The sequence below is a fragment of the Mesorhizobium sp. KR2-14 genome (assembly GCF_040049255.1).
Taxonomy (GTDB): Bacteria; Pseudomonadota; Alphaproteobacteria; order Rhizobiales; family Rhizobiaceae; genus Pseudaminobacter.
The window spans coordinates 225,415-283,085 of sequence record NZ_JBDZDR010000001.1 but is presented as its reverse complement, the minus strand read 5'-3'; the positions used below and the strand labels follow the sequence as shown (position 1 = coordinate 283,085).

General features: G+C 62.9%; 44 protein-coding genes. 23 read left to right on the top strand and 21 right to left on the bottom strand.

What is annotated here, in order from left to right; translation table 11 throughout:
- Positions 1-10 precede the first annotated feature (10 nt).
- A complete protein-coding gene (locus ABLE86_RS01305; protein WP_348777106.1) occupies positions 11-790 on the bottom strand; it encodes an SDR family oxidoreductase in 780 nt (259 codons plus the stop codon).
- A 151-nt stretch (positions 791-941) separates the two neighbouring features.
- Between ABLE86_RS01305 and ABLE86_RS01300 the strand changes: the two genes are divergently transcribed.
- On the top strand, positions 942-1,730 hold the full coding sequence (locus ABLE86_RS01300) for a UDP-2,3-diacylglucosamine diphosphatase (RefSeq protein ID WP_348777714.1): 789 nt from the start codon (positions 942-944) through the stop codon (positions 1,728-1,730).
- 129 nt (positions 1,731-1,859) lie between these two features.
- Positions 1,860-3,077, top strand: coding sequence for an MFS transporter (locus ABLE86_RS01295; protein WP_348777105.1), 1,218 nt, complete (start codon positions 1,860-1,862; stop codon positions 3,075-3,077).
- Here ABLE86_RS01295 and dgcA read toward each other — a convergent pair.
- Positions 3,048-4,031: an N-acetyl-D-Glu racemase DgcA gene (gene dgcA, locus ABLE86_RS01290; RefSeq protein WP_348777104.1), complete on the bottom strand. Its 984-nt coding sequence runs from the start codon at positions 4,029-4,031 to the stop codon at positions 3,048-3,050. The two genes, ABLE86_RS01295 and dgcA, sit on opposite strands and share 30 nt — an antisense overlap.
- A gap of 76 nt (positions 4,032-4,107) precedes the next feature.
- Here dgcA and ABLE86_RS01285 point away from each other — a divergent pair, with 76 nt between their 5' ends.
- From ABLE86_RS01285 to ABLE86_RS01270, 4 genes are all read left to right on the top strand, one after another.
- The gene (locus ABLE86_RS01285; protein ID WP_348777103.1) at positions 4,108-5,283 is read left to right on the top strand and encodes an ABC transporter permease; all 1,176 of its coding nucleotides are present in this window, start codon (positions 4,108-4,110) and stop codon (positions 5,281-5,283) included.
- A gap of 17 nt (positions 5,284-5,300) precedes the next feature.
- Positions 5,301-6,113: an ABC transporter ATP-binding protein gene (locus tag ABLE86_RS01280; RefSeq protein WP_348777102.1), complete on the top strand. Its 813-nt coding sequence runs from the start codon at positions 5,301-5,303 to the stop codon at positions 6,111-6,113.
- Positions 6,114-6,127: 14 nt separating this feature from the next.
- The gene (locus ABLE86_RS01275) at positions 6,128-7,501 is read left to right on the top strand and encodes an MlaD family protein (protein ID WP_348777101.1); all 1,374 of its coding nucleotides are present in this window, start codon (positions 6,128-6,130) and stop codon (positions 7,499-7,501) included.
- Positions 7,502-7,610: 109 nt separating this feature from the next.
- Positions 7,611-8,189, top strand: a complete 579-nt coding sequence (locus tag ABLE86_RS01270; RefSeq protein ID WP_348777713.1) for an ABC-type transport auxiliary lipoprotein family protein — start codon at positions 7,611-7,613, stop codon at positions 8,187-8,189.
- Between the two features lie 132 nt (positions 8,190-8,321).
- On the opposite strand, the gene ABLE86_RS01265 is transcribed toward ABLE86_RS01270, so the two are convergent.
- Positions 8,322-14,927, bottom strand: a complete 6,606-nt coding sequence (locus ABLE86_RS01265; protein WP_348777100.1) for a kinesin — start codon at positions 14,925-14,927, stop codon at positions 8,322-8,324.
- 276 nt (positions 14,928-15,203) lie between these two features.
- Here ABLE86_RS01265 and ABLE86_RS01260 point away from each other — a divergent pair, with 276 nt between their 5' ends.
- From ABLE86_RS01260 to ABLE86_RS01250, 3 genes are all read left to right on the top strand, one after another.
- A complete protein-coding gene (locus tag ABLE86_RS01260; protein WP_348777099.1) occupies positions 15,204-15,578 on the top strand; it encodes an Hpt domain-containing protein in 375 nt (124 codons plus the stop codon).
- Between the two features lie 108 nt (positions 15,579-15,686).
- Complete coding sequence (locus tag ABLE86_RS01255) at positions 15,687-16,007, top strand: 2Fe-2S iron-sulfur cluster-binding protein (RefSeq protein WP_348777098.1); 321 nt, start codon at positions 15,687-15,689, stop codon at positions 16,005-16,007.
- 79 nt (positions 16,008-16,086) lie between these two features.
- Positions 16,087-17,112: an NAD(P)/FAD-dependent oxidoreductase gene (locus ABLE86_RS01250; RefSeq protein WP_348777097.1), complete on the top strand. Its 1,026-nt coding sequence runs from the start codon at positions 16,087-16,089 to the stop codon at positions 17,110-17,112.
- Positions 17,113-17,162: 50 nt separating this feature from the next.
- Here ABLE86_RS01250 and ABLE86_RS01245 read toward each other — a convergent pair whose 3' ends face one another.
- Positions 17,163-17,780: a DUF922 domain-containing protein gene (locus ABLE86_RS01245; protein ID WP_348777096.1), complete on the bottom strand. Its 618-nt coding sequence runs from the start codon at positions 17,778-17,780 to the stop codon at positions 17,163-17,165.
- Between the two features lie 123 nt (positions 17,781-17,903).
- Here ABLE86_RS01245 and folP point away from each other — a divergent pair, with 123 nt between their 5' ends.
- Positions 17,904-18,749: a dihydropteroate synthase gene (gene folP / locus ABLE86_RS01240; RefSeq protein WP_348777095.1), complete on the top strand. Its 846-nt coding sequence runs from the start codon at positions 17,904-17,906 to the stop codon at positions 18,747-18,749.
- A gap of 46 nt (positions 18,750-18,795) precedes the next feature.
- Positions 18,796-19,314 (top strand): 2-amino-4-hydroxy-6-hydroxymethyldihydropteridine diphosphokinase, encoded by a 519-nt coding sequence (gene folK, locus ABLE86_RS01235; RefSeq protein WP_348777094.1) that lies wholly within the window; start codon positions 18,796-18,798, stop codon positions 19,312-19,314.
- Positions 19,315-19,338: 24 nt separating this feature from the next.
- On the opposite strand, the gene ABLE86_RS01230 is transcribed toward folK, so the two are convergent.
- From ABLE86_RS01230 to ABLE86_RS01205, 6 genes are all read right to left on the bottom strand, one after another.
- Complete coding sequence (locus tag ABLE86_RS01230; RefSeq protein WP_348777712.1) at positions 19,339-19,884, bottom strand: DUF924 family protein; 546 nt, start codon at positions 19,882-19,884, stop codon at positions 19,339-19,341.
- Positions 19,884-21,731 carry a monovalent cation:proton antiporter-2 (CPA2) family protein gene (locus ABLE86_RS01225; RefSeq protein WP_348777093.1) on the bottom strand — a complete coding sequence of 616 codons (1,848 nt, stop codon included), beginning with the start codon at positions 21,729-21,731 and terminating at the stop codon, positions 19,884-19,886. Before ABLE86_RS01225 ends, ABLE86_RS01230 begins: the two co-directional genes overlap by 1 nt.
- Positions 21,732-21,921: 190 nt before the next feature.
- Positions 21,922-22,476 carry a hypothetical protein gene (locus ABLE86_RS01220; RefSeq protein WP_348777092.1) on the bottom strand — a complete coding sequence of 185 codons (555 nt, stop codon included), beginning with the start codon at positions 22,474-22,476 and terminating at the stop codon, positions 21,922-21,924.
- Between the two features lie 72 nt (positions 22,477-22,548).
- Positions 22,549-23,664: a TIGR01620 family protein gene (locus ABLE86_RS01215; protein ID WP_348777091.1), complete on the bottom strand. Its 1,116-nt coding sequence runs from the start codon at positions 23,662-23,664 to the stop codon at positions 22,549-22,551.
- On the bottom strand, positions 23,661-25,136 hold the full coding sequence (locus ABLE86_RS01210; RefSeq protein ID WP_348777090.1) for a YcjX family protein: 1,476 nt from the start codon (positions 25,134-25,136) through the stop codon (positions 23,661-23,663). Before ABLE86_RS01210 ends, ABLE86_RS01215 begins: the two co-directional genes overlap by 4 nt.
- 101 nt (positions 25,137-25,237) lie before the next feature.
- Positions 25,238-25,741 (bottom strand): histidine phosphatase family protein, encoded by a 504-nt coding sequence (locus tag ABLE86_RS01205; protein WP_348777089.1) that lies wholly within the window; start codon positions 25,739-25,741, stop codon positions 25,238-25,240.
- 287 nt (positions 25,742-26,028) lie between these two features.
- On the opposite strand from ABLE86_RS01205, the gene dksA reads away from it, so the two are divergent.
- Positions 26,029-26,445: an RNA polymerase-binding protein DksA gene (dksA, locus tag ABLE86_RS01200; RefSeq protein WP_348777088.1), complete on the top strand. Its 417-nt coding sequence runs from the start codon at positions 26,029-26,031 to the stop codon at positions 26,443-26,445.
- Between the two features lie 185 nt (positions 26,446-26,630).
- On the opposite strand, the gene ABLE86_RS01195 is transcribed toward dksA, so the two are convergent.
- Positions 26,631-27,524, bottom strand: coding sequence for a hypothetical protein (locus tag ABLE86_RS01195; protein WP_348777087.1), 894 nt, complete (start codon positions 27,522-27,524; stop codon positions 26,631-26,633).
- A gap of 228 nt (positions 27,525-27,752) precedes the next feature.
- Here ABLE86_RS01195 and ABLE86_RS01190 point away from each other — a divergent pair, with 228 nt between their 5' ends.
- From ABLE86_RS01190 to hupB, 5 genes are all read left to right on the top strand, one after another.
- On the top strand, positions 27,753-30,350 hold the full coding sequence (locus ABLE86_RS01190; RefSeq protein WP_348777086.1) for an ATP-binding protein: 2,598 nt from the start codon (positions 27,753-27,755) through the stop codon (positions 30,348-30,350).
- A gap of 140 nt (positions 30,351-30,490) precedes the next feature.
- Positions 30,491-31,132: an ATP-dependent Clp protease proteolytic subunit gene (locus ABLE86_RS01185; RefSeq protein ID WP_348777085.1), complete on the top strand. Its 642-nt coding sequence runs from the start codon at positions 30,491-30,493 to the stop codon at positions 31,130-31,132.
- Between the two features lie 280 nt (positions 31,133-31,412).
- The gene (gene clpX / locus ABLE86_RS01180) at positions 31,413-32,684 is read left to right on the top strand and encodes an ATP-dependent Clp protease ATP-binding subunit ClpX (RefSeq protein ID WP_348777084.1); all 1,272 of its coding nucleotides are present in this window, start codon (positions 31,413-31,415) and stop codon (positions 32,682-32,684) included.
- Positions 32,685-32,939: 255 nt separating this feature from the next.
- Positions 32,940-35,354, top strand: a complete 2,415-nt coding sequence (gene lon / locus ABLE86_RS01175; RefSeq protein ID WP_348777083.1) for an endopeptidase La — start codon at positions 32,940-32,942, stop codon at positions 35,352-35,354.
- Between the two features lie 189 nt (positions 35,355-35,543).
- A complete protein-coding gene (gene hupB / locus ABLE86_RS01170; protein ID WP_348777711.1) occupies positions 35,544-35,816 on the top strand; it encodes a DNA-binding protein HupB in 273 nt (90 codons plus the stop codon).
- Positions 35,817-35,915: 99 nt separating this feature from the next.
- Here the strand turns inward: hupB and ABLE86_RS01165 are convergent, their stop codons facing one another.
- Entirely contained in the window at positions 35,916-36,179 is a 264-nt protein-coding gene (locus ABLE86_RS01165; RefSeq protein WP_348777082.1) for a glycine zipper domain-containing protein, read from the bottom strand.
- Positions 36,180-36,305: 126 nt separating this feature from the next.
- Positions 36,306-36,779, bottom strand: a complete 474-nt coding sequence (locus ABLE86_RS01160; protein WP_348777081.1) for an NUDIX domain-containing protein — start codon at positions 36,777-36,779, stop codon at positions 36,306-36,308.
- Positions 36,780-36,916: 137 nt separating this feature from the next.
- On the opposite strand from ABLE86_RS01160, the gene ABLE86_RS01155 reads away from it, so the two are divergent.
- Positions 36,917-37,354, top strand: a complete 438-nt coding sequence (locus ABLE86_RS01155) for a universal stress protein (protein WP_348777080.1) — start codon at positions 36,917-36,919, stop codon at positions 37,352-37,354.
- Positions 37,355-37,384: 30 nt separating this feature from the next.
- Complete coding sequence (locus ABLE86_RS01150) at positions 37,385-38,428, top strand: hypothetical protein (RefSeq protein WP_348777079.1); 1,044 nt, start codon at positions 37,385-37,387, stop codon at positions 38,426-38,428.
- On the opposite strand, the gene prs is transcribed toward ABLE86_RS01150, so the two are convergent.
- Positions 38,373-39,353 (bottom strand): ribose-phosphate diphosphokinase, encoded by a 981-nt coding sequence (gene prs / locus ABLE86_RS01145; protein ID WP_348777078.1) that lies wholly within the window; start codon positions 39,351-39,353, stop codon positions 38,373-38,375. The two genes, ABLE86_RS01150 and prs, sit on opposite strands and share 56 nt — an antisense overlap.
- 198 nt (positions 39,354-39,551) lie before the next feature.
- On the opposite strand from prs, the gene ABLE86_RS01140 reads away from it, so the two are divergent.
- From ABLE86_RS01140 to chrA, 3 genes are all read left to right on the top strand, one after another.
- A complete protein-coding gene (locus tag ABLE86_RS01140; protein WP_348777077.1) occupies positions 39,552-40,025 on the top strand; it encodes a host attachment protein in 474 nt (157 codons plus the stop codon).
- 37 nt (positions 40,026-40,062) lie between these two features.
- Complete coding sequence (gene ftsH / locus ABLE86_RS01135; protein ID WP_348777076.1) at positions 40,063-41,970, top strand: ATP-dependent zinc metalloprotease FtsH; 1,908 nt, start codon at positions 40,063-40,065, stop codon at positions 41,968-41,970.
- A 210-nt stretch (positions 41,971-42,180) separates the two neighbouring features.
- Positions 42,181-43,407 carry a chromate efflux transporter gene (gene chrA / locus ABLE86_RS01130; protein WP_348777075.1) on the top strand — a complete coding sequence of 409 codons (1,227 nt, stop codon included), beginning with the start codon at positions 42,181-42,183 and terminating at the stop codon, positions 43,405-43,407.
- A 46-nt stretch (positions 43,408-43,453) separates the two neighbouring features.
- Here chrA and ABLE86_RS01125 read toward each other — a convergent pair whose 3' ends face one another.
- Positions 43,454-44,659 (bottom strand): hypothetical protein, encoded by a 1,206-nt coding sequence (locus tag ABLE86_RS01125; protein WP_348777074.1) that lies wholly within the window; start codon positions 44,657-44,659, stop codon positions 43,454-43,456.
- A gap of 176 nt (positions 44,660-44,835) precedes the next feature.
- Here ABLE86_RS01125 and ABLE86_RS01120 point away from each other — a divergent pair, with 176 nt between their 5' ends.
- The gene (locus ABLE86_RS01120) at positions 44,836-47,553 is read left to right on the top strand and encodes a bifunctional acetate--CoA ligase family protein/GNAT family N-acetyltransferase (protein ID WP_348777073.1); all 2,718 of its coding nucleotides are present in this window, start codon (positions 44,836-44,838) and stop codon (positions 47,551-47,553) included.
- 8 nt (positions 47,554-47,561) lie between these two features.
- Here ABLE86_RS01120 and ABLE86_RS01115 read toward each other — a convergent pair whose 3' ends face one another.
- From ABLE86_RS01115 to ABLE86_RS01090, 6 genes are all read right to left on the bottom strand, one after another.
- Positions 47,562-48,878: a glucoamylase family protein gene (locus ABLE86_RS01115; RefSeq protein ID WP_348777072.1), complete on the bottom strand. Its 1,317-nt coding sequence runs from the start codon at positions 48,876-48,878 to the stop codon at positions 47,562-47,564.
- An 83-nt stretch (positions 48,879-48,961) separates the two neighbouring features.
- Positions 48,962-51,418, bottom strand: a complete 2,457-nt coding sequence (locus ABLE86_RS01110; protein ID WP_348777071.1) for a phosphoketolase family protein — start codon at positions 51,416-51,418, stop codon at positions 48,962-48,964.
- A 451-nt stretch (positions 51,419-51,869) separates the two neighbouring features.
- Positions 51,870-53,099: a TadE/TadG family type IV pilus assembly protein gene (locus tag ABLE86_RS01105; RefSeq protein ID WP_348777070.1), complete on the bottom strand. Its 1,230-nt coding sequence runs from the start codon at positions 53,097-53,099 to the stop codon at positions 51,870-51,872.
- A gap of 201 nt (positions 53,100-53,300) precedes the next feature.
- The gene (locus ABLE86_RS01100; RefSeq protein ID WP_348777069.1) at positions 53,301-54,428 is read right to left on the bottom strand and encodes an ABC transporter substrate-binding protein; all 1,128 of its coding nucleotides are present in this window, start codon (positions 54,426-54,428) and stop codon (positions 53,301-53,303) included.
- 170 nt (positions 54,429-54,598) lie between these two features.
- Entirely contained in the window at positions 54,599-54,970 is a 372-nt protein-coding gene (locus ABLE86_RS01095; RefSeq protein WP_348777068.1) for a hypothetical protein, read from the bottom strand.
- A gap of 57 nt (positions 54,971-55,027) precedes the next feature.
- Positions 55,028-57,671 (bottom strand): type I secretion C-terminal target domain-containing protein (locus ABLE86_RS01090; RefSeq protein WP_348777067.1); only part of this gene is annotated, 2,644 nt, incomplete at its 5' end.

The window sequence follows — 57,671 nt, the reverse complement described above, 5'->3', positions numbered from 1 at the left end:
TGTCGTCGCGTCAAAACGCGCTGACATACAGGCCGCCATCCACCGGAATGTTCTGCCCGGTAATATAGCCCGCATGCGCCGAGCATAGGAAGGCGCAGATCTGGCCGAATTCTTCCGGCGTGCCGAGGCGCTTGGCCGGTATGTCCGCGCTCAGCCGCAGCTTGCGCTCGCGCGCGGCTTCCGGGGTTTCCTCTACGCCCGTTCCATGCGTGGTGCGTAGGCGATCGGTGTCGAGCTTGCCGGGCAGCAGGTTGTTGATGGTGACGTTCTGGCTTGCGACCGTGCGTGCCACGCCTGCCAGGAACGAGGTGAGCCCGGCGCGCGCGCCTGACGACAGGTCCAGTCCCGGTATCGGGACATAGACCGACAGGGACGTGATGTTGACGATGCGCCCGAAGCCGCGCTCGGCCATGCCGTCAATCACTGCCTGCACGAGTTCGATCGGCGTGACCATGTTGTTGGTGACGCCTTCGAGAATTTTCTGGCGGTCGAGTTCGCGCAGCGGGCGCGGCGGCGGCCCGCCATTGTTGTTGACCAGGATGTCCGGCGCAGGCGCGGCGGCGAGCAGATCCTTCTGAACGGCAGGGTCCGCGACATTGCCTGCAATCTCGATGACGTCTACGCCGAACCGGTCCCGAAGCTCGCGTGCGGTTGCCGCAAGGGCCGCCGGGTCGCGACCGTTGACCACGAGGTTGCAGCCCGCCTCGGCCAGCGCCGTTGCGCAACCGCGGCCCAGCCCGCGGCTCGACGCACAGACGATGGCCGTCTTTCCTCGAATGCCGAGATCCATGATTTGCTTCTCCTCTGCAGGGTTGCGAACCTAGCTTGCGTGGCAAAAACCGCAACCGTCATACGCCTGTTGCATGGGGGCTTCATAGGCTTGCGCGACAGCAACGGAACAGAAGCCCATCCCCGGCGAAGCGCCACGCAAATTCCGCACCCTGTTCATTTCCGATGTCCATCTCGGCTCCAAAGCGGCCAAGGCGGTGTTTCTGATCGACTTCCTGCGCCACCACGAAGCGGAAACGATCTACCTTGTTGGCGACATTGTCGATGGCTGGCGGCTGCGGCGGTCCTGGCACTGGCCGCAAAGCCACAATGACGTCGTGCAGAAGCTGCTACGCCACGCGCGCAAGGGCACGAAGATCATCTACATAGCGGGCAATCACGACGAATTCCTGCGGATGTTCCAGGGTGTTCATTTCGGCGGCATCGTCGTTGCCGACCGGGCGATTCACAAAGCCGCCGACGGCAAGAGCTATCTGGTCATCCATGGCGACCAGTTCGACATGGTCGTGCACAATGCGCGCTGGCTCGCCTATCTGGGCGACAAGGCCTACGACATGGCCATCATGGTCAATCGGATGGTGACGCGGCTGCGTCAGTGGCTCGGCATGCCCTATTGGTCGTTCTCTTCCTGGGCGAAGGTGAAGGTCAAGAAGGCGGTCAATTTCATTGGCTCGTTCCAGGACGTCTTGGCCGATGAGGCTCGACGTTCGGATGTCGATGGCGTGATCTGCGGGCATATTCACCACGCCGCGATCGAGGATTTCGGCGACGTGCGCTATGTCAACACCGGCGACTGGGTGGAGAGCTGCACTGCGGTGGTCGAGCATTTCGACGGGTCGATGGAGATCGTCCACTGGCCGCAGGCGATCGCCCGGCCAGTACGCCGCAAGCCGCTCCGCGTGCCGGCCGAGATGGAAGAGGCCATCGGCAAGGCAGCCTGACGCCGCTCCCACCGCGCCGCCCGGCCCGAAATCGGCGGCGCTGTTTGCCCGGTGGTGTCCCCATGCTATGGGGCAGCAGCGTGACCGATCCCATTTCGCATGAGTCGCGCTTTCTGGATCGCCCCCTCCATGTCGTCGTCGCAAACGCTCACTGCGGCCCAGTTCGTGAAGCCGCGCTATTTCGAACTGCGGATATCGCTCATCTACCTGATGGTCTTCGTACCGGTGGGCGTGCACCTTCCGTATTTTCCGCTGTGGCTGGAAACCAAGGGATTCGATGCCGGCCACATCGCAATCATACTGTCGGCACCGATGTTCCTGCGTGTCTTGACCACGCCATTCATCACGAGCCTGGCAGACAAGGCGAACGACCGCGCCAATGTCCTGATTCTGACGGTAGCTGCCGCGCTGATGCTGTCTTCGGGCTACTTTCTGGAGCCCGACTATCTGACCGTGCTGCTGGTGTCCCTGGTTCTGGCCGTGTTCTGGACCCCGCACACGCCATTGGCCGATTCGCTCGCGCTCTCGGGCGTTCGGCGCTTCGGTGCGAACTATGCCGGGATGCGGATCTGGGGCTCCATCGCCTTCCTGGCCGCCAACCTCGCTGGCGGTGCCGTGCTATCAGTCTATGGAGCGGACGCCGTTCCCGCGATGATCACCGGCGGTCTTGCCGCGATACTGGTTGTCGTGTGCTTTGCTCCGCGACTCGGGCGCCCGCGGCGTGCTTCGCCGTTGTCGGCGGCTGAACTCCAGGAGGTCGCGCCGAAGCTCCTCAATGCCTATTTCCTGTTCTTCGTCATAGGAGCGGGCATCATCGTATCCAGCCACGGCTTTCTCTATGGCTTCGTGTCCATCTACTGGAAGTCGATCGGCATCAGCGAAACGCTGGTCGGCCTGCTATGGGCCTGGGGCGTGGTGGCCGAGGTTGCCATGTTCATGGTTTTCACGAGGGTCTTCGGCCATATGCGCCCCGTCGTCTTGCTGGTGATGGCCGGTGTGGCGGCAATGCTGCGCTGGGCCTCATTTCCGCTGATCTGGCCGCTGGGCGCGGGTGTCGCCGGCTTCTTCGCGTCGCAGACGCTGCATTCCATCTCCACCGGCCTGATCTTGATCGGGGTGCAAAAGATGATCGCCGAGACGGTGGTTGAAGAACGCATGGGCGCGGCGCAAGGCATTGCTTTCTTCGCCAGCGGCTTCTCCATGGCAACGGTCACGCTGTTTTCCGGCCTGCTCTACGAACAGCTCGGTGTCGGCGGCTTTTATGTGATGGTGGCGGTGGCGGCGCTGGGCATCGCTTTCATCTGCCTGGCGGCGCGCTCAGCCCCAAAGGGCCGCCTGGGGCGGTGACACCAGAGAGCCTTCGTAGACCAGACCCGGCTCGCGGTCGCGCGCGAGCAGCAGCGGCCCGTCCAGGTCGACGAAATCGGCACCCTGCGCCAGCAGCACGGCTGGCGCCATTGCCAGCGACGTGCCGACCATGCAGCCGACCATGACCGAGAAGCCGAGTTCGCGTGCGCGGTCGCGCAATTGCAAGGCCTCTGTCAGCCCACCGGTCTTATCCAGCTTGATGTTGATGGCGTCGTAGAGACCGACCAGCGATGCCAGATCTTCGATGCCGTGGCCGCTCTCGTCGGCGCAGATCGGCACGGGGTGCGGAATGTCGCGCAGGATCCCGTCCTTGCCCGCCGGAAGCGGCTGCTCGATCAACGCGATGCCGAGATCGGCCGCCAGCGCCAGGTTCTGCCGGATGTTTTCGTCGTTCCAGCCTTCATTGGCGTCGAGGATGATGCGGCTGTCGGGTGCAGCCTTCCGCACCGCCTCGATGCGCGCGATATCATTGTCGCTGCCGATCTTGACCTTCAGCAGCGGGCGCCAGGCATTTTCAGCGGCTTGGGCGGCCATGGCTTCAGGGCTTGAGAGCGACAGGGTGTAAGCCGTTTCCAGCGGCTGCGGCTTCGCGCGGGAAATGGTCTGCCAGACGGGTACTCCAGAGAGCTTCGCTTCCAGATCCCACAGCGCGCAATCAATGGCGTTGCGGGCTGCGCCCGCTGCCATCGACTTCATGAGGGCGTTGCGGTCCATGCCCGCCGCAATCCGGGGCGCCATCGCTTCGATCGCCTCGCGCACACTTTCCATCGTCTCGCCATAGCGCTTGTAGGGCACGCATTCGCCACGGCCGACGGCCGGCCCGTCGGCAATCTCGCAGACGATCACCTCGGCCTCGGTCTTCGAGCCGCGCGAGATGGTAAAGGTGCCGGCGATCGGAAAGCACTCGGCATTGACCGAAAGGACACGCGGCATGTTTTTTCTCCAAATTCTTGGACCGGCAAAGCTGAAAAAGTGACAGAGCCTCGATGACGGGATATGACAGGCTGTCATGACTATCAATGCTGCCGACGAAGCGAAAACCGCAAAAGAGCAGCCGCCCTTCATCGGCGAGGCGGAGCATGACGGCGTGCGCGCCTATGTCTTGTCGGGCACCTGGACGACGCGAACGGTCGCGCTGGTCGATGCTGAGATGCGCCGCCTCGAAACACGTAGGGACAGCGAGCCCGTGGTACTCGACCTTGCAGGGGTCGAAAAGATCGACACTGCCGGCGCCTGGCTGCTTGAAAGGCTGATCGCTGCGCGGGAGGCGCGCAATGCCGAGGTCAGGCTTACCGGCGAGAGCGAAGAGGCCACCATCCTTCTCGGCGCCGTGCGCGATGCCTCGCGGCGGGGCGGGGAGGTGGAACGGCCCAAGCCGCCCGGCCTCGTCATAGCGTCGCTGGAAGCGATCGGGCGCACGGTCTACACGATCCGCGACGACTTCCTCGCCTCCATGAACATTTTGGGCTCCACCATTCGCGGGGCGCAGTTGAAGCTTGGCCGCGGCCATGCCGTCAATCTGGCTGCGATCTTTCACCAGATCGACCGCATGGGCGTGGGCGCAGTGCCCGTCGTGGTGCTGATGTCGGCGATCGTGGGCGGCATCGTGGCCCAGCAGGGCGCCTACCAGCTTCGCTATTTCGGCGCCGACATCTTCGTCGTCGACCTGGTCGGCATCCTGATCCTGCGCGAACTCGGCGTCTTGATGACGGCGATCATGCTGGCGGGCCGTTCCGGCAGCGCCATCACCGCCGAGATCGGCTCGATGAAAATGCGCGAGGAGGTAGACGCGCTCAAGGTCATCGGGCTCAATCCTGTCGGGGTGCTGGTCTTTCCGCGCCTTGTTGCGCTGGTTATCGCGCTGCCATGCCTGACCGTGATTGCCAATTTCGCCGCACTCGGCGGCGCGATCGTGATCTCGTGGTTCTATTCGAACATCACGCCGACCGCGTTTCTCGACCGGTTGCGTGTCGGCATAAGCCTCAGCACGATTTTTTCCGGGCTGATCAAAGCGCCTTTCATGGCCATGGTCATCGGCATTCTTGCCTCCGTAGAGGGGCTGAAGGTCGGCGGCAGTGCCGAGTCGCTCGGGCGCCACGTGACTGCCTCGGTGGTAAAGGCGATCTTCGTTGTCATCATCATGGATGGCGCATTTGCCATCTTCTTCGCTTCGATCAACTTCTGAGGCGAGCGGCGATGGTCATGGAAACGATTACGGACCAGGTGAATGGATACGGCCGCCCGGACGGCGAGATCGTTCTGGAGGCACACGGCGTCACCGTCGGTTTCGGCGACAACATCGTACTCGAGAACCTTTCGCTGGACATACGTCGCGGCGAGATCCTCGGTTTTGTCGGCGCGTCCGGCAGTGGCAAATCGGTTCTGCTGCGCACCGTTCTCGGCCTTACCAAGAAGCGCGCCGGCACGATCAGGCTCTTCGGGGTGGATGTCGACGAGGCCACCGACATGGAGCGAATGCGGCTGGACATGCGCCTTGGCGTTCTTTTCCAGCACGGCGCGTTGTTTTCCTCGCTGACCGTGCGGGAAAATGTCCAGGTTCCGATGCGCGAATATCTGGACCTGCCGAAGAAGCTGATGGACGAGCTGGCGCTCCTGAAGGTGGAACTGGTGGGGCTTCCACGCGATGCAGCAGAAAAGTTCCCGTCGGAACTGTCGGGCGGCATGATCAAGCGTGCGGCGCTGGCTCGCGCCCTGGCGCTTGACCCTGACCTTGTATTTCTCGACGAGCCGACCTCGGGCCTGGACCCCATCGGCGCGGCCGACTTCGACGAACTCGTGTCCAAGCTGAGGGACACGCTGGGTCTTACCGTCTACATGGTGACACACGATCTCGATAGTCTGTTCACTGTGTGTGACCGAATTGCCGTTCTCGGCAAGAAAAGAGTGCTCATCGAAGGCACGATCGAAAACATGCTTGCCAGCGAGGAGCCGTGGGTGAAGTCTTACTTCCGCGGCAAGCGCGCGCGGCACATCGATCTGTCGGCCAGGAGATAGAATAAAAGTCGCGAATGGAAACCAGAGCCAACTACGTAATCGTCGGAATTTTCACGCTCCTTGCGATCCTCTCCGCCTTTGCCTTCGTCTATTGGACCGCGGCGATCGGCGAGAGGGGCGAGACCGCGATGTTGCGCGTGCGTATTCCGGGGTCGGCATCAGGCCTGGGGCGCGGCAGCGCCGTGCTTTTCAACGGCGTGAAGGTTGGCGATGTACGGCGCGTCTTCATCGATGTCGAGAACCCGAGCGTGGCGATCGCCGACACCGAAATCGATCGCCTGACCCCGATCACCAAGTCCACTCAGGCCGATATCGGTCTCACCGGCCTTACGGGCCAGGCGAACATCGAGCTCAAGGGCGGCAATCCGCACGAGGTAAATCTGTTCGAGGAGGCCGAGTCGCAGGGCAAGGTCGCGGAGATTACTGCCAGCCCCTCCGCCGTGACCAATTTGCTGCAGACGGCGCAGGACATATTCAAGCGCGCCGATACCCTGCTCAGCCAGCTGGAAGGCTTTGTGAGCGACGTTCGCGTGCCGCTCACCCACACGGTTTCCAATGTCGAAAAGTTCTCCAACGCCCTTGGCCGCAATGCCGAGGGCGTGGACAGGTTCCTTTCGAGCGTCAGCAAGCTCTCCGAGGAACTGGTGGGCGTCTCGGGGAGGCTGGATAGCACCCTGAAGGCGGCGGAGGATCTGCTCAAGGCGGTGGACAAGGACAAGGTTTCGCAGATCGTCACCAATGTTCAGAAGGTCACCCGCGATCTGAGCGAGAACACAAAGGAATTCGACCGGATCATCGCAGGGGCCCAGAAGGCCGTCGGCTCGATCAACACCTTTGCCGAACGGGGCAGCAATACCCTGGACAAGGTCGATGGCATTCTCGAAAGCGTCAATCCGGAGACGGTGCGCACCACGCTCGGCAACATCGAGGCTGCGAGCCGCGACGCCAAGAGCGCGGCAAGCGACGTGGCGAAAGTCACCGAGAAGTTCAGGGGCCGCTCCGGCGATATCGATCGCATGATCGGCGACGCGACGGAGCTGGCGCACCGCCTCAACGCCGCTTCCGTGCGGGTCGATGGCATATTGGCCAAGGTGGACAAGCTGCTGGGTTCTGGCCAGACGGAGGGTATGATGGCCGAGGCCCGCGACACGCTGAAGGCCTTCCGGCAGGTTGCCGACACGCTCAATGCGCGCCTGGGCACGATTTTGAGCGGCCTTCAGCAGTTTACGGGACCGGGCTTGCGTGACGTGGAGTCTTTCGTGCGCGACGGCCGCCGGTCGATTAACCGGATAGAGCAGGCGATTACGGATCTGGAACGCAACCCGCAGCGCATCCTTACGGGTGGAGAGGGAACCGTCCGCGAATACGACGGACGCGCGCGGCGTTGACATTGACGAACGCCCATTCGAAGAAGGCGTTCTAGGGTGAGGGAATGACCGCCAGCTTCGTGCAAGCTGGGATCTTGGGGACGGGTTTGCGGTGAAAACGCTTCAATTGATGTCGGGCATTGCCTTTGTCGCATTGTCGCTCTCGGGTTGCGCCCTGCTGGGCGCCAAGCCCGAGCCACTCGACACCTACGAGCTTTCGGCCCCGACGGCCGAGGCGAAGCATGCACGCCGGCGCATGCAGATTCTCATCGCCGAGCCGCCCGCACTCAAGATGCTGGACGGCCAGAACATCGTCATCAAGCGCAAGTCGGGCGTCATCGAATATCTGAAGGGTGCGCAGTGGGCCGACCGGCTGCCGCGCGTGGTGCAGGCGCGGCTGGCCGAGACCTTCCAGCGTTCGGGCGCCTTTGCCGGCGTAGGGTTGCCGGGCGAGGGGCTGGCGATCGACTATCAGGTCATTGCCGAGTTGCGCGCGTTCGAAGTGTATGTCGACGGCAGCCGCAGTGCGGATGTCGAGTTGTTCGTGCGGCTACTCAACGACCGCAACGGCGAGGTGCGCGCGTCGCGCAGCTTCAGTGCCACCTCGCCGGTTTCCGGCAGCGGCAACGATTCCTACATACGCGGACTGGACCGTGCTTTTGGCGAGGTCGCGCTCGAAATCGTCAAGTGGACCGAGTCGACAATCTGACCACGGTCCGGCTCTAACCACGTCGAACCTGCCAGGCGGCAGTGGAGCCCCGGAGCAAGTTTCACAAACAATCAGCAGGCAAAGAAAAAGGCGGGAATTTCCCGCCTTTTCCTTTTTCCGGTGGGCCGCCGCTTACCGCAGGCGCCCGCTGGCGTGAGCCAGCATGGTGTAGACCTTGCCGGTGTCAGACGACAGATAGGTCTGCGACATGACGTTGTCCTGGTCGTTCCGTGACACGTCCTTAAGCAGCTTATCGAAATCGTCGCAGTAGCGATCCACGGCGGCACGGAACTCGCCGTCGGCCTGATACTTGCGGCGGATCTCGTCGAAAGTCTGCTGGCCCTTCAGCGTGTAGAGGCGTCGCGTGAACACGTCGCGTTCGCCACGGCGATAGCGGTTCCACAGCTCGATCGAGGCGTCATGATCGATGGCGCGCGCAATGTCGACCGAGAGCGAATTCAGCGATTCGACGACATGGGCCGGTGACCGCGTGGGCGCGGCAGGGCGGGGTGCGTCGGCGACCGCCGCCTTGCGCATGCTGTCCTCGCGCGACGCGCCGGTCAGCAGGTCGCGAACCCATCCACCAGGCTGGCTGCGTGCGCCTTCACGCGGACGCGCAGTCCTCTCGGCATCGGCATCCAGTGTGCCGCGCAGGGCGAGGTCGCCCGCCTGAGTGGGCTGGGGCGCAGCCGGACGGCGTGCCGGCTCGGCCGGCCGCGGCTGAGGTGCACGTTCGCCAACGTCCATCGTGCGGCCGGACTTTGCGACGATGTCGGACAGCTCCTTCAGCGCCTTGATCTGCTCGCTCACGGCGCGGCGCATCGCGGTCGTCGACTGCTTGGCCTCCTCCGGCATTTCGAGCACGCCCTGCTTCAGCTCGGCGCGGGTCGCGTCGAGGTCGGTCTTGATGGAGCTGGCCGTGCGCCGCATCTCCTCGGTGGCGTCGGCGAAGCGCTTGGTGGCCGACTCGACCACTTCGGTGATCGCGTTGCGGATCTTGTCGGTGGAGGCGATGGTGCGTCCTTCCGCCTTCTCCAGCGCCTTGCCGACGAGGTCTTCAAACGAGCGCATGACGCGTTCGAGATCCTCCGACTTCTTGACCAGGCCGACAGCCAGGTCGTCCAGCGAGGATTGCCGCCCCAGCGTGTGCTCCAGGTTGTTCTGGGCCGCGCTGAGCAGTTCGGACGCGCTCGACAGGAGACGGCCGTGCTCGTCGAAGCGCGTTGCAATCGACGCCACTTCCTTCAGCGTGTTCGACGACAGGTCGGCGAGGCGGCCGGTGTTGGAGTCAATCAGCCGAGCCGAGCTTGCGAAGGTCTGCGCCGCCTTTTCGGTGGTCGCGGCGAAGCTCTGCGTGCTGCCGGCGAGACGTTCGTCGACATTGGCGAGGTTGGTGGCCGCGCGTTCGATGAGCTCGTTGAGCTGCGCGCTGGAATCCGAAAGCCTGCCGATCAGGTCGCCGACGCCGTCGGCCAGTGAGCTGCGGGCGCCTTCCACTGCCGACAGCGTCTCCGCTGTGCGGGTGGCGAGCGCGTTGACGAGTGCGGCGTTCTCGGCGCGCAGGCGTTCGGTGGCGCGCTGCGTGGCGTGCTCCAGGCCGCGCTGCAGCTCGTTGCCGCTTTCGGCCAGACGGTCCACCAGCGGGCGTGCGTTCTCGTCCAGGATCTTGCCGATCTCGGCCGAGCGCTCTGCAAGCATCGCGTTCAGTTCGCGGGTGTTGGCGCCGATGGTGCGGGCGGCCTCATTGGTGCTCTGGCCGATGTGCTGTCCCACGGCGGTGAAGGTGTCGGCGATGGTGTTGGCACGTGCGACGAGCTGTGCCTCTGCCTGCGAAACCTGCTCGTTGAGCTTCTGTCCAACCGTTTCGGCGCTTGCGGCGAGGCGGTCTTCCGCTCGCGCCACATGTTCGTCCACGCGCGCGGCCGCCTGGTTGATGCCCGAAGCGAAGCGCTGGTCTGCGCCCGAAAGCGTCTCTTCGATCGCCTTGGTGCGTGCGTCCAGTTCGGCAGCCGTCTGCTGCGCGCGGGCAACCACTCGCTGCTCGGTTTCGGCAAGGGCGTCTGCAACGCCGGAGACCTGCGAGCCGATGACCGTGGCACCCTCGGCGATGCGAGCGGCGATGCGCTGATCGGCATTCTCGAAGATCTGCCCGATTTCCGAAGCGCGTCCGGCAAGCGATTCGGCGCTTTCGTTGATGCGGGCAGCGATTTTCTGGTCTGCGCTTTCGAAGACCTGGCCGATCTCCGCGGCACGTCCCGAGAGGGTAGCGGCCGTCTGGTCGACGCGAGCCGCAATTTGCTGGTCCGCGCTTTCGAAGACGCGCCCGATTTCGACTGCGCGGCCCACCAGCGCGTCGGCGCTGGTGTTGATGCGGGCGGCAATGCGCTGATCGGCGTTCTCGAAAACCTGTCCGATCTCCGCCGCGCGGCCGGCAAGGCTGTCGGCCGTTTCATTGACGCGGGCCGCCAGCCGCTCGTCGGCTGCTTCGAAGTTCCTGACGATTTCCACTGCCCGTGCGCCCAGCGTGGTGGCACCATCGGCAATGCGCGACACGAACTGCTGGTCGGCTGCGTCGAAGATGCGGCCGAGTTCAGCGGCGCGTGCGGCAAGTGCTTCGGCCGATTCGCCAATGCGCTGGCCGAGGCGGTGATCGGCGTCCTCGAAGTTGCGCAGAATGTCGCCGGCGCGTGTCGCAAGCGAGTTCGCGGTTTCGATGGCGCGGGCCACCAGCTTCTGGTCGGCATCGTCGAAAGTGCGGACGAGATCGCCGGCGCGGGCCGCGATGGCATCGGCCGTCTCTTCGGCGCGCGCAATAAGCGTTCCGGAGGTTTCCTGGGCGCGGGCGGCGAGGCGATTGTCAGCCTCCTCGAAGGCGCGGGTGATGTCGTTGGCGCGCGCGAGCAGGGCGGCTGCGGTCTGTTCGGCGCGCGCCGCGATCTGGCGGTCGGCATCGGTGAAGGCGCGGCCGGCCTCCTCGTTGAGAGCCGCGGTAACCTCCATGACCTTCTCGCGAAGCGAGCCGGCAACAACCACGGCGCTGTTTTCGAGCACTGTGCGGACATTGTCCACGCCCATGGTCAGGGCGCGTTCCATGGTGCTGGTGCGCTCTTCGATGACGCCGGTCTGGCGGCGGAAGGCTTCCTCAATCTTCTCCACGTCGGAGGCGAGGGCCTCGGAAATGTCGATGCGCTTGTCGGCGATGATCTGGATGTGCGTGGAGACGGCGTCGTCGATCTCGCGGCGCGTTTCGGCCAGACGCGTCAGGTCGTCGTCGAGGGCGCGGGTCAGCATGTCGCGGCCTTCGGCGAGCTTGCCGATTTGGCCAGCGATGATCTCGTCGATGCCAGACCGGCTGTCCGCAACCTTCTGCAGGTCGGCTTCAAGCGCCTGGGTGAGGACGTTTCGGCCCTCTGTGATTTTTTCGACCTGGGCAGCGACCAGCCCGTCGATCTGCGAGCGCGAATCCGCCAGCTTCTGCAGGTCGGCCTCCAGAGCGCGCCTGAGAATGTCGCGACCCTCAGCCAGCTTCTCGACCTGGCCGGCCACGAGGCCGTCGATGCCTGAGCGGCTCTCGGCAAGCTTCTGGAGGTCTTCTTCCAGAGTGCGGGCCAGCATGGCGCGGCCTTCTTCCAGGCGGCGGGTCTGGCTGGCGATCAGGCCCTCGATATTTGCGATGTCGGCCTCCAGCGCGCGGGTCAGCACGCCGCGGCTCTCGCTCACCTTCTCGGCCTGGTTCGCGACGACGCCGTCGAGGCTAGCGACATCCGCTTCCAGCGCCCGCGAGAGCATCTTGCGGCCTTCGACCAGCTTTTCGGCCTGGGCGGCAACAAGCCCCTCGATGCTTGCAATGTCGGCTTCCAGCGCACGGGTAAGCACGTCGCGGCCATGGGCGAGGCGTTCCAGCTGGCTGCTGACGACGCCATCGAGCGAGCCGTGGCCATCGGCCAGCTTCTGAAGGTCTTCTTCCAGCGAGGCCGTCAGCATGCGGCGGCTCTCGTTGAACTTCTCGGCGTGGCGGCCGATCATGGCGTCGATGCTGGCGACGTCCTGCTCCAGCGCGCGGCGCAGGATATCGCGCCCCTCGGCAAGCTTCTCCACCTGCCCGGCGACGAGGCCGTCTATGCTGGCCCGGCTCTCGGCGAGCTTGCCCAGATCGTCTTCGAGTGCGCGCGTCAGAAGTTCGCGGCCCTCCGCCAGCTTTTCCACCTGGCCGGTGACGAGCCCATCAATGCTGGCGCGGGTGTCGGCCAGCTTGTTGAGGTCCTGCTCCAGGGCGCGCTTGAGGATGTCGCGGCCCTCGGCGAGCTTTTCAACCTGACCAGCCACGAGGCCATCGATGCTGGAGCGGGCTTCGGCCAGCTTTTCGAGGTCCTGCTCCAGGGCGCGCTTGAGGATGTTGCGACCTTCGGCGAGCTTTTCGACCTGACCCGCAACGAGTCCATCGATGCTCGAGCGGCTTTCCGCGAGTTTGCTCAGGTCGTCCTCGAGTGCACGTGTCAAACGCTCGCGGCCTTGATCCAGCTTCTCGATCTGGCCATCGACCAGATGGTCGATCGTGGAGCGGCTTTCGGCGATCTTGCCGAGATCGGCTTCCAGGGCGCGCGTGAGCACTTCGCGTCCCTCGGCGATCTTTTGGACCTGCCCGACGACGAGATTGTCGATTTCGCTGCGGCTCTCGGCGAGCTTGTTGAGATCGGCTTCCAGGGCGCGAGAGAGAATGTTGCGGCCTTCACCGAGCTTGCCGACGTGGCTGGCGACCATTTCGTCGATGTTGGCGCGGGTTTGGGTGAGCTTGTCCGAATCCTCGGTGAGGGCGCGGGCGAGGCTTGCGCGGCTTTCGGCCAGCCGTTCCAGATGTTCGCCGAGCGAGGCGTCGATGGTGGCGCGCGATTCGTTGATCTTGCGCAGGTCCTCTTCCAGCGCCTGCGAGATCTGGGCGCGGCCTTCGGCCAGCTTCAGAACCTGCAGGTCGACTGCCTCGTCGATGCTGGCGCGGCTTTCCTCGAACCTGGCCAGATCGGCCTGCAGCGTCGAGGCGATGCGCTCGCTGCTTTCCGCGAACTTGCTGGCGTGTGCGTCCACGGCTTGGTCGATGCCCTGGCGAGCATCCGCAAGTTTCTGGAGGTCTGCCTCGAAGGCATCGGACACGGTATGCCGCGCCGCTTCCAGGCGGTCGGCGAATTCGTTGGCGCGCGCCTCCAGCATGGTGGAGGTCGACATGACCATATCGCCCATCTGGGATCCAATTCTCGCGCGGCCTTCCTCGATCATCGCCGAGAGATTCTGGTTGCCGTCCGAGAAGGTGGTGGCGATCTCGCGAGTGCGCTCGACAAGGGTCTCGTTGATCTGGCGTGCGCGCGCCTCAAGTGCGGCGTTGAGCTTCTGCGTGCCGGTGTCGAGTGCCTCGGCCCGGGTCTGGAACTCGCTGATCAGCGCCTGGCCGCGCTCGGCCAGGGTGCGTTCGATGCCCTTGAGATTGCTGTCGAAGTCGGCGTTGAGCGTGCGCGTGGCGTCCCCAAGCAGCGAAACCATGCCGGCAGTGCGGTCGTCCAGCAGCTGCGACAGCGAGCGCGTCATGTCGTCGGCGCTCTGGTTCAGCTTGGCGATGCGGGTATCGAGCAGGCTGGCAAAGGCTTCGCCCGAGGTGCTGATGCGATCGCCTATGGTGTCAAGGCGCTGGTCGATCGAGTCGAACAGCGACGAGCCGCTTTCATTGATGCGATCGATCAGGGAATCACCGGAGTTGGTGATCGTCATCGACAGTTTGGTCGATGCGCCGAGAATGTTCTGACGGATGATGTCGCCGGCCGAATCGAGTTCGTCGCGGAGCGTTTCATGCGCACCGGCGATGGACGCGCGCACGCGCTCGGCATGGGTGACGACAGCCTCGCGCTCGCTGCCCAGGCCGTCGACTAGCGTGCGGATGCGCGCTTCGTTCTCGGCATAGGAGCGCTCGATCTGGCTCACCTCGGTGTGCACCAGCGTCTCCAGTTCGACTGCGCGAGCGAGCGTGCGCTCGATGCCTTCGCCCATGGCCGCCACTTCGCGGCGCACGGCCTGGCCGACGGCCATGACGCGGTCCTGGGCCAGGTTTTCCGGCTCGGCGAGGCGGAACGCCACCTCGGTCATGGATTGCGCGGCAAGCCGCATTTCCTGGGCGCGGCGAATCATCAGGGCAAACGCCCAGAACAGGATGATCGGCGTGATCGTGGCCACGCCAAGCAGGATCATGTAGGGCTGCGCCAACACCTGGTCGATCGACCTGATCTCCAGGAGGCCCGGTGAAAACAGCTTGTTCGCCAGCAGGGCTCCGCCGCCCACCCAAATTGCGGAAAGCAGTGCGACAGCCCAATAGACACCGCTCGACGAACGGCGGTTTATGCTGCCGAGCAGCGTGCGGTAGTCTTTTTGCTGGTCGTCGTTCGCGGGCGAAAGGCCGTTCGGCCGCGGGCTCGAGGTTTCGACAGGGCGGAGGCTGCTCGGCAACGCCGGTGCCGTATGAACCGAGGGCTTGGGCTCCTGCTTGACGGGTGCACTGGCGGCGGCCGCAGCCTTTTCGGCGCGGCTCTCGCGGGCCAGTTCGTCAGCCGCCTGGGATATCTGCGCCTCCAGGTCTTCCATGGAGGCGGCGATGTCCAGCTCGTCAGCGCCGGCTGCCAGATCAAAATCGAGGGCTTCCTCAAGCTCCTTGGCAACGTCCAAATCGAGATTCTTCGTTGTCGAGCTTTTTTTCGCCATGTCGCCGTTACCCTGTACTCATTGCCGCGAGGCCGCCAAAAAAGTGGCTCATAAAAACTCGCGTCGAGGCTTTTTATGGACTTTACGTATCGTACTGGCACAGTCCGGTAAAGGAAACTTGAATCCCCGCCGATGCGTAAAAGTTTAAATATACGGTTAACGATGCCGGGATTTTGGCGGATTTGCGGACGGTTCCGCCACTTTGGCCATTAACCCGTTATCCACATGATTGAGTGAGTCTGGCGCCGCGTCAGGCATAGTCCAAAGAAGGCAGAAATGACACCCCTGGAACCCAACGCCGTCGCCTTTTCCATGCCGGGGGGCGAGGGTAGCTGCTCGACGCCGGCGCGCCCTGTGGATCTCGTCCATCTCGGGCGGCAGACCATGGGCGACCGCGCGCTTGAGCAGGAAGTACTCGATATGTTCATGCACCACGCGCTGCAGGTGCGCGATCAGATCGCCGAGGCCACTGTAAACGAGCGCTTGAGCCTCGCGCATGGGCTGAAGGGTTCAGCGCGCGGTATCGGTGCGTTTGCCATAGCCGATTGGGCATCGGCGATCGAGAGGCAACCGCAGGACCAGCACCTGCTGCAGCGCCTCGCCGACCTCATAGACGAGGTGCGGGACTTTATCGCCACAATCAACCGCTAGCAATTTCGCGGCAGCCACTGATTGCGTCGTGGGGCGCCGCTTTTGCGCCGCAGTTGACTTGCGCGCCGGAGTGATTATCTCGGCTGCATACTCGTTTCAGGGGCTATAATGACCAAGCTTTCCTTCGTTGCCTTCGACGGCACCCGTTTCGATGTGGAGGCCGAGAACGGCTCGACCGTCATGGAGAACGCCATTCGCAATGCCGTGCCCGGCATCGAGGCGGAATGTGGCGGCGCATGTGCCTGCGCAACCTGTCATGTCTATGTCGACGAGGCGTGGACCGACGTGGTTGGCGAGCCGGAGCCGATGGAAGAGGATATGCTGGACTTTGCCTATGACGTGCGGCCCAATTCGCGGCTGTCCTGCCAGATCAAGGTCCGCGACGAACTGGACGGCCTCGTGGTGCAGGTTCCTGAAAGGCAAGGCTGACTGTCCGCCTCCCGGCGGGCAGGTTGCGGCGATGTTCCTGTGAAAGTGGGCCGCCGATCGGCAAGCGGGGGGAAGGCAGATGGACACCTTCAAGACTGATGTTCTGATCGTCGGGGCGGGGCCGGTAGCGCTTTTTGCGGTTTTCGAGCTCGGCCTCTTCGACATGAAGTGCCTGCTTGTCGACATCCTCGACCGGCCAGGCGGGCAGTGCACCGAGCTCTATCCGGAAAAGCCGATCTACGACATTCCGGCCTGGCCTTCGATCTCCGCGCAAGGTCTCGTCGACCAGTTGATGCAGCAGATCGAACCGTTCAAGCCGCAGTTCCTGTTCAACCGCATGGTCAGCGGGCTCGAGCGGCTTGAGCAGGGCGGCTTTCGGGCGACCACGGACGCCGGCGAGACGGTCGAGGCCAAGGTGGTGGTGATTGCTGCCGGCGCCGGCGCATTCCAGCCCAAGCGGCCGCCGATTCCGGGCATCGAGGACTACGAGGGAACGAGTGTCTTTTATTCAGTGCGCCGGATGGAAGAGTTTCGCGGGCAGGACCTCCTCGTCGTCGGCGGCGGCGACTCCGCGCTGGACTGGACGCTCAACCTGCAGCCCGTTGCCAAGAGTGTCACGCTGGTGCACCGCCGGCCGGAGTTCCGCGCCGCGCCCGACAGCGTCAACAAGATGCTTGCCATGCGGGACGAGGGGCTGATCGACTTCCAGGTCGGCCAGGTGACGAAGTTGAGCGGCGAGGGCGGCCAACTGAGCGCAGCGACCGTAAAGGGACCGGACGGCGAGATCGAGGTTCCCTGCACGCGCATGCTGCCCTTCTTCGGCCTCACCATGAAGCTCGGGCCGATCTCCGACTGGGGCCTCAACCTTCACGAGAACCAGATCCCTGTCGATACCGAGAAGTTCGAGACTTCGGTGCCCGGCGTCTTCGCCATCGGCGACATCAACTGGTATTCGGGCAAGCTGAGGCTCATCCTGTGCGGCTTTCACGAGGCGGCACTCATGGCGCAGGCCGCCAAGAAGATCGTCAGCCCTGCCGAACGCATCGTGTTCCAGTACACGACCTCTTCGTCCAGCCTCCACAGGAAGCTCGGAGTCCCAGACTAGCCCAGTGGCATGGGCTCCCGGCGAGGCCGCCTTGGACCCTTACATATGCGTCAGCCGGGCAGGCGGCCCAACTTGATTTGCTGAATGCGGTATTTCAGCAGCTTCGTAATTCGGCTCTCGAAATTTTTCCCTTCGATCTTGTCGAAGTCAGCCTGCGCCTTGTCATGACGGGCGAGCACGCGGGCCGTGGTGGCCTTCGCCTTCTCGGACACGGTTTGGCAGTCCTTTTGCCGCCCTATCGCCTGCAACTTCTGCTCCAGTTCACGGGCATAGTTCTTGGCAATCACCAGATGGCTCTCCTCGTGCCGCTTGATGTCGGAAGCCAATGTGTCCCAGATCAGCTTGACATCTGGGTCCGGCTTCCGCGGCTTCCGCCATTTGGGAAGCATCACCTTTGCGGTGACGGTGGTCCTGGCATCCAGGACCTGGCAGGAATTCTTCCCCTGAGCCGTGATAAGCTTCGTCGTGAATTGCATCTGCGTGGCACCGGGATGGCGGGCATCCGATCCGGGGACGCGCGGCCCTTGCCGCGACAATTCGTCGACGATGTCGTCCAGGGTTTTTCCGCCGACAGAAAAATAATTGTAGGTCTTGGAAACGGAGGCGGAAGCCGCTGGCGTGGCCATGCAGGCGAGCGCCACGGCGGTCAGCAGGGTGGGTTTCATCATATTGCCTCTTAAATTGCCTTGCATTACGGGCATATGCCACGCAATGGAAATCGTGGCTTCCGCGTTCCATCTGAAGGAGCCGAATTTTTGTGACCCCGCTTCATCGGTAAACAACAGACTGCTATGACCATACGATGGCAATTGGCTCACGGGCGCTTTCTCGACATCGGCACTAGCGCGCTGGTGATGGGCATCTTGAACATCACCCCGGACAGTTTTTCCGATGGCGGACAGTTCGTGGACCTCGAGCGCGCCGTCGAACAGGCTCGCCGTATGATGTCCGAGGGCGCGGCCATCATCGACGTGGGTGGCGAATCCACTCGGCCGGGTGCCACGCCGGTTTCACCCGAGGAAGAGCAGGCGCGTATCCTCCCGGTCATCAGCGCTCTGGCGAAATCCAGCGATGTGCTGATTTCCGTCGATACCTATCGCGAGGAAACCGCCCGGCTTGCCGTTGCCGCAGGCGCGCACATCGTCAACGACGTCTGGGGGCTCCAGCGCGAGCCCGGCATTGCCCAGCTCGCAGCCGAGACAGGGGCGGGGCTCGTCGTCATGCACACCGGCCGCGATCGCGAAAAGAACCCGGACGTGATCGTCGACCAGTTCGAGTTCCTGAAAGAATCGCTGCGCATCGCAGGCGAGGCTGGGGTGGCCAGGGAGCAGATCGTGCTCGATCCCGGCTTCGGCTTCGCCAAGGACGCCGAAGAGAACCTGCAACTGATGGCCCGGTTCGGCGAGCTTCACGCGCTCGGCTTTCCCTTCCTCGTCGGCACTTCGCGCAAGCGTTTCGTGGGCCATGTCTCGGGAAAGGTTTCCGAAGCGCGGGATGCGGCAACGGCGGCAACCAGCGTCGTTCTGCGGCTCAAGGGCGCATCGCTGTTTCGCGTGCACAATGTCGCAATCAATGCGGATGCGCTGGTCGTGGCCGATGCTATCCTTGCACGCGAAACGCCGAAGTCAGGCTCCTGATCGTCTGATCCGTTCAATTCCGTTCTTCGATCAGTCGAGGTAAGGCTTGTCCAGTCACAGCAAAGAGCGCGTCTATCTCAGCCTCGGGGGCAACCTCGGCGATCCCGCCGCCACTATGGCGGCGGCACTTCGGCTGTTGGACGCGGACCCGCAGACCGAAGTCGTGGCGGTCTCCTCGCTCTATCGCACGCCACCGTGGGGCAAGCTTGACCAGCCGGATTTCCTCAATGTGGCGGCCGAGATCGCCACAAGCCGCTCGCCGCGCGAGCTGCTGGAGCTTTGCCTCGAGGCCGAGCACAAGCTGAAGCGCGTGCGCCAGGAAAGATGGGGGCCGAGGCTGGTCGACATAGACATCCTGGCCTTCGGAGATCGCACGATAGATGAAGCGGGCCTTGAGCTGCCGCATCCGCGCATGTTCGAGCGCGCATTCGTGCTCGTGCCTTTGCTGGAAATCGCGCCCACGTTTTCCGCGGGCGGCGTAGGCGCTGCCGACTGCCTGCCGCGCGTCGATCTTGCCGGCATCGAGAAGCTGCCGTCCGGCCAGGATTGGTGGCGCGACGCCTGACCGGCGTTCGCGCCCACGAAGGCGTCAGCCAGCAAAGCCGCCCGAATCCAGGAAAGCCTGTTCTTCCGGCGTGGTTTCGCGGCCGAGCATTGGATTGCGATGAGGGAAGCGCCCGAAGCGCTGGATGATGTCCCGGTGCTCGAGGGCGTATTTCATGTAGGACTCGTCGAGAAGCAGGGTGAGTTCTACCGAACGATACTGGTCTGCGATGTTTTCGGAGTGCTCGAAGGGCAGATACATGAACACCCGCAACTCCGGGTCCACCTGCTCGTCATGGCCCGCCTCGACTGCCTTCGTCGCGTAATAGCGGGCGAGAGGATCGGTGGCATACATATGCGCCGTGCCGCGGAAGCAGTTGCGGGGAAACTGATCGAGCAGGATGAGCAGGGCCAGCGAGCCGTCGGCGTGCTCGGCCCAGTGGTCGAGTTCGCGCCGGGCCGCCGCAAAATGCAGTTCGCGGAACTGGCCGTGAAACTCGGAATCGAAGACGTCGTCTTTGGAGAACCAGCGCTCGGGCCCTGCCTTGCGCCAGAAATGGATAACCTCCGCGGGGCTGCTATTGGCCTTCATCATGCATCAGGTCCTTCTTTGGTTTCTGTAGATTTTCCGAGAACGCTTGCCGTTTCCTGGTCCATGGCGCGACCCGGGCGGCGCGGCGGCGTCAGCGGGGCGGGCACCGGCAGGTTGCCCTTCATGAAGATGCGCCCAGCCTGCAGGCCGCCGACGAGTTGAGCGTCGAGCCGCGCGGCGTCGCGCTCGCGTACGTCCTGGACGATTTCGGCGGCTTCGTCCCTGTCGACGCCCAACTGTTCCAGCGTGGCCTGGCCGAATGCGAGAGCCGATTCGAAGGTTTCGCGGATCTGGTAGTCGACGCCTATCTGGATGAGGTCCATGGCGAAGCCACGGTCGAAGGCACGCGCCAGAACCGGCACGAGAGGGAATTCCGCCCGCATGTACTCGGCGATCTTCACCGCCGTGTCGCCCTTGTCGACGCAGATCAGCACGGCGCGGGCACGCCCAGCGCCGGCCGTGTGCAATATGTCCAGCCGCGTGCCATCGCCATAGTAGACCTTGAAGCCGAAGGTCGCGGCCGCCTGGATCATGTCGACATCGTTGTCGATGATCGTGACATCCACGCCCCGCAGCAGGAGCGGCTGGCTGACGATCTGGCCGAAGCGGCCGAAACCGATGATCAGGACGCTGCCATTGAGGTCCTCGGCAACATCGATCCCGTCCAGGCTCTGTTCGACCGCCGGCATCAGCCTGTGCAGGAGCAGGATCGCGAGCGGTGTCAGCAGCATGGAGATGATGACGATTGCCGTCAGGATGGCGTTTGCCTCGCCGTCGATGATGCCAACGGCCATGGCCGAGGAATAGAGCACAAAGGCAAACTCGCCGCCCTGGGCCATGGTGACCGCCCGTTCCAGCGCCATGCGGTTGCCGGTGCGGAGAAGACGGGCAACGATATAGATGCCCAGCGCCTTAACCAGCATGTAGGCGAGCACATAAAAGGCGATCATGCGCCAGTTTTCGGCCACCACCCGCAAGTCCAGCGACATGCCGACGGCAAGGAAGAAAAGACCGAGCAGCACGCCGCGAAATGGTTCGATGTCGGCTTCGAGCTGGTGGCGGAAGGTGGATTCGGAAAGTAGTACACCGGCCAGAAACGCGCCCATGGCCATTGACAGTCCGCTGAGCTGCATTGCCAGCGCAGAGCCGAGCACGACCAGAAGCGCTGCGGCGGTCATGACCTCGCGGGCATGCGAGTCGGCCAATATGCGAAAGAGCGGGTTGAGCAGGTAGCGCCCGGCGATGATCAGGCCCGCTATCGAGGCCACGCCCACGCTCACATTCGCCAGCCGATCCGCCCAGCCGGCATCGGGATGATAGGCGGGGGCGAGGAAGGCAACGAGTGCCAGTAGCGGCACGATCATCAGGTCTTCGAGCAGCAGAATGGAGACGATGCGCTGGCCGCCTTCGGAAGAGATTTCGCCGCGCTCCTCCAGAATCTGCATCACGATGGCGGTGGAAGTAAGCACGAAGCCGGCCCCCGCCACGAAGGCCTGGGAGGCGGGAAATCCGGTCAACAGGCCGACGCCGGTAAGCAGGGCCGCGCAGACGCCGACCTGAAGCAGCCCAAGCCCGAAGATCTGCCGCCGCATGCTCCAGAGGCGCGACGGCTGCATTTCCAGGCCGATGATGAAGAGAAACATCACCACGCCGAGTTCGGCCACCTTGAGTATGGCAGCGGGGTCATAGAAGATTCCGAGCCCGAACGGTCCGATCACAACGCCTGCAGCGAGATAACCGAGGATCGAGCCGAGCCCCATGCGCCTGAAGATCGGCACTGCCACCACGCCCGCGGCAAGCAGCGCCACAGCCTGGGTCAGATCGCTGCTGGAAGCCTCTACGGCCATACGTGGCTGCCCTGGTTCGTGCGCCGGACCACTGCGACGGGTTGGGTCGAGCAAGCAAGATAGGTGCTTGCGACGTGTGCGGAAAGCCCGCTCGACCAACAGCAGGCAGATAAGCACGCCGCTTCAAACGCGCTGATCAAACAAAAAACCGGGCGCGAGGCCCGGTCTTTTGTAATTGCCATGTGAAGCCCTACTTGCGGGCTATGGAGCCCACGGCCCCATTGTCCACGCGCTTCAGGCTCATGCCGATCACCGGAACAAGCTCCTCGTCCACGCGCACGGAAACCGTGACGTTCATTGTGTTGTCGTCGGGAATGCGCGCCTGCATCACGCCCTTGAGCTGGTTCCGATTGAGCGCGAACACCACCTTGCGAGAGTCGACCACATTGCCGGAAATGATGTCGAGGCCCTTGCCGGCAGCGCCATCCAGGAAGCTGCCCTTGTAACCCTTGCTGCCGCTGTGCTGCACGGTTGCGGACATCTTCTGGCTGAACACGCCGACCCGGCAGTCGCCGTCGAGCGTCATGCCCACGGTGCCGGAGGGCGTGGAGCCGGTGAAGCTGCAGCTGAATTTGGTGCCCTTGTACTTGCCGGCGACGATCTCGCCAGGGCCGACCCATTCGCCTTCCACGCTTTCGAAGAACTTCTTGTCCCTGTCGGCGCCGCGCAGAGTTTCGGCCTTGCTCGCGCCGGCGGTGGCTATGGCCATGACAGGCAGCAGGGTGAACAGGAATGCGCGTTTCATCAGGGGACCCGAACTACAAAGAAGCGTTTTTACGACGTCTCGGAACCATGAACAAGATTGGTTAATGCTTCGTCACTCCGCCTTTCGGTCGCCGGCAGGCCGTTCTCGTTCTTTTCTGCCTTCCTTCGTGGCGAATGAGGTCAGCGCCGAGAGAAAATCGCCCATTCCAGGCCGGCTTGCGGCGGTGAACGGCAGGGGGCGGGCGGTTTCCATGGCGGCGATGCCGATCCGTGCCGTCATCATGCCATTGACGACACCTTCTCCCAGCTTGGCCGAGAGGCGCGCGGCCAGCCCGTGTCCCACGATCTGCTGCACGAAACTGTCGCCCACCGCAATCGATCCGGTCACCGCCAGGTGAGCCAGGACGCTGTTGGCCAGCCGGAAGAAGCCGAGCGTGCCGGGACGGCCGCCATAGAGTTCGGCCAGGCGGCGGATCAGGCGGCTGGCTTCGAAAACGACATAGGCAATATCGACCAGCGCGCGCGGGCTGACCGCTGTAGCGAGCGAAACCCGCTTGGCCGCGTCCAGGATCAGGGTCTTGGCGCGCGCATCGAGCGGGGTCAGGATTTCGGTTTCGGCCAGCCTTATCAGGTCGCCGCCGTCAATTATGTCGTCGCGCAGTTCGGCAAGCATGCGACGGCCGGCCGCCGTTTCAGGCTTGGCTGCGACGAGGCCTGCCAGTTCGTCCACGACCACGCGCGCGGCGTGGGGATCGTTTCGGGCGATGGCGTCGGCCGCGCGGCGGCGCAGCTTCATCACGGAGGCGAGACGGATGAGCGCCAGGGCCTCGCGCAACAGGATCGCCACGAGCGCCACGGCAGCAATCGCCGCCACGCCGGCGGCAAGCCAGCCCAGCCATTCGGCACGCTCGAACAGGTCTCTGACGAGCCGATCGGTCCACAGGCCGATGGCGAGCGACGCCAGTACGCCGAGCGCCCCGAGGAAGACCGCGCCAAGCCTGGAGTGGCGTGGCGGGGCCGGCGCGGGCGGCGGCTCGCTGGTAACCAGGTCGGTCTCGTCGAATATGTCGACCTCGGCCGGGGTGACGATCGCAACCTCGGCCTTCACCGAGCGAGGCTTGCGTGGGTTGTTGCCCTCATGCGGCCGCTTCGCCGTGGCGGGAGCTTCGTCCTTGGCCGGTTCCGGTTGCTCGACGCGAAAGGCGGCCGGCTTGCGCGGAAAAGTCATGCCAGGTGATCTCCGATAAGGAACTGAAGTGCGCGGTCGAGCCGGATGTGCGGCAGAGACAGCGTGACGCCTTCCGCCGTCCGCTCTAGCCTTGGCGGACGAAAACGCACGAAGCGGATGGATGGATCCGCCTCGTCCTGGCGATGGTTGCCATTGGCGACTTCAAATACAGATTCCGCTTTTACCGGTAAGTCACCGGGAAATATGGCCGTTTCGGTTTCGCCGTCGAAGGTTTCTCCGCCGATCGTCTCGCCCTTGAGCGGCGTGCCGATGATGACGGGAAGAACCTCGCGGCCCTGTTTCACCGTGCCTTCACGAGTGGCGCGCACGGCCGCCATGGCCAGAACATCGACCTCGGCGCCCGAGAGATTGGCGCGCTGAGCGGCTCGTTCGGTCAGCCGCCGCACGATTGCCTGCAGCCGGCTGTGGCTTTCGTGATGAAGCTGGTCGGCCTTGGTGGCGGCTACGAGGATACGGTCGATGCGCCGCGAAAACAGGTCGGTAAGAAGGCTGCCGCTGCCGGGCCGGAAGCAGGCGAGGATTTCGGTCACGGCGCGCTCGAGATCGGCCATGGCGCCAGGCCCGGAATTAAGCGCCTGCATGGCGTCGATCAGCACGATCTGTCGGTCGAGCTTGGCGATGTGCTCGCGAAAGAACGGCTTGACCACATGTGTCTTGTAGGCCTCGTAGCGGCGTTCCATCATGGCGTGGAGCGAGCCGGGGCGAGGGCGGCTTTCGCCAAGTCCGGGCAGCGGCGCAAAGGTCAATGCCGGCGATCCCTCCAGGTCCCCGGGCATGAGGAAGCGTCCCGGGGGCAGCGTGGACAGCGCCCGCTCATCGAGCTTGCAGGCCTTGAGATAGGCGGCAAAACTCTCGAACAGGTTGCGGGCAGTCATCTCGTCGGCGTCGGCATCCGGGTCTGCCGCCTGCGAAAGATCGCGCCATTCCTGGGAGAGATCGGCGCGCACCGGCAGAACGGCCATCTCAAGCGCCTCGCGCGAAAACTGGTGGTACGATTTGCCTAGGAGAGGCAGATCGAGCAGCCATTCGCCGGGATAGTCGACAATGTCGACACAAAGCCTGCCGCGCGAGAACATTCTGCTCCAGCCCGATGCGGACTCGTATTCGATGGTCAGCCGCAGTTCCGAGATGGCGCGGGTCGACTCCGGCCAGGTCCTGGCATTTACCAGCGCGTCGATATGGTCTTCGTACTGAAAGCGCGGGACGGCGTCATCCGGCTGTTCTTCGAGAAAGGCCCTGGCAATGCGTCCCGACTTCTGCGCCTCGAAAAGCGGCAGCCTTCCGCCATGGATCAGATTATGGACGAAGGCAGAGATGAAGACGGTCTTGCCCGCGCGGGAGAGGCCGGTGACGCCTACACGCAGCGAAGGCGAGAAAAGGTCGGTCGCCCGGCTCGTTAGCGTATCCAGCGCAATCCGCGCCTCGTCGGTGAAAGTGGTCAGAGACGCCAAAGGCTGCACCCCGCTCCGTGGACGCCCCCGATATAGGCAATGAGCCCGCGATTTGAAATGGCTGCTCGCAGAGCGAGGCGTTTGCGCGAAGGCCTTCGCCTTCATGCGTCGGGCGGAGTAAGCACAGCCTCGAGAAACCCCTTGCCTGGCGCCGCCTCGGACAGGCTGCCATCGAACCGGATCACGGCCAGGCCGGAAGTGGGGAAGCCTGCATGCAGGGTTGCGCGTGCGTCATCGTCTCCGTCTTCGGCCAGCGCGAGGGCAAGGTCTTCCATCATCGGGTTGTGGCCGATCACGAGCAGCGATCCGACACTGCCAACCTTTCGGATGATGGTGAGGTAGCCGGCAGCATCCTCGCTGTACAGGTCGTCGAAAAACATCACCCGCCCTGTATCGGCGTTACCGGCAATGCCCTCCAGCGTCTGGCGGGCGCGCACGGCATTTGAGCAGACGGTGAGGTCGGGAATGTAGCCGCCGTCGCGCATGGCGATGCCGGTCGTCTCCGCGTCAGCCGCGCCCGTGGCGTCCAGGGGGCGATCGAAGTCGCGCATGCCCGGAGACGCCCAGGCGGCCTTGGCATGTCTGAGAAGAAAAAGCCTGCTCACGTCGCCCCCTCCGCCATTTTCGGCAATCGCTTCTAACCGCCGGACATCGACGAGGATTTAGTCATCGCAGCATTCTTGTGCAACAAATCGCAAGACATGGAGAGTGTCTTTCCACTTCTGCAAGCGGCTTTACAATGCAAGCGCACCCCGCCATCGCGCCCCGAAGACCGGACACTTGGAACTGCCACTGACATTAGCGTGAGTGTAATGCTGATTGCGCTTGTGTGGTCAACGAACGGTGAATATATAGGCGCAAAAAAACGGGTAATGGTAATGGGGTGAATCGAATGAACGATCTCGTTGATGCCGCTTACGTTCCCTCGGAAGACGAACCGTTCATGAATGAACGGCAGAAGGCATACTTCCGCCAGAAGCTCACAGCCTGGAAAGCCGACATTCTCCGCGAAGCACGCGAAACGCTCGAAATTCTCCAGCAGGAAAACGCCAACCATCCCGACCTGGCCGACCGGGCGTCCTCCGAAACCGACCGTGCCATCGAGCTTAGGGCGCGTGACAGACAGCGCAAGCTGATTTCCAAAATCGACTCCGCCCTTCACCGCATCGATGAAGGCACATATGGCTTCTGCGAGGAAACCGGCGAGCCGATTTCGCTGAAGCGCCTGGACGCGCGGCCGATAGCGACGCTGTCGATCGAGGCTCAGGAGCGCCATGAGCGCCGTGAGAAGGTCTACCGGGATGACTGAGCCTGTCGCTCGTCACAAGCGGCTAACGAATTAAGGCGGCTTCGGCCGCCTTTTTCACGCTCGCTGCTCAGGCTGGCGCCGGCAAGCCTATCGGAGCGGGTATGTGGCATTTTCGTTAAGGCGCAGGCGGCAGGCACCTGCCGCGCTGCACTGTCAAAACGATGAGGTGAGCAGGCCCACGCGTCTCAACGCTTCTGGTTCTGGTTCGAAAGCTCGCCCAGCAGCCTGGCCATCTCGTCGTCCAGCGAAACCTCCGGGGCGGCGTGGCCGCGCTTTTCCTCCTCCTGGAACGAAACTTCGAGTTCCTTCAGGAGAGACTCGTCGATGCCGTCATGCTCCGGAGAGGGCAACTGGGGCTCTGGCGCGGGTGAGTGAACCTGGGGCGCCGGTGCCGAAGGCGCCGGCTCCTGCCGGGCAACCGGCGGCACAGGAGGCGTGCTCAGCGGAATTCTCGGCTCCGGTCGCGGCATTGGCGCAGGCGCAGGTCTCGCCATCGGCTGTGGAGCAGCAGGCGGCACCGGCTGCGGAGGGAAGGGCGAGACTGGCTGCGGCGCGGCGGCCATTGGCTGTGGTGCGGCAGCCATCGGCTGCGGCGCAGTGTAGGGGGCGCTCGGCGCCGTGCCGGGCTGCCCCGGTGCCATGCCCGGCTGCGGCATCGGCCTTGCCACCGGCTCAGCGGCCCGAGGTGCCGGCGCGGGGCGAGGAGCAGGCTGCTGCTCCAGCGGACGCGGCCGCGCGGGTTGATCAGGATTGTTTTCGCCCGCAAGCGAGGGGCGCCGTTGCTGGTTCAGCCTGATGTCGCGCTCGACCAACAGGTCGGTGGGGCCGCCGATCAGAAGCAGATGTTCCACATCGTCGCGGCGCACCAAAACGAGCCGCCTGTTGCTATCGACGGCCGTCGCGTCCATGACAGCCAGCCTGGTCTTGCGGTTGCGTCCGCCGGCGACGAAAGTGCCGGAGGTCAAGCTCCTGACCAGCTTGATGATGACAAGGACGATCACAAGCAGAATGAGAGCGGCAAACGTCCAAAGGAGCGCGGAAGTGTATCCTGCGCCAGCTATGTTATCCAACCAATCCATTCTTTATACCCCCGCTCGGTTCTATCGCCGGGCGCGACACTAGACCGCCTGACGTGATATCCGCAAGTTGCACTTCTTGTTCATCGGCGCTGAAAAGTGCCCCGAAAGGCAAAGCCAGGTTTTTCGCGGGGCATTTTCAAGCTAGGCCTATGCGCGTTTGACAGAATGTGATTCAACCGCTTCCGTGCACTTACAACGCAGAGCCGGGCAAAATTAGGCAAGAGACGCATGGCCAAGGAAACGCGTGGCGATTTTTATCCGGTTCCGATCGTCGACCAGAATACGCGTCCTGGCGCGATAACGCGACTTGTCATCTTTATTGTGGTGCTTACCGCCGCCGCAATCGTGTTTGGCATCTTCCGCGAAAGGCTCGGCGATCCGTTCCTGCTCGGCATGCTGGGCGTGCTGGCGATGATCGGCGTTGGCTATCTTTTCGCCACCGCAATCGGTTTCGTGCAGATCGCGCCACGCTCCACCACGGACGAATTGTCCAAGGCCTTTGTGGATTCGATGTCCCAGGGGCTGGTCGTCACCGATACAAAGGGCCGTGTGGTCTATGCCAACCGCGCCTATGCCGAGATGACCGGTGCGTCGACGGATGCCGATGTGAAGACCGTCGAGGCGTTGCTGTCCGATATTCCCGAGGCGGCGCCCACCGTATATCGCGTCGCATCGGGGCTTCGCGACGGCCAGGCGGGCGATGGTGAATTTCGCCTGTCGCAGTCGGTGCGTCCAGGCGCCGAGCCTGGTGCGCGCTGGTACAGCGTCCGTGGCCGCGCCTTCAACGTGCCGGGGCAGAGGCAGCCGTTGCTGGCGTGGCAATTGGCGGACATATCGCGGGAGCGGGCTGAACAGGAGCGCTTCTTCCTGGATCTGCAGAAGGCCATCGATCATCTCGACCACGCGCCAGCCGGTTTCTTCTCTGCCGACCAGGATGGGCGTGTCACCTATATCAACGCGACGCTCGCCGAGTGGCTCGGGGTGGATCTGGCGAGCTTTACGCCGGGCGCGATAACCCTGCGGGACATCGTCGCCGGCGACGGCATGGCGCTGGTGCGCTCGGTCAAGGCCGATCCGGGCTCCACGCGCAACGCCGTCATCGATCTCGACCTGGCGACCGCGACCGGCGAAGCTTTGCCGGTGCGCTTCATGCATCGTGTTTCCGCAAGCCGTGAGGGCGTGAGCGGTCCGAGCCGCACGATCGTCCTCAACCGTACCCAGGGCGAGGATGCCTCGGCCGAGTTGCGGGCGTCTGAAGTGCGCTTCACCCGCTTCTTCAACTCGACGCCGATGGCGATTGCGGGCGTCGACAAGGACGGGCGGATCTTGCGCACCAATGCGCCGTTCCTTTCGCTGTTCTCTTCCGTCGTGGACCGGGATGCCGTCGATCGCCGCGTCAGGCTGGATACGGTCGTGCACGAGCGCGACCGGCCGGCACTTGCCGCGGCCCTCGAAAGGGCGCGGCAGCGCCAGGCCGACATCGCGCCTATCGAGACGGTATTGCCGAACAATGAGGACCGCCACCTCCGCTTTTATGTGAACGCGATCGCCGATGGCGCCGGAGAAGAGGGCGCGGAGGAAGCGGCGATCGTCTATGCCGTCGAGACTACCGAGCAGAAGGCGCTCGAGAGCCAGATGGCGCAGAGCCAGAAGATGCAGGCCGTGGGGCAGCTGGCAGGCGGCATCGCGCACGATTTCAACAACGTGCTGACGGCCATCATCATGTCGTCGGACCTGTTGCTGACCAACCACCGGCCGTCAGACCCGTCGTTCCCCGACATCATGAATATCAAGCAGAACGCCAACCGCGCCGCCTCGCTGGTGCGCCAGTTGCTGGCCTTCTCGCGCAAGCAGACGCTGCGGCCCGAGGTGCTCAACCTTACCGACGTGCTGGCCGACCTGCGCATGCTGCTGGCTCGCCTGGTGGGTAACGCCGTCAGCCTCAAGGTCGATCACGGCCGCGATCTGTGGCCGGTGAGGGCTGACGTCGGCCAGTTCGAGCAGGTGATCGTCAATCTCACCGTCAATGCGCGCGACGCCATGCCCGAGGGTGGCGAGCTGACGATCCGCACCAAGAACATGGACGCCGACGACTGCAAGTCCTTCGGCTATCGCGAACTCGTGCCGGCCGACTACGTGGTGGTCGAGGTCGAGGACAGCGGCACCGGCATCCCGCCGGAAGTGGTGAAGAAGATCTTCGAGCCCTTCTTCACCACGAAGGAAGTGGGCAAGGGCACGGGCCTCGGCCTGTCGATGGTCTATGGCATAGTCAAGCAGACCGGCGGCTTCATCTATTGCGATTCCGAGGTGGGCAAGGGAACGGTCTTCCGCATCTTCCTGCCGCGTCATGTTGCAGAGGTTCGGGCTCTGCCGGAGGGCACGCAGGCTGCGGCCGTCGAGGCAGGCGCCGCTACGGCTCCCGCTGCCAAGGTCGCCGATGCCGCGCGCGACCTCTCCGGCTCCGCGACGGTCCTGCTGGTCGAGGACGAGGACGCCGTGCGCATGGGAGGCATGCGTGCGCTGACCTCGCGTGGCTACACGGTCCACGAAGCCACATCGGGCGTCGAGGCGCTCGAGGTCTACCGCGAGCTGGAAGGCAAGATCGATATCGTCGTCTCTGACGTGGTCATGCCCGAAATGGACGGCCCGACGCTGCTTGGCGAACTGCGCAAGCTGCAGCCGGACATCAAGTTCATATTCGTGTCGGGCTACGCGGAAGATGCGTTCGCGCGCAACCTGCCTGCCGATGCGCAGTTCGGTTTCCTGCCAAAACCCTTCTCGCTTAAGCAGTTGGCGACGGTCGTGAAGGAAATGCTCGAGAAATAGAGCTGCCGGTGTCCCTGGCGGCCCGAGCCCTTCAGCTCGGCCTTGCACAACGGGGACGCGGCATCCTATTTATCGGAGAACATTCAATCGCTGATTCCGCCGGCTGGCGCCGGGATCCCATCCTCGTAAAGGGACGTTTCATGAAGAACCCCGTGGAAACCGCAATGAACCTCGTTCCGATGGTGGTCGAGCAGACCAATCGGGGCGAGCGCGCCTACGACATCTTCTCGCGGCTTCTGAAGGAGCGCATCATCTTCATCACCGGCCCGGTCGAGGACGGCATGGCGACGCTGGTCTGCGCCCAGCTTCTCTTCCTGGAGGCCGAGAACCCCAAGAAGGAAATCTCGCTCTACATCAATTCGCCCGGCGGTGTGGTGACTTCCGGCATGGCGATCTACGACACCATGCAGTTCATCAAGCCGGCAGTTTCCACGCTGTGCATCGGCCAGGCGGCTTCGATGGGCTCGCTGCTGCTGTGCGCCGGCCATAAGGACATGCGCTTTGCGACGCCCAACGCCCGCATCATGGTGCACCAGCCTTCGGGCGGCTTCCAGGGCCAGGCTTCCGACATTGAGCGCCACGCCCAGGACATCATCAAGCTGAAGCGCCGCCTGAACGAGGTCTATGTGAAGCATACCGGCAAGGACTATGACACGATCGAGCGCACGCTCGACCGCGACCATTTCATGTCCGCCGATGAGGCGCAGGCCTTCGGGTTGATCGACAAGGTGATAACCAGCCGCGAGGCAATCGAGGCGCCGGAGGCTGTCCCGTCGAAGTGATGGCATACCGCAAAAGCCTAGTATGACGCAGTTTTGACTCGGCTTGCGGCATTTCCGTCACAATTTACTGTTTCCTCGACGGGGGCTCCGGCCTACGTTAAAGCTATATTGAGTTTCGGCGGCTTAGTTTCGGGCTTGGCGCCGTGAGGAATCGCACCGCTTTCCCTCCGTGTGGCAGAGGGGTGGCGGGGCGGGCGTAGGTGTCAGGCGGGATCCGCTGCGAAATGCGTATAGTTCAGCCAGCATACCGGCCGGGCAGCACTGAAAGGACTTGGATAAGATGAGCAAGGTCAGCAACGGCGGCGATTCCAAGAATACGCTCTATTGCTCGTTCTGCGGCAAGAGCCAGCACGAGGTGCGCAAGCTGATCGCCGGCCCGACGGTGTTCATCTGCGACGAGTGCGTCGAGCTTTGCATGGACATCATCCGCGAGGAAAACAAAACCTCGATGGTGAAGTCCCGCGAAGGCGTGCCGACGCCGCAGGAAATCCTCAAGGTGCTGGACGACTATGTGATCGGCCAGCCCTACGCGAAGCGCGTGCTTTCGGTGGCTGTCCACAATCACTACAAGCGCCTGGCGCATGCCTCCAAGAGCAACGACGTCGAACTGGCGAAGTCGAACATTTTGCTGATCGGCCCCACCGGCTGCGGCAAGACGCTTCTGGCGCAGACGCTCGCCCGCATCATCGACGTGCCCTTCACCATGGCCGACGCAACGACGCTGACGGAAGCGGGCTATGTCGGCGAAGATGTCGAGAACATCATCCTCAAGCTGCTGCAGGCGGCCGACTACAATGTCGAGCGCGCCCAGCGCGGCATCGTCTACATCGACGAGATCGACAAGATTTCGCGCAAGTCCGACAATCCGTCGATAACCCGCGACGTTTCGGGCGAGGGCGTGCAGCAGGCGCTGCTGAAGATCATGGAAGGCACAGTCGCCTCCGTGCCGCCTCAGGGCGGCAGGAAGCACCCGCAGCAGGAATTCCTGCAGGTGGATACGGCCAACATCCTGTTCATCTGCGGCGGTGCCTTCGCAGGCCTCGACAAGATCATCTCCGACCGCGGCCGCAAGACCTCGATCGGCTTTGGCGCCACGGTGGCTTCGCCGGAGGATCGCCGCACGGGCGAACTGTTCCGCCAGGTGGAGCCGGAAGATCTGCTGAAGTTCGGCCTGATCCCCGAATTCGTCGGCCGTCTGCCGGTCCTGGCGACGCTGGAGGATCTCGACGAGCCGGCGCTGATCCAGATCCTGTCCGAGCCGAAGAACGCCCTGGTCAAGCAGTACCAGCGCCTGTTCGAAATGGAGAATGTCGAGCTGACCTTCCACGAGAACGCGCTTTCCGCGATCGCTAGGCGCGCGATCGAGCGCAAGACCGGCGCTCGCGGCCTGCGTTCCATCATGGAGGCTATCCTCCTCGACACGATGTTCGAGCTTCCGGCGCTGGAAGGCGTGCAGGAGGTGGTCATCTCCGAGGAAGTGGTGACCGGCAGCGCCCGGCCGCTCTACATCTATTCGGAGCAGAAGGAAAAGAAGGGCAATGTCAGCGCGTAATCGCGCCGTCTGCCGCGACACAGCAACGGCGCCGCAAGGCGCCGTTTCCTGTTCCAGCGAGATGGTCGATGAACGAGCACGGTTTTGTGCTTTGCCCTTGATCTTTGTTAGCCGCACATCCAACTAACACCGTGAAGGCCGTGGGCATTCCGTGCTACAGCCATTGTGCAAACAGTGGTAGGCGGAACGGTTCACGGCCGTTAATATGAGATTTGCGGTTGGCCAAGTTGCGACCGCGAAATGAAAGGTTAGACAATGGCCAATGTAACCAGGTCTTCCGGCGACGGTGCATATGCGGTTCTGCCGCTGCGCGATATTGTCGTGTTTCCGCACATGATCGTGCCGCTCTTCGTCGGGCGGGAAAAGTCGATCAAGGCGCTGGAAGAGGTAATGGGCGCGGAGAAGCAGATTTTGCTCGCGACCCAGATGAATGCAGCCGACGACGATCCCGAGCCGGGCGCTATCTACGAGGTGGGCACGCTCGCCAATGTCCTGCAGCTGCTCAAGCTTCCCGATGGCACCGTCAAGGTGCTGGTCGAGGGTGCCGCGCGTGCGCAGATCACCGGCTTCACCGATCGCACCGACTTCCACGAGGCCGAGGCCACCGTTCTCGCCGAACCTGAGGAAGACGAGATCGAGATCGAGGCTCTGTCGCGCTCGGTCGTCTCCGACTTCGAGAACTACGTCAAGCTGAACAAGAAGATCTCGCCGGAAGTGGTCGGCGCGGCCAGCCAGATCGACGACTATTCCAAGCTCGCCGATACGGTGGCGTCGCATCTGGCGATCAAGATTCCCGAGAAGCAGGAAATGCTCGCTACGCTCTCCGTGCGTGAGCGGCTGGAAAAGGCCATGGGCTTCATGGAAGCCGAGATTTCCGTCCTGCAGGTGGAAAAGCGCATCCGCTCGCGCGTCAAGCGCCAGATGGAGAAGACGCAGCGCGAGTACTACCTCAACGAGCAGATGAAGGCGATCCAGAAGGAGCTCGGCGAGGGCGAGGACGGCCGCGACGAGGCCGCCGAGCTCGAGGCGCGCATCAAGAAGACCAAGCTTTCCAAGGAGGCCCGCGAAAAGGCGGATGCCGAGCTGAAGAAGCTGCGTTCGATGTCGCCGATGTCGGCCGAATCCACGGTCGTGCGCAACTACCTCGATTGGCTGCTTTCGATCCCGTGGGGCAAGAGCTCCAAGGTCAAGCATGACCTGAAGCTGGCGCAGGAGGTGCTGGATCACGACCACTACGGCCTCGACAAGGTCAAGGACCGTATCGTCGAGTACCTGGCCGTCCAGAGCCGACAGAAGAAGATGAAGGGCCCGATCCTGTGCCTCGTTGGCCCTCCCGGCGTCGGCAAGACCTCGCTCGGCAAGTCGATCGCCAAGGCGACTGGACGCGAGTTCGTGCGCATGGCGCTGGGTGGCGTGCGCGACGAGGCCGAGATCCGCGGTCACCGGCGCACCTATATCGGCTCGATGCCTGGCAAGGTCATCCAGTCGATGAAGAAGGCCCAGAAGTCCAACCCGCTCTTCCTGCTCGACGAGATCGACAAGATGGGCCAGGACTTCCGGGGCGATCCCTCGTCGGCGCTGTTGGAGGTGCTGGATCCCGAGCAGAACTCGTCCTTCATGGATCACTACCTGGAGGTCGAATACGACCTGTCGAACGTCATGTTCGTGACGACGGCCAACACGCTGAACATCCCTGCGCCCTTGATGGACCGCATGGAGATCATCCGTATCGCCGGCTACACGGAGGACGAGAAGGTCGAGATTGCCAAGCGGCATCTGCTGCCCAAGGTGGTTCGCGATCACGCGCTGCAGCCGAAGGAGTTTTCGGTGAGCGAGGATGCCATCCGCGCGGTCATTCAGACCTACACGCGGGAAGCCGGCGTGCGCAGCCTGGAGCGCGAGCTCATGAAGCTTGGCCGCAAGGCGGTGACCGAGATCATCAAGACCAAGAAGAAGTCCGTGAAGATCACGTCCGACAATCTGGCGGACTATCTCGGCGTCCCGCGCTTCCGCTTCGGCCAGGTCGAGGCTGACGACCAGGTTGGCGTCGTGACCGGTCTTGCCTGGACGGAAGTGGGTGGCGAACTGCTGACCATCGAAGGTGTCATGATGCCCGGCAAGGGCAAGATGACCGTCACCGGCAACCTGCGCGACGTGATGAAGGAATCGATCTCGGCTGCGGCGTCCTATGTCCGCAGCAGGGCCATCGACTTCGGCATCGAGCCGCCGCTGTTCGACAAGCGTGACATCCACGTCCACGTTCCGGAGGGCGCCACGCCTAAGGACGGCCCGTCGGCCGGCACGGCCATGGCCACCGCCATCGTGTCGGTTCTGACCGGCATTCCGGTACGGGCCGATGTGGCGATGACCGGCGAGATCACGCTGCGGGGCAGGGTGCTGCCCATCGGCGGCCTGAAGGAGAAGCTGCTCGCGGCGCTTCGCGGCGGCATCAAGAAGGTGCTGATCCCGGAAGAAAACGCCAAGGACCTGGCTGAAATTCCGGACAACGTGAAGAGCGGAATGGAAATCGTTCCGGTCAGCCGCGTCGGCGAAGTGTTGCGCCATGCGCTGGTGCGCATGCCCGAACCGATCGAATGGGTGGAGCCGGTAGAGGCTGCTCCGGCGAAGGCCGAAGCGACCGACGAAACCGGAAAGACCCTCGCCCATTGAGGTGTCCTAGCGGCAATTGTGCCAAACAGGTGAGAAGCCGGGCCCCAGGGCCCGGCTTTTTCGTTGAAAAACCGCAGAAAACCAAGGAATCCCGGACTTTCCGGCTTGGTTGAAGCAGCGGTTCTTTCTAAAGTCCCTTCCTCGCCGGCTGAGTCTTTCGTCTCCGGTTTTCTCATGGAAGGAAATTTTATGAACAAGAACGAATTGGTTTCTGCTGTCGCCGAAGCTGCGAATCTCTCGAAGAGCGATGCGCAGTCCGCTGTCGAGGCGGTCTTTTCCGTCATTACCGGCGAGCTGAAGAAGGGTGGCGACGTTCGTCTCGTCGGCTTCGGAAATTTCGCCGTGTCAAAGCGCGCCGCTTCCACGGGCCGCAACCCGCAGACTGGCGCCGAAGTGCAGATTCCGGCGCGCAACGTGCCGAAGTTCACGGCTGGCAAGGGCCTCAAGGACGCCGTTAACTGAACCATTGTTCCACAGCACAATGGCGAAAAGCCGGGCTCTGAGTGGCCCGGCTTTTCTTTTGTCGCGGCTTTCGGCCGATTGTTTTCTGACAGTTTCCAATTACCAATAACCGCGCGGGCAGCGCGCAATGTAGCGAGCTCCGCGATAATCGCGATAAACACAACGGCCCCGCTCCGAGGCGCGGCCGATCAAAGCCCCGGCGGTTGCGCCAATGGCACCGCCAACGACTGCGCCCTCGACGTCTCCGGAAACCGCACCGCCGATCGCCGCGCCGGTGGCGCCACCGATGACGGCGCCGCGCTCCGTCTGGGTGCAACCGGCAAGCGCCGCCGCAGCAGCCAAAGCTATAAGAGTATTTCGCATTTTGCGCTCCCTCTGACGTGACTAATGGACCCTCAACAGCCAGACACGGGAAATTGTTCCGCCCGTTACCGTAAGTGATTGTTACACTTGTCGCTTTGAGTTGATCGAAAAGCGGGGCGTGATCCGTCAGCGACGATAATGCGCGGCAAGCAACCCTTCGAGCCGTTCGAGAAACGGCAGTTGCCCTTTCAGGATCTTTTCGCGGGCTTGCGGTATGGAGAACCAGGCTGCGCGGTCCACTTCCGGGAACGATCGGATATGACCGCTGCGCGGCGGCCACTCGAGTTGAAACTGGTTGCTTACGACGGCGCTTGGATCGATCTCGCCCCTTAGCGCGAAGGCAGTGACGAGCTTTCCGCCGGGCTGGCGATGCTCGCCGAGTAGATGCAGGTCGCCCGCCGGTTCTATGCCCGTTTCCTCGTGGAACTCGCGCCTGGCGGCCACATCGAGCGCTTCGCCGTCTAGCGGCTCCCCCTTTGGCATGGTCCAGGCACCAAGATCCTTGCGCTGCCAGAACGGACCGCCTGGATGGACCAGGAAGACCTCTATCGCTTCCGGCCTGCCTCGGAACATCATGATGCCGGCGCTCACTTTCGGCATTCTGCTTTCCGCCGAGTGTTTTCACATGTCGCTGTTGTGCCGCCGCTGCTCATATAGCCGGCAACGGGACTTTTGATCCTGGTCAACGCACATTGATGCTGCTTCCGCTAGACAAATCGTGGAGGAGTGACGAGCCGATGTACAATCATATTCTCATTCCAACCGATGGTTCGCCGCTCTCTACAGTTGCGGTTGAAAAAGGCCTCGCCTTTGCCCGCGATGCCGGCGCCAAGGTCACAGTGTTGACGGTGGTGATGCCGTTTCACGTCATTTCGGGGCGCAGCGATCAGCTGTCCAGCACCCCCGCCGAGTACGAGCAGCAGTCGCAGGAAGCGGCTTCGGCCTATCTCTCGGAGGCGGAAATGAAAGCCAGATCGCTCGGGGTGCCTTGCGAGGCGGTTCTGGCGCGCCACGACCAGCCCTACAGGGCCATCATCGACACGGCGAAGGACAAGGGCTGCGACCTTATCGCGATGGCTTCCCACGGTCGTCGTGGGGTTTCCGCGATCGTGCTGGGCAGCGAAACCGTAAAGGTCCTGACGCACTCCACCATCCCGGTCCTGGTCTATAGGTGATGCATGCCTGATGGATGACGGGGCTGCTGAATGACGGGGCTGGCCGAAAAGTTGCGGTTTCTGAGCGACCCGGCATCCTATGCAGGCACGACGACGCATGTGGAGACCCACGAGACCCACATGTCATGGGTGTTTCTGACGGACAGGCGCGTCTACAAGCTCAAGAAGCCCGTGAAATACCCGTTCCTCGATTTCAGCAGCCTGAGGCGGCGGTATTTCTATTGCAGGGAGGAATTGCGGCTCAACCGCCGATTGGCGGAAGCAACCTACATCTCGGTGGTTCCACTCAGGCGAGACACGAGCGGCCACCTGTCGCTCGGCGGGCAAGGCATAATCGTCGATTGGCTCGTGGAGATGCACCGGCTTCCTGCCGCGGAGATGCTGGACGTCCGCATTCGCGACGGCCGCGTCACCGAGCAGGAAATCCAGCGGGTGGGCGAGCTCCTTGTCGGCTTCTATTCGCGCTGCCCGCCGGAGATCGCGATGGGCGAGGCCTATCTGCATCATTTGGTCCGCGAACATGCAATCAACCGCTCCATCCTGGAGCGGCCGGAATTCGGACTGACTGCCGCATCCGCCCCTGCGCTGGAAAAGGTCGAGCACGCGCTGGACAGCCTCCGGCCGCGCATCGAAGAGCGGATCGCCAGCGGATGGATCGTGGAAGGACACGGTGACCTCCGCCCCGAGCACATTTGCCTGGCGGACCCGCCGCAGATTATCGACTGCCTCGAGTTCAACCGCGCCATGCGCATCATCGATCCCTATGACGAGGTGAACTATCTGGGGCTCGAATGCGACATGCTCGGCGCTGGGTGGATACGGCCCATGCTGGGCGGCATGCTGAGCAAGCATCTGGGGCATGCCCCGGACCCGCCGCTGCTGGCGCTCTATGGAGGGTTCCGCGCCCTTCTCAGGGCTCGCCTGTGCCTTGTCCATCTGCTTGAGAGCCACATGCGCCGCCCCGAGACCTGGCGCCCCCTGGCGATCCGTTACCTCGCAGAGGCTGACAGGGCGTGCGTCAATCTTCCATTCCCAGAAGGTCGCCGATCGACCCACGCGTATGGAGACGCCTGACGGCCTCCCCGATCAGGGGACCGCAGGGCAGAACATCCAGCTTCGCTGCAGGATGGCGCGCAACCGCCTGTTCCGCCGCGGGCAGACTGTCGGTTACGACGATGCGATCCAGGAGCGGACTGGCAAACAACTGTTCCACCCCCTTGCCGAACACGCCATGTGCGGCCAGGGCGTACACTTCCTTGGCGCCGCGCTCGCGGCACGCGGCTGCGGCGCGCAATATTGTGCCGCCGGTGTTGATCATGTCATCGACTATGAACACCGCGGCGCCGTCCACGTCTCCGGCAAACAGATCGCCGGAGACGATGCCACGGCTCCGCCGCTTTTCCATGAAGCCAAACCCGGCCTCTGCGCCGGTGTCGGCCTCAAAGGCCTGCTTGAGAAGCTGCGCCCGTTTCACGCCGCCTCCGTCGGGGGAGAAGATCGTAACCGGCAGGTCGGCGGCGAGCGTGTGGACGACCGGGCAAAACAGTTTTCGGGTGTCGAGGTGAACGGTTTCGCACCGGAACGCATTCTGGAACGCCGCGAAATTGTGCACGTCGACGACGATCACGCGGCCGGTCCCCATGGCTTCGAACAATTGCGCGACATAGCGCGTCGTGACGGGGTCGCGGGCCTTGGTCTGCCGGTCCTTGCGCGCATAGGCCATGTAGGGCGTGATGGCGGTGACCCGTTCCGCTCCGTTTTCGCGGCAAGTGGCGATGAAGAACAGAAGCTTGCACAGCTTGTCGTTGGCAGACGAGCCGGCGCTCCCTGCAAGACTGTGCAGCACGTAGACGTCCTCGCCGCGGACGCTCACCAGCGGGCGCGCCTTGTGCTCGCCGTCCTCGAAGTCGCGCTCTTCATGCGGGTCCAGTTCGGTCCACAGGGCATGAGCCACTGCGGCGCCCAAATCTTCCGAACCTTTCAGCGCAAACAATCTCATGGGCTTCTACTATCATATCGCGTGCAAATAGATTTGACGCGCGTCAAAGGCGCAATGTCGGGCCCCCATGCCTGATGATGGAACGGCATGCGGAATTTTTCGTTTCAGCAGGATGATGCCGGCGCTGCTTCTTGATTGGGATCAAGGCTGCGCCTTGCGAGACCATCGACACTTCGGGCGATGTCCGGGAGGTGAAACATGAAGCCGCTTCGAATCTGGGTTCTCGTGGCGGATGGCGCCCACGCCCGCATAGTCCGCAATGCGTTCCATCGCAGCGAGATGGGAGAACCGCTCGAGGAGCTTTTCTTCAGCGCTCCCCACAAGCGGCTGAAGGAGATCATGGCCGACAAGCCTGGCCGCGCCTTCGCGTCAGCGGATTCGCGCAGCAGGTCGGCCATGGAGTACCGTTCCGACCCGGTGCATGAAGAACAGCAGGCATTTGCCAGCATGCTTGTCTCCGTGCTCGACGAACACCGGCTGGCCGGCGACTTCGACCGGCTGGCGATCATTGCCGCTCCGCGCATGCTTGGCGATCTGAGGGACGCCATGTCCGAGGGCCTGAGCGAAATCACGGTTGCGGAAGTGCCGAAGGACCTCACCAAGTTGACGGATCTGGAGCTGCGCGAGGCCATCGCGCAACTGGAAGTGAAGCAGGTGAGAAGCCCGGAATAGGAGCGGAAGCCCGATGCCAGGACTGGTGCCGCGTCAAATGGACAAGAAGCACACATTCAATTTCGGCTACTTGATCGCGGCCTTCCTGTTGATCACCCTTTTCCAGTTCTGGCTGGCATATCGTTCGGTGGAGCAGATCAGCTACAGCGACGTCATGCGCCTTGTAAACGAGGGTAAGGTCGCTTCGGTTACGCTGACCGAAACCATGATCGAGGGGCACTTCAAGGAACCGCAAAACGGAAAGACGCTGTTCGTAGCCAACCGCGTCGACCCGGCGACCGCCGCCGTCTTCGAGAAGGCTGGCGTTCAGGTGTCGGGCGCAAGCGATAGCAACTGGCTGACGACGCTGCTTTCCTGGGTGGTGCCGGTGCTCATCTTCTTCGGCCTCTGGATGTATCTGTTCCGCGGCTTCGCAGAACGGCAAGGCATGGGCGGGCTGATCAATATTGGAAAGTCAAAGGCCAAGGTCTATCTCGAGCGCAAGACGGGCGTGACTTTCGACGATGTTGCCGGGGCCGATGAAGCCAAGGCCGAACTGAGGGAAATCGTTTCCTTTCTGAAGGACAAGGACAAGTACGGGCGCCTCGGGGCGCGCATCCCCAAGGGAATATTGCTGGTCGGTCCGCCAGGCACCGGCAAGACGCTGATGGCGAGGGCTGTGGCGGGCGAAGCCGGGGTTCCGTTTTTCTCCATCTCAGGCTCCGAGTTCGTCGAAATGTTCGTCGGCGTCGGTGCGGCGCGCGTGCGGGACCTGTTCGAACAGGCGCGCCAGGCCGCCCCGTGCATCATCTTCATCGACGAGCTCGACGCGCTGGGGCGCGCGCGGAGCCCCTATGCCGGCTATGGTGGCGGTGATGAGAAAGAGCAGACACTGAACCAGCTTCTCTCGGAGCTCGACGGCTTCGATCCCCGCGTGGGCATCGTCCTGCTCGCGGCGACGAACCGCCCTGAGATACTCGACCCCGCTCTGCTGCGTGCCGGGCGCTTTGACCGCCAGGTTGTGATGGACAGACCGGACCGCGAAGGACGGGTCGCGATCCTCAAGGTTCACATGAAGTCGATAGCCGTGGCGGAGGATGTCAGCGTCGACGAGATCGCGGGCATTACGCCCGGCTTCACCGGAGCAGACCTGGCCAATCTCGTCAACGAAGCGGCTATTTTCGCTACCCGGCGCGACGCGGACAAGGTGGGAATGGTTGACTTCACTAATGCCGTGGAGCGGCTTGTTGTCGGCCTGGAGAGGAAGAGCAGGCTTCTCGGACCGGAGGAACGCGAGCGCGTCGCCTACCACGAAATGGGCCACGCACTGGCTGCGACGGCGTTGAAGGGAGCCGACCCTGTCAGGAAGGTGTCGATCATTCCGCGCTCCATCGGCGCGCTCGGCTATACGCTTCAGCGTCCGACCGAAGACCGGTTCCTAATCACCGAGGCGGAATTGAAAGACAAGATGATCGCCCTGCTTGCGGGCCGTGCGGCGGAAGAGATCATTTATGGCGAAATCTCAACAGGTGCAGCGGACGATCTTGCCAAGGCCACGGACATAGCGAGGCAAAGCGTCACGCGTTTCGGCATGAGCGGCACGGTGGGGCAGGCGGTGCTTGAAGAGCAGAGATCGCAGTGGCTGGGTGAGCATCAGGTCGGCTTTCGACCCAGGGACTATTCCGAGGCCACCGCGCGCGAGGTGGATCTGGCGGTCCGCAAGATGATCGACGAAGCCTATCACGCCGCGCAGGAACTGCTGCGTGCCAAGTTGCCCGACCTGAAAGCCGGGGCCAAGCTGCTGCTGGAACGCGAGACCATAACGCCCGCCGATTTTCCGCCTTTGCAGCGTGCGGAGGAACCGATCGCTGCCGTCATTCAGGAGCCGTCTCCCGCGGATGCATCGCCATCACCCGCACCGGCGGCGAAGCGAACACGAGTCGCAGCGGGAAACAAGCGAGCTTGATCGGCACGGTCGACGCCGCGCCGGTCCGCGCCCTCGACTGCAGGATAACGCGCGCAAATGCTGCCACCCGCCGGGTGCCTCCTGCTATTGCCGGGAGCCGTCGTTTTCGGACCGTGAAAGCGGCTGAACGAGCCGTTCGGGCTTTGCAAACGACCATTCGGCACCTATGCATCCCTGGATGCAAGGTGAGGGCGGGTGCCGCGGACGGCCATGACGATCTCAAAGAATGCCGCAACCGCGGCCGAACCAGGTTCCCATTCGCCTTTCGAGGTCTTTCGCGTTTTCCTGAAGCTCGGCCTGACCTCGTTTGGCGGGCCGATCGCTCATCTTGGATATTTCCGCGACGAGCTTGTCGTCCGGCGGCGCTGGATCGACGAGGCGGGCTATGCGGATCTCGTCGCGCTCTGCCAGTTCCTCCCGGGCCCGGCCTCCAGCCAGGTCGGCTTTGCGCTCGGAGTGCTGCGCGGCAATGGGCTGCTCGGCGGACTTGCCGCCTGGCTGGCCTTCACCATGCCCTCGGCGCTCATCCTGTTTGCGTTCGCGCTGGGTGCTTCCGGTTTCAGCGGCCCCGTCGCGGCAGGCTTTCTGCACGGGCTGAAGCTCGTTGCTGTCGCCGTCGTCGCACAGGCAATCTGGGGAATGGCCCGAACGCTCACGCCCGACCCGCAACGCGGCGCGATTGCCCTGATGGCCATCTTCATCGTGACCTTCATCGGCGGGTCCTTCGCGCAGATCGGCGCCATAGCGCTGGGCGGTGCGGCAGGCCTTTGGCTGTGCCGGCAGGAAGGAGCTGTCCTTTCCGGTCATTTGCGCTTCCCGGTTTCGCGCCGGCGCGGGGCCGTTTCTCTTCTGCTCTTCGCAGTTCTGCTTGTGGCGCTTCCCGTCGTGGTCAGCGCTACAGGCATACAGGGGCTTGCGCTCTTCGATGCCTTCTATCGTTCCGGGGCGCTGGTCTTTGGCGGGGGGCATGTTGTGCTGCCGCTTCTGCAGGCAGAAGTCGTTGCGCCCGGTTGGGTCACGAACGAGGCATTTCTTGCCGGCTATGGCGCCGCACAGGCTGTCCCCGGGCCGCTCTTCACTTTCGCGGCCTATCTCGGCGCAGTGATGGAACCGGCGCCCAATGGCTGGGTCGGCGCATCGATCGCGCTCGTGGGCATACTTCTGCCGGGCGTGCTGCTGGTCTACGGAATGCTCCCGTTCTGGGATACGCTTCGCCTGCGTTCCTGGGCCCAGGCGGTGATGCGTGGCACGAATGCAGCCGTGGTGGGCATTCTGGGGGCAGCCCTTTACAATCCTGTGTGGACCAGCGCCGTGAACGCCCCCCGCGATTTTGCGCTCGCTCTCGGAGGCTTTCTGCTGCTCACAGTGTGGAAGGCACCGCCCTGGACTGTGGTTGTTGCCCTCACGGCGACCGCAATGGCGCTCCATCTGATCTGATCGGCTGATCCGCCGATAGCCTGCCCCCGTGCTTCCGCGCGCGGTGTCAAACCGTCTTGTCTTCGGCGGGCGGGGGCGGCGTCCCCTCCACGGGCGTCTGCTGCACGGGTCGGCGTGCCGCCAAGGCCTCCAGAAGCCAGATCACTATCCCGCCGAGGCCGAGAAAGAGGATGAGCAGATTGATCAGCCATCCGAAAAACGGAATGAAATTCAGGGCGGCCGCCACGATGAGGCCCACCGCGAGCACGACGAGCCGCGCAGCCATTGTCGGTTCGAGATTGCCCAGCCCGGTGGCCACACGCCAGGAGAGCGCATAGATGCCCAACAGGTATCCCGCGATCCAGCAGACGACTATGGCGAAGAGCACCACCGGGATCAGCGGAATTCCCACCAACGACATAGCGCTTAGCGGAACCAGGCCGATCAGGGTGCCGAGGCCGAGGACGCCAAGGCACATTGACAGGAACGGACGGGTTATCGTGCGCTCGCGCATTCTTTCAACGCCGGCCGGGGCCGCCGCAAGCAGTATCGCCGCCACTACGAACAGGAACGCCAAGGTTATCAGGAAACCGAAGAAGATGCCGAGGAAAGAGGGCCACAGGTGCGGCATGTTATCGTGCATGGCTCTGTGGAAAGGCCCCATCCGCCCCTCCATCTCCCACTTTTCGAAATGGACCTTATTCGGCGCTATCACGCTCGGCGCTATTTCGATGGGCTCGCGGGCGAAGTAGGTCAGGGTGCCGCCGATCTTGGCATCGGGGCCGAATTTGAGCTTGCCGGCGGCCAGCCTGGCGTCGCCGCCTATCTGGCCGTTGACGGTCAGCGTGCCCGCGGCCGCAAGCAGGCTGCCGGTTACCGGAGCGTCGACCACGAGGGTGCCGGCTGCAAGCCGCGCGTTGCCGCCTACAGTCGCGTCCTTTTGCACAAGCACGTTGTAGCCGCTGGCGGAGAGATCCTCGCCGATCGGCTGACGTATATTCACGGAAAAGCCGGAAGCATAAAGGTCTTGTCCGACGGGGGCGTCGACATCGACACTAAAGCCCATGGCATGGGCATCCTTCTCGACCTTTCCGGTGACGTCGACCGAAAACGCGGCTGCCATGAGGTCGCGCGGGCTAGGCTCTGAAAGCAGCACGCTCTGGCCCGAAGCATAGGTGTCGCCCCCGAGCACAATCCGGTCGTCGGCGCGTGCGGCCGTGGCGAAAAGAAATGCGCAGAAGACAGCCATGACATGCCGGTTTTGCAAGATCATGCCGAGCCTCCTCCAAGCCGCGTATGCGCAGAGCAACAACATAGCATGACAGTTCAAGGCTGCGGCGCATTGATCGCGCTCAACCCCACGTCGCACTGTGCCTGCATCGGGTTTGACGGAGCCCTGTGGTGCTCCATAATGTTTGTGCGGGTTCGGTGAGACGAAGGAAGACGGTTATGACCATCCGGAATCTCGAACATGTGATCAATCCCGGGAGCGTCGCCGTCATTGGCGCTTCCGATCGCGAAGGCTCGGTGGGCCGGGTGGTCATCAGGAACATCATCAACGGTGGCTTTGAAGGCGAAATCTGGCCGGTAAATCCGAAGCATCGGGAGATAGCGGGCCGTCGCAGCTATGCGAACATTGCTGATACTCCCGGTGTTCCCGATCTGGCGGTCATCGTGACGTCACCTGAGACGGTGCCGGGCATTATCCACGAGCTTGGAACGAAGGGCACGCGCGCGGCGGTCGTCATTACCGCGGGCCTGAACGAGCGGAACGGGTTGAAACAGGCGATGCTGGATGCCGCAAGGCCATTCCTCTTTCGCATCGTCGGGCCGAATTCGGTTGGGCTTCTGGTGCCCCGGGCCAAGCTGAATGCCAGCTTTGCGCATATGACGGCCAAGCCGGGCGGCGTTGCCTTGCTGTCGCAATCGGGCGCCGTTGTCACCTCCTTGATCGACTGGGCCGCAGACAAGCAGATCGGCTTCTCATGCATCGCTTCCATGGGCGATATGGCCGATGTCGACGTCGCGGATCTCATCGACCTGTTCGCCGGCGATGCCGATACCCATGCCATTCTGCTCTATCTTGAATCCATCCCGTATCCGAGAAAGTTCATGTCTGCCGCAAGGGCGGCCGCCCGGCTCAAGCCGGTCGTGGCGATCAAGGCCGGAATACATGCCGAAGCCGCAAAGGCCGCCGCCACCCACACAGGCGCGCTGTCGGGTGCCGATCGGGTGGCCGATGCGGCCTTGAACCGCGCGGGCATCTTGCGGGTTCGCGGTCTCGCCGATCTATTCGACGCCACCGAGACAATCGCGCGCTTTCCACCGCTCGAGCAGTCTAGGGTGGGCATCGTTACCAATGGGGGCGGGGCGGCGGTGCTCGCGATCGATCAATTGATCGAAAGCAAGGGCCGCCTGGCGGAGTTTTCCGCTGAAACGATCGCGCAACTCGACAAGGTTCTTCCGCCGACATGGTCGCGCGCAAACCCGGCCGACATCATCGGCGATGCCTCGCCGGAGCGATACAAGGTCGCGGTCGAGGCGGTGGCTTTGGACCCACAGGTCGACACGCTGCTTGTGATGAACTGCCCCACCGGTCTTGCGTCTTCGGCCGCGGCCGCAACCGCAGTCGCTTCGCTTGCCACACGTGGAATGATCCAGCGAAAGCCGGTGCTCACCTGCTGGCTTGGCGAACATACGGCGCGAGCCGGGCGGACCATCCTGGGTGACGCCGGCATCGCAACCTTTGAAACCCCGGCCGACGCGGCCACCGCCGTCTCTTATCTCAGCGACTGGTCCCGCGCACAGAACGCGCTGCTGCGCGTACCTTCCACCCGCAGCGAAGACATTTCCGGTGACCGGGACGCGGTGCAGGCCATTTTCCGCGCCGTTGCCGCAGACAACCGACGCATCCTGACCGAACCGGAAGCCAAGACTGTCATTGCGGCGTATGGCATTCCGGTCCCCGAAACGGTTGTCGCGTATTCGCCCGAAGAGGTCGAAGCCGCCGCACAGCGGATCCTCAGCAACACGGGGAAGGTGGCCGTGAAACTGCTGTCCCGAACCATCTCCCACAAATCCGATGTTGGCGGCGTGGTTCTCGGCATCGAGACGGCCGAGGCCGCTCGCCAGGCCGCGGACCATATCCGCGAACGTCTGGCCCAGATGGGTTCGGCTGATGCCATCGATGGCTATTCGGTGCAGCCCATGATCGAGCGCAAGAATGCACAGGAGCTGATACTCGGTGTCAGCCGGGACCCGGCCTTCGGTCCGGTGGTGCTTTTCGGCGCGGGCGGCACTGCCGTCGAGGTGGTGGACGATACCGCGATTGCCTTGCCGCCTCTCGACGATGTGCTTGCATCGGATCTGATCGATCGCACACGCATCGGCCGCCTGCTTGCGGGCTTCCGCGACCGCAAACCCGCCGACCGCCGCGCCATCAATCTGGCGATCAATGGCGTGTCGCAGTTGATCGTCGATTTTCCGTGCATCGTCTCCATGGATATCAATCCGCTGCTCGCCGACGAGCAGGGGGTGCTGGCGCTTGACGCGCGGATCGAGATCGATCCCGTCGATGTCGAGACGCCCGGCCCAAACCAGGCGCTGGCGATACGGCCGTATCCGGAAAGCTGGCAGGCGCACGTGCCGCTTGATGGGGTCGACTACCTGATCCGGCCGATCAAGCCTGTCGATGTCGCGCTCCATCAGAAGTTCCTGTCGAGAATTTCGCCCGAAGACATGCGGTTGCGGTTCCTCGCTCCGCGCAAGAATTTTTCCGGCAAGACACTGCTGCGTCTGACTCAGCTTGATTACGATCGCGAAATGGCGTTCGTGGCGCTGGAACCCAACGGTGACCTGGCCGGCATCGTCCGGCTATGTACCGATCCGGATCATGAGTCCGGCGAATACGGCATACTCGTCCGCAGCGATCTGCAAGGCCATGGGGTCGGCTGGGCGCTGTTGCAGCATATGATCCGCTACGCGACTGCCGATGGCCTGAAACAGGTTGAAGGGCTGATCCTCAGCGAGAACACCAAGATGCTGGAGATGTGCCGCGAGTTGGGATTTGTGCTGACCGCCCATCCGACCGAACGCGGGCTTGTGCTGGCAACCCTGAAGCTTGGGGCCGTGGGGCAGGGTGCGATTGATGCCTCCGGCGAGGAGTAGCCGGCTTTCTACAGCCATTCGCCTAAAAAGCCTGCTCGGCGCAGGCCGGTCAGTATTGGCGGGCAACGTCGCATCAGGTTCCAGATCAGCCCGGTTCGATAGTTCTCGATCATGAGAACCACCGGACCCTGGTCGATGCCGAAGTGGTAGGGACTCACCCACCAGCCGGTGGGACTGTCTTCCATCGAAAAAGTGGCGTTGAACGAAGGCCGGAACCCGTAAAGCCTGTCGGCACCGAGGTGCAGTGAAGAAAAATACCGCACCGTCGGAAAGACGATTTCCGGTGCGAAGGGCAGGGAGCCTATGACGACCCAGGGAGACACCGTGCCGTCGTCTGGGCCGAATGGTGCGCCGCGTGCGATGTAGTCGAAGAAGTTCCGCTCCACGCCGTCTATCACGCGAGTGCGCCAGCCGGGTCCATCGCTTGCGGTGAAACCCCAGCAGAAATGCCCGTAAAGCGCGAACCCCATCGGGTTCCGGATCGCATACTGCTGCTGCACCAGTGTGGCTTGCCGGCTGTTCTGGAAATAGTCGCTGCCGCGCTCTCGCATGAATTGGTCCTGGAGGCCTCTGAAGTCGATCCACATGTGCGAGAGCTGGTGGGTAAACAGCGGTCCCGAATAAAGAAGCTCGTGGCCGTAGATTTCCTTCCACTCGTAGGTGGCGGTGTATGCGGCGTAGCTTTCAGGCGGCAGCGGATGGGTTGGGGAGCCAAGGCCGAGAATATAGAGCAGAAGGCCTTCATCATAGCCGCGCCAGCGGTGGGGAATGAACCCGCTCTCCGGGTGCCAGCCATGCGTCAAGGTTGCGCCGCCATTGCGGGCCCAGTCCCAATCGGCGCGTTCGTAGAGCGCATGGGCAAGCAGGCGGATTTCCGCCTCGTCGGCGCTGTCGCCGTCGAAATAGGAGGCTACGGTGAGGGCGCCGGCAAACAGGAATGCCGAGTCGATGGTGGACAGCTCACATTGCCAGACGCGACGGCCGGTTTCGATATCCAGGAAATGATAGAAGAAGCCCTTGTATCCGGAAACGTCAGGCCCCGGGCCCTGCGGACATTCGAACAGGAACTGCAGACGCTTGCGTGTTATCTTCGCCGCGAATTCGCGGATGATCACCCCGCGCTCCACCACCACCGGAATCGTCGCAAGCGCCATCCCGAGCGCAGCTATGCTTGCGGGCGAAACCGGGTTCGTATTGTCGCGCACCAACCCGTTGTCCGGGTTGGTGACCTGCAGATAATACAAGAGGGTGGTAAATTGCAGCCACCCCAACTCTTCGTCGGTCGGCGGGACATCGCTAGCCAGGTCGGTCAAAAGCATTGGCATTGGCTTACGCCGTTTACCTGCGGGACGACACGAAGAAGGAGCCGGTGAGCAGCGCTGCCGCCAGGGCCGTCAGACCGAGCGGCTCAGATGTTGTCTCCTTCCGTGGAGGTCTTTTGAGACTTTCCTCGAGACCCGTCCGCGCCCCACTTCCAGTTTCTGATCTCCGGCATGTCATCCCCGTAGCGATCGATATATTCCCGGTGCTCGATCAGCTTTTCGTGGATCGCCTGCTTGAAGTATGCGGCCCGCGCTCCGAGCTGCGGCAGCCGGTCGATCACGTCTTCCACCAGATGGAAGCGATCGAGGTCGTTCAGCACCACCATGTCGAACGGCGTCGTTGTCGTGCCCTCTTCCTTGTAGCCGCGAACATGCAGATTATCGTGGTTGGTCCGGCGATAGGTGAGGCGGTGAATGAGCCAGGGGTAGCCGTGGAAGGCGAAGATGATCGGCTTGTTCTTCGTGAACAGGACATCGAAGTCGCGATCCGACAAGCCATGCGGATGCTCGCTCGATGGCTGCAGCTTCATCAGGTTCACCACATTGATCACGCGGACCTTCAGTTCCGGCAGGTGCTTGCGGATCAGCTGCACTGCGGCCAGCGTCTCAAGCGTCGGGACATCGCCGCAGCACGCCATGACCACGTCGGGCTCCGAACCCCTGTCATTGCTGGCCCATTCCCAGATGCTAAGGCCCTCGGCACAGTGCTTTATGGCCTGATCCATCGTTAGCCATTGTGGCGCCGGCTGCTTGCCCGCGACCACGACGTTCACATAGTCGCGGCTGCGCAGGCAGTGGTCCGTAACCGACAGCAGTGTATTGGCGTCTGGTGGCAGGTAGACGCGGATCACTTCCGCCTTCTTGTTGACGACGTGATCGATGAAGCCCGGATCCTGATGGCTGAAGCCGTTGTGATCCTGGCGCCAGACGTGGGAACTGAGGAAATAGTTGAGCGAGGCGATCGGCCGGCGCCACGGGATCTCCCGGCTGACCTTCAGCCATTTCGCATGCTGGTTGAACATCGAGTCGATGATATGGATGAAGGCCTCGTAGCACGAGAAGAAGCCATGCCTTCCCGTCAGCAGGTAGCCCTCCAGCCAGCCCTGGCATTGATGCTCGCTGAGAACCTCCATCACGCGGCCGTCAGGTGCCAGATGGTCGTCTTCGGGATAGATCTCTGCCATGAAGCAGCGGTTGGTGACTTCCAGCACGTCCTGCCAGCGGTTGGAGTTGTTTTCATCCGGGCTGAACAGGCGGAAGTTCTTGCTGTCCAGGTTGAGCTTCATCACATCGCGCAAGAACTTGCCCATGACGCGGGCCGATTCCGCTGTTGTTGCGCCGGGGCTGGGCACATCCACTGCATAATCCCTGAAGTCGGGGAGCTTGAGGTTGCGCAGCAAGAGCCCGCCATTGGCATGCGGGTTGTCGCTCATCCGACGATGGCCCCTTGGGGCCAGGGAAGCAAGTTCGGAAAGGAACCGTCCGTCCTGGTCGAACAACTCTTCAGGGCGGTAGCTCTTCATCCATTGCTCGAGGATGCGGACGTGTTCGGGCTTGTCCATGTCGGCCATGGGCACCTGGTGCGAGCGCCAGTAGTCCTCGCATTTCTTGCCGTCGATTTCCGCAGGGCATGTCCAACCCTTCGGCGTGCGAAAGACGATCATCGGCCAGGAAGGGCGCTTCAGGTTGCCGTTCTCGCGCGCGTCTGCCCAGATCCGCTTGATTTCAGCCACTACCGTGTCCAGAACGGCCGCCAGCCTTTGCTGCACGCGCGCAGGGTCACGCCCTTCCACAAAATACGGCGTGTAGCCCATGCCCTCGAAGAACTTTCTCAGCTCGTCCTCCGGGATGCGAGCCAGGAAGCAGGGATTGGCGATCTTGTATCCATTCAGATGAAGGATCGGCAGGACACAGCCATCACGCGCCGGATTCAGGAACTTGTTGCTTTGCCAGCCGGTGGCGAGGGGCCCGGTTTCGGCTTCGCCGTCGCCAACGATGCAAGCCACGATCAGGTCCGGATTGTCGAAGGCAGCGCCGTAGGCGTGGCTGAGTGCATAGCCCAGTTCACCGCCTTCGTGGATGCTGCCCGGGGTTTCCGGCGCCACGTGGCTCGGAATTCCGCCCGGGAAGCTGAATTGCTTGAAAAGCTTCCTTAAGCCTTCCTCGTCCTGGCTGATGTTCGGATACACCTCGCTATATGTCCCTTCCAGGTAGGCATGCGCCACCAGCGAGGGGCCGCCATGTCCCGGTCCGATGATATAGATCATGTTCAGGTCATCGCGCTTGATCACGCGATTGAGCTGGACATAGAGCATGTTCAGGCCCGGCGACGTACCCCAGTGGCCCAGCAACCTCGGCTTGATGTGCTCGCGCTTCAGCGGCTCCTTCAGCAGCGGATTGTCGAGAAGATATATCTGGCCAACCGACAGGTAGTTGGATGCTCTCCAATACGCATCCATGGCCTGCAGTTCCTGTTTCGAAAGCGGGCCCGTTTCGGCGACGGAAACGGTCCTCTCGTCTTCGGCAAGTTTGGCGGGGGTCATGGGGGGTCCTCTCACTATCGTTGGGGACCTTCAGAGGCGAGACGCCTACCGTCACCGCCCATTAGCGCCGAGGCTCGCTCTCACGCTACATGCACCGCAGATAGCTCCCACCCCGGCGAAGGGACGAGCGCCTGAACGGAGCGCCGCGATAACGTCGAAGTCATGGATCTGGTTCCGCGCGAGGCATCGCTTTGGCCGATGGGTCGACCGCGGTCGCAGTGCTGCTTGCATCCTGCAGAGGACGAAACAGCGTCAGGGGGCCTCGTCACGCCGTGCGCCGTCCGCCTCAATCTGGCCCGATGCCTCATTGGCGGTGAGGCTATCGGGCCAGATTATGGCGCCGGGCGGGAGCCACGGCGCATCCATAGGCGCGCATGGCTTGTGCCGGGCTGGCGCATCGCGAGTGTCCGGCCGGGCCAGTCTCACTTTGCTGAGCACGCCCGTAGGCGTTTCATTTCACCAGCGCCACGTGCCGGCCCGCCAACATTTCACGACCGCCAAGTTGTGCCTGACAATTTGACTCGATGGCCGAGTTGCCGGTCATCTCTATGGTGTCGCCGACCAGGCGAAGGCAGGCGCTGGCTGAAGCTGTCGAGTTGCCTGCAAAGAAGATGTGGGCCTTGGGAGCGTAGACGAAGCCGCTGACCTTCGAACCGGAGGTACCGTTGATGGTGAGCTCGTTTTGATTGTCCCGGGCCTGATAGATGGTGATACCGGCATAGGGCCCTGAGGTCGGCGGGGACAGGTCTACCAGCTGGTTCGCGGTGATGGAGAAGCTCGCATTCTCCAGCAGGAAGATGGTGACGCCGTGCCCGACCAGGCTTCCGTTGCCGTTGAGCTTCACCTCTCCGCCCCGCAGCACATAGACCCCCGGTTGGAGCGTAATGTTCCCGGAAAAGCTCTGCTTGCAATAGGTGCCGGGCGTCAGGGTCTTTGCGTTGTTGCCGTTCGGAACGGTCCTGTTGCATCCGTCATTCGGCGGCGTGATGTTGAGCAGCGGATCGAGCGAGGCGAACTGCTGCTCCAGCGGTGCGCCGCAGGCCAGCTTGGACGACGGGCCGGACAGTCCCGAGGTTTTGCCGACGGTCACGATGCATTCGGCGGCCACTTGCGCGGAGCCGCCTCGTGAAACCGAATCCGCGGCCCTGGAATTCGCCGCGATGACGCATCCGTTCAGCGCAACCTGCGTGGATCCCTGAAGCTTCACGGCAGCCGAAGCGCTCGGGTTCAACGCCATCACGCATGCGGGCGACCCCGGCAACACGCGGACGCTTGAAGACCGATGGGCGTTCCAGGTGAAGGGGCCGCGCATGAAGCCGGGGTTGAAGATCGTCGACGACACATCGATGGTGCCGTTTGGCCCCGATGGGACGTCGACCTTGAATTTGGAAACGGTGTCGGCCAACGGGTCGGTTTCGTCGATATCCTCGGAAAGACCGTAAAGATTTGCGGCGAACAGTTCCCGGCCCATCTGGTTCATTTCCTCGGCCGACATGCCCGGATAGTACTTGGTGCCGATCGCCAATGCGGATGCATCGAGAGCGTTCTGCAGCCTTGAAGCCTTGGTATAGGTAGTTACCACATCGATTGCGCCGGCTACGGCCGCCATCGTGGGTAGAGACGCGATAGCCAGTATTGCGGCGAAGTTCCCCTCTTGGGACTTCCAAAAACGCCTTAGCATGCGGTGTCCCTCCTGTGTGCCTGATTGTCATGGCTGATTGGGCCACAGATGCATTCAGGCTTTATTGAAAGAACTGCTAAATTTGGAAGTATCGGTGGAGATTAGCGGGTTTTGGCGCCGTCGTGCTGGGTCGACGCGCTCTTGTCGGCCCTTTGTGGTGGCTGTGCCGCAGGCGATACTGTCGGGGCAAGCTCGCCCCACTTACCCCGATGCGGACTTGGCGACCTGCTTGAGCGCGCCTTTCTGGATCCGGTAGAACGGCATGGTTCTCTCGCTGCCGCCGTCAGGCCTGAAGCGAAATACACCGGTGGACCCGCGGAAGCCGGCCGGATTTTCAAACACGCTCTTCTGCAATCCATCGGCCCCGAGCGCATTGGCGATGCCTGCCGTCAGCGCAACGGTGTCATAGGCATAGGCGACCGTGATATCCGCCGGATAGTTGAAGGTTGTCTTGAAGCGCTCGGCGATGGGGCCGGTCTCCGTTGAGTCCAGCGTGGCAACGTAGGCGCCTTGCAGGGCAGGATCGTCAACCGAATGCTCGAGCCACCGGTTGGTGCCGACCAGCACCATGTCCTTCTTCAGTAGCCCTTCCGAGCGCAGCGCTGCTGCGATGAACGCGGGGTTGCCGCCGCCGGTGGCAAGGACGATCGCTTCCGGCGCGTCGACCAGAGCTTTCATGTCAGCCACGGCCTTGGTGGCGCTTTCGTTGATGTCATAGGCTACCGTCACTGCCAGCTTGGCCCCGTAGACGCTGAGGCTATTGGCGACGCGCTTTTCAAGCATTGCCGCATCCGGGCCGCGGGGAACCAGCAGCACGAATTTTCGCGCGCCCTTTGCGGCGATCGCGCCTGCGCCGGCGGCCGCGCTGTCGCCTTCGTTCAAGGGCACGGAATAGATGCCCGGCGCGCCTTCGAAATTGTCGGCCAGGGTAAGCACCGGCGGCAGGTTTCCAGATACCCGGGCAAGGTGCCGCACGGCGGTAAGCTCCGTGGGGCCGATGACGACTCGCGACGAAAGCGCCTTCACGGCCAGTTCCTTGGCGCGTGTTTCGTCGCCACCGGTGTCTTCGATTGTCAGCGTCAGAACGTCATTGCCCAGGTCGCTCATGGCGAGCTGGGCCGCATCCTTCATCTTCCTGCCCAACTCGCCTTTGCGGCCGGAGGCGGAAAGCGGCAGCAGCATGGTCACCTTGGTCCGGCCTTTGCCCAACACCAGTGATGCCGCCTGGGGTGTCGTGGTGGCCTGTTCCGGCGATGTGCCCGCGCCGGTGGAATCGAGCGCCTCCGAAACGGTTCCGTTCGACTGACACGCCGCGAGAAGAATTGCCAAGACCAAAGCGCCTGCCAGAAGCGGAAATTTATGCATGTCGGCTTTCAGCAATTTCCAGGCCCAGAAGTGGGCTCGAGAACAAGGGCCCGAGCAAAAACACGGCACGCCCGGCAAACACCGGGCGCGCCTTCATCGCGTAAGACGAGCACACTGCACGCATCCCAGGCCGGTCAGTTCATGTACTCGACCATCCGGCTATGGAAGCATGCGCATTTGTTGAGATTGTCCTCGTCGAGATAGTTGGTCTTCAGGTAGCCGAAGGCTCTGCCGCAGGCCGCTTTCGCCTCCACGGCCCAGACGAATGCGGGCCGCCGGGAGTAGATCCACTGCGGATCCTCCGACACGGCCACCGACTCGTCCATCAACCGCACAACCGTGGCCGTCAGCTGGCCGACGTTCCCGGTGAGTAAAAGCGCAGTCGGGCCGGACGCCGGACAATATTCGATCTGCGGGCCTCCGACGAGATCTGCGGCATAGCCCGCAGATCCGGCCGGCGCCAGGAGCGCCGCGCAGCAAAGCAAGGACTTTGCAAGTTTTTTCATGCTGAGTTCCCTCCAGCAATTTCTTTATATCACGAGCTTGCGTTTGCACACCATAGATCAGCCCTCGCTTGGTGCGGTGGTATGCTTGTCGTCGTCGTAGAGAAGCGTGATCGTGCTCGCCAACGGCATGTTCTCCAGCGTCGCCACATGGACGAAATTGCTGCCATTGGCCGCGCCGTCTTGATCCACGCTCAGGACGCCCGTCGACTGGTCGTATTTGACGAAGTGGCTGATGTCCTCGCCATTGGTGCTGAACAGGGAGGTGAGGTCTATCACGTCGCCATCGCCGCCGATGCCGCTGTAGTCGGTGATCAGGTCGTTGATGTCCAGGCTGTCGAGCTTGAACGTATCGGCGCCTGCACCGCCCGTCAGCGTGTCTCGCCCCAACCCGCCGATCAGCAGGTCATTGCCATCACCGCCGATGAGGATGTCGTTGCCCGGACCGCCGTCCAGTATGTTGTTGACACCGTCGCCGCCGACCAGGAGATCGCTGCTGTCGGAGCCCATGATGTGCTCCGCGACAGTTGGGCTCGCAAGAGCCTCGATCCCGGCAGCAGTCGGCTGGCCGTCGCCTGTGTAGTCGAAGGCAACGATCGAGTGCGAAACATCCAACGCCTGGATGTCGTTGTGCATGGCCGAGGTTGCTTCAGCGTAAGGTGTCAGGCCATTGGCCACATGAACGTTGAAGTTCGCCGTCCCGGTATGATCCCCGTCCCCGTCCGTGAGTTGCAGCGTCACCGGGATCGTATGGTCGACCGTGGTGGACGTTACGCCGACGTTCGTGAGGTTGAGTTTGGTCTTGCCCGACGACTCGTACGCATCGATCCATGCAATTTGCGCACCGGAAGGCGATGTGATCGTCAGTGAAGTGATGCCATTTGTCGGGGTGTAGGCACGAAATGTTCCATCGGTGAAATGGGCGACGAACTCGATCTTGTTGTTCGAACTAACCGCATCGAACGTGAATGTGGCATATGATGCATTGGCCAAAGTGATGTTAGGCGGCGTGTAGGGACCTGCGCCATCATAGTCATTCGGCGTTCCGAAATCGAAACGCATGAACTCGCCTTTGTCGAAGTTATTGTTTCCGAGACCCCAACCTTGGCCAGAGCCGTTGACGTCGTTCGTTTGAGTGAGCGAGGGATTGCCGCCACCCAACCAAGCCGATTCGTGTTGTGAGGTGAAGACGCCATTAGCATCGGTGGGCTTCCAGCCGGTTACCATGACGATATTTTGGCCGCCTTGCGTCACGATGACTGAAGAGCTTGGACCGCTGCCGAAAGAACTGCCGCTACCGATCGAAACAGGAGTTGTCTTGCCATCCAGCGGCGCCAGCAGGTCAAAAACATACTGTCCCGATGATGGGTTCACGGTAATGGTGAATACCGCAGTATCACCTTGGTTATAGGTACCGTTGTTGTCATTGTCGGCATAGGCGGTCAACACGTTACCCGTCTGCACCGTTATAAGATTGTGGCCGCCAGAGGTAATGCCGGTGGTATTAGCTGTAATCGTCATGGCCGACCCGACGCCATCGGCTCCGGCCACAAAGTCGATATGTCCGACTGCAGGTGTTTGCGAAGGATCGTTGCTTGCCTGCTGACTCTGCACGCTGTTCAATATCGGAACATCGTCGACGATGTCGATGACCAGATTGCCGGCGGGAGCCGGATCGCCGTCGGCGTCCTTCACCACCACCGCAAAGCTGACCGAGGTGTCGTCGCCGGACGTGTTGGTCAGCAGCGTGTAGCTGTAGTGGATCGTACCCACGCCCGTCGTGGCATTGTATTCGTACCAGGCCGTCAGTTCGCCCGTCGCGTCCGCGAAGGTCTGCGCCGTCCCCGTCAGCACATGGCCGCCCAGCGACACCGCCGACACCCCGTCCGCCGAGGTGAAGCCGATCGTCCCCGACGTCGTCTCGCGCGGATCGGCGTTGGCGGAGCCGTCGCCCGTCTCGCCCGAACCCGCAGGCTTGCCGTCATGCGCCGGAAGACCTGCCTCGTAGACCTTCGTGCCGTCGGAACCGGCCCCTGGGATCGACACTGTCGGCGTCGAGTTGCCGATCTCGATCGTCAGCGTGGTGTGCGACAGGTCGCCGTCAGCGTCCTTGATCGTGTAGGTGAACACGTCCTGCCCGCCACCGGCCGTGCCCGGATCGCGCAGATAGCTGTACGAGCCGTCGGCATTCAGCGTCAGCTTGCCGTAGGTGCCCTGGATGGTCGCCCCGACCGTCGTGGCGTCGTCGAGGGCGCCGGTGCTGCCCTTGGCAACGCCGACGACCCCGCCCGAAACGTCCTTGCCGTCCGCGCCAAACACGTCGTTCGACAGCACGTCGCCCGTGATCGGCGCAAAACTCCCCGCTTCGACGTTGTCCGTGTCGGCATACGCCGTCGGCTCGTCGTCGACGATGCTGATGACCAGATTGCCGGCGGGAGCCGGATCGCCGTCGGCATCCTTCACCACCACCGCAAAGCTGACCGAGGTGTCGTCGCCGGACGTGTTGCTCAGCAGCGTGTAGCTGTAGTGGATCGTACCCACGCCCGTCGCGGCATTGTATTCGTACCAGGCCGTCAGTTCACCCGTCGTGTCCGCGAAGGTCTGCGCCGTCCCCGTCAGCACATGGCCGCCCAGCGACACCGCCGACACCCCGTCCGCCGAGGTGAAGCCGATCGTCCCCGACGTCGTCTCGCGCGGATCGGCG

What these genes read in the sequence shown, in the direction of transcription:
- dksA (WP_348777088.1), top strand. Translation starts at nt 26,029, where the DNA reads ATGAACGATCTCGTTGATGCCGCTTACGTTCCCTCGGAAGACGAACCG.
- ABLE86_RS01190 (WP_348777086.1), top strand. Translation starts at nt 27,753, where the DNA reads ATGGCCAAGGAAACGCGTGGCGATTTTTATCCGGTTCCGATCGTCGAC.
- ABLE86_RS01155 (WP_348777080.1), top strand. Translation starts at nt 36,917, where the DNA reads ATGTACAATCATATTCTCATTCCAACCGATGGTTCGCCGCTCTCTACA.
- ABLE86_RS01230 (WP_348777712.1), bottom strand. Translation starts at nt 19,884, where the DNA reads ATGAAGGCCAATAGCAGCCCCGCGGAGGTTATCCATTTCTGGCGCAAG.
- ABLE86_RS01165 (WP_348777082.1), bottom strand. Translation starts at nt 36,179, where the DNA reads ATGCGAAATACTCTTATAGCTTTGGCTGCTGCGGCGGCGCTTGCCGGT.
- ABLE86_RS01285 (WP_348777103.1), top strand. Translation starts at nt 4,108, where the DNA reads ATGACTATCAATGCTGCCGACGAAGCGAAAACCGCAAAAGAGCAGCCG.
- lon (WP_348777083.1), top strand. Translation starts at nt 32,940, where the DNA reads ATGGCCAATGTAACCAGGTCTTCCGGCGACGGTGCATATGCGGTTCTG.
- folP (WP_348777095.1), top strand. Translation starts at nt 17,904, where the DNA reads ATGACCATACGATGGCAATTGGCTCACGGGCGCTTTCTCGACATCGGC.
- ABLE86_RS01245 (WP_348777096.1), bottom strand. Translation starts at nt 17,780, where the DNA reads ATGATGAAACCCACCCTGCTGACCGCCGTGGCGCTCGCCTGCATGGCC.
- prs (WP_348777078.1), bottom strand. Translation starts at nt 39,353, where the DNA reads ATGAGATTGTTTGCGCTGAAAGGTTCGGAAGATTTGGGCGCCGCAGTG.
- ABLE86_RS01140 (WP_348777077.1), top strand. Translation starts at nt 39,552, where the DNA reads ATGAAGCCGCTTCGAATCTGGGTTCTCGTGGCGGATGGCGCCCACGCC.
- ABLE86_RS01250 (WP_348777097.1), top strand. Translation starts at nt 16,087, where the DNA reads ATGGACACCTTCAAGACTGATGTTCTGATCGTCGGGGCGGGGCCGGTA.
- ABLE86_RS01095 (WP_348777068.1), bottom strand. Translation starts at nt 54,970, where the DNA reads ATGAAAAAACTTGCAAAGTCCTTGCTTTGCTGCGCGGCGCTCCTGGCG.
- ABLE86_RS01125 (WP_348777074.1), bottom strand. Translation starts at nt 44,659, where the DNA reads ATGATCTTGCAAAACCGGCATGTCATGGCTGTCTTCTGCGCATTTCTT.
- ABLE86_RS01225 (WP_348777093.1), bottom strand. Translation starts at nt 21,731, where the DNA reads ATGGCCGTAGAGGCTTCCAGCAGCGATCTGACCCAGGCTGTGGCGCTG.
- ABLE86_RS01275 (WP_348777101.1), top strand. Translation starts at nt 6,128, where the DNA reads ATGGAAACCAGAGCCAACTACGTAATCGTCGGAATTTTCACGCTCCTT.
- ftsH (WP_348777076.1), top strand. Translation starts at nt 40,063, where the DNA reads ATGGACAAGAAGCACACATTCAATTTCGGCTACTTGATCGCGGCCTTC.
- ABLE86_RS01255 (WP_348777098.1), top strand. Translation starts at nt 15,687, where the DNA reads ATGACCAAGCTTTCCTTCGTTGCCTTCGACGGCACCCGTTTCGATGTG.
- ABLE86_RS01110 (WP_348777071.1), bottom strand. Translation starts at nt 51,418, where the DNA reads ATGACCCCCGCCAAACTTGCCGAAGACGAGAGGACCGTTTCCGTCGCC.
- hupB (WP_348777711.1), top strand. Translation starts at nt 35,544, where the DNA reads ATGAACAAGAACGAATTGGTTTCTGCTGTCGCCGAAGCTGCGAATCTC.
- clpX (WP_348777084.1), top strand. Translation starts at nt 31,413, where the DNA reads ATGAGCAAGGTCAGCAACGGCGGCGATTCCAAGAATACGCTCTATTGC.
- ABLE86_RS01270 (WP_348777713.1), top strand. Translation starts at nt 7,611, where the DNA reads ATGTCGGGCATTGCCTTTGTCGCATTGTCGCTCTCGGGTTGCGCCCTG.
- ABLE86_RS01195 (WP_348777087.1), bottom strand. Translation starts at nt 27,524, where the DNA reads ATGGATTGGTTGGATAACATAGCTGGCGCAGGATACACTTCCGCGCTC.
- ABLE86_RS01150 (WP_348777079.1), top strand. Translation starts at nt 37,385, where the DNA reads ATGACGGGGCTGGCCGAAAAGTTGCGGTTTCTGAGCGACCCGGCATCC.
- ABLE86_RS01120 (WP_348777073.1), top strand. Translation starts at nt 44,836, where the DNA reads ATGACCATCCGGAATCTCGAACATGTGATCAATCCCGGGAGCGTCGCC.
- ABLE86_RS01185 (WP_348777085.1), top strand. Translation starts at nt 30,491, where the DNA reads ATGAAGAACCCCGTGGAAACCGCAATGAACCTCGTTCCGATGGTGGTC.
- ABLE86_RS01160 (WP_348777081.1), bottom strand. Translation starts at nt 36,779, where the DNA reads ATGCCGAAAGTGAGCGCCGGCATCATGATGTTCCGAGGCAGGCCGGAA.
- ABLE86_RS01220 (WP_348777092.1), bottom strand. Translation starts at nt 22,476, where the DNA reads ATGAAACGCGCATTCCTGTTCACCCTGCTGCCTGTCATGGCCATAGCC.
- ABLE86_RS01115 (WP_348777072.1), bottom strand. Translation starts at nt 48,878, where the DNA reads ATGCCAATGCTTTTGACCGACCTGGCTAGCGATGTCCCGCCGACCGAC.
- ABLE86_RS01280 (WP_348777102.1), top strand. Translation starts at nt 5,301, where the DNA reads ATGGAAACGATTACGGACCAGGTGAATGGATACGGCCGCCCGGACGGC.
- dgcA (WP_348777104.1), bottom strand. Translation starts at nt 4,031, where the DNA reads ATGCCGCGTGTCCTTTCGGTCAATGCCGAGTGCTTTCCGATCGCCGGC.
- chrA (WP_348777075.1), top strand. Translation starts at nt 42,181, where the DNA reads ATGACGATCTCAAAGAATGCCGCAACCGCGGCCGAACCAGGTTCCCAT.
- ABLE86_RS01305 (WP_348777106.1), bottom strand. Translation starts at nt 790, where the DNA reads ATGGATCTCGGCATTCGAGGAAAGACGGCCATCGTCTGTGCGTCGAGC.
- ABLE86_RS01295 (WP_348777105.1), top strand. Translation starts at nt 1,860, where the DNA reads ATGTCGTCGTCGCAAACGCTCACTGCGGCCCAGTTCGTGAAGCCGCGC.
- ABLE86_RS01260 (WP_348777099.1), top strand. Translation starts at nt 15,204, where the DNA reads ATGACACCCCTGGAACCCAACGCCGTCGCCTTTTCCATGCCGGGGGGC.
- ABLE86_RS01105 (WP_348777070.1), bottom strand. Translation starts at nt 53,099, where the DNA reads ATGCTAAGGCGTTTTTGGAAGTCCCAAGAGGGGAACTTCGCCGCAATA.
- ABLE86_RS01265 (WP_348777100.1), bottom strand. Translation starts at nt 14,927, where the DNA reads ATGGCGAAAAAAAGCTCGACAACGAAGAATCTCGATTTGGACGTTGCC.
- ABLE86_RS01215 (WP_348777091.1), bottom strand. Translation starts at nt 23,664, where the DNA reads ATGACTTTTCCGCGCAAGCCGGCCGCCTTTCGCGTCGAGCAACCGGAA.